Raw genomic sequence first — 56548 nt, forward strand, 5'->3', positions numbered from 1 at the left:
CGGCATCGGCGAAGAGAAAGAAGTGGGGCTGCTTGCCGGCCTTGATCGCCTGGTACAGCTCGGAGCTGGCGTAGGCCTGCTGGGTGGTGTCGGCGCCGGCCAGGAACGGCTGCAGGTTGAAGGTGTAGGGCCGCGCCTGGTTGTCCTGCAGCTGGTATTTACCCTTGAGCCACGGCCACCAGGTTTGCTGGCCCGAGGTCGAGACCAGTACCGACTTGCCGGCCAGGGCGTCCAGGCCACTGACGTCGGCGTGGGTCATCAGGCCTTGCGGGTCACCCTGGAACGGCGCCGCGACGGCGACCACCGGCAGGCCTTGCTCCACGCTCTTGAGGATCTGCAGGTCATAGTTGACGATGAAATCGGCTTGCTTGCTGACCAGCAACTGCATGCCGTTGACCTGCGGGCCGCCCATGCGGATGGTCACATCCAGGCCTTCCCTGGCGTACAAGCCATCGGCGAGGGCCTGGTAGAAGCCGCCTTGTTCGGCTTGGGCATACCAGGAGGTCAGCAGGACCACGGGCTCATTGGCCAGTGCCGCCGGCGATGCAGCGAGCAGGCCGGGGAGCACTGCCGCGGCCAGCAGCGAGCGCAGCGGCCGAGTCAAGACAAAGCGGGTCTTCATGATTGTTCTCTCCACCTCGATTCGAAAATCGCCGGGTGCCGTTCCAGCACCCCAGCGCGGGGCCGGGCGGAGATCGAACGTGGGGAGAGAGAGGGCGCGCAGGGCTCGGATGTGAAATCACGGCTGACACTTCTCTTTTGCCCGTGGCCGTCAGGCCGCGTTCAAACATCCGCTCGGATGTACGCCCAATCAAAGGCGCAAGAGCAATGCCCCATGCCATGGCTGGCACTGACCGCTTCTACTCGGCAGGAGACAAAGCCAGAAGCGTGCCAGGTTTGCCCGGCCGCTGTATCCAGGCCGATGCGGCGCTGCCTGGGGCGGGCAGGGCCCTGGCAGTGAGTCGAGAAGGTGCACGATCGTGCAGCTAGGCGCTAATAAAGTGCGCAATGTTTGAGGTTCACGGTATTCATTGAGGCTGCATATTGCTCACAATCCGCGTGCAAGCTTGTGTTCTATCAGTTGGCACGCACCCTGCTAGTGCTGAGGTGAGTAGAAGCGGTCAGTGCCACGAAACGGCATGGGACATTGCTCTGGCGGCATCACGCCGCACACCCGGCAAGGGTGCGCCCCGGTGGTAGACGGGGTCAGAGGAGAGGTCTGTCCGCTGCATTCCTTGCTGGTGATTCTCACCGACCTAGACCCAAGGGATGCACATGAAACTGACCCCTCTTGCCTGGCTGTGCCACAGCCTCCTGCCACTCTGCGCCCTGGCCAGCACCGGCGCCCAGGCGGCCCCATGGCTGTGGAGCGACAACAGCCTCAGCTACCTGTACGGGCACAACTACAAAGTCGATGGCACCGGCAACGACATCCAGCAGACCGTGACCTTCGAACATGCCAGCGGCTGGCGCTGGGGCGATGTGTTCCTGTTCGTCGACAACAAGTGGTCCAACGGGCTGTCCGGCAACGACGGCCACACCTACTACGGCGAGTTCTCGCCGCGCCTGTCGCTGGGCAAGATCAGCGGCCAGGACCTGCGCTACGGCATTGTCAAGGACGTGCTGATCGCCGCCACCTACGAGCGCGGCGAAGGGCGCAACCGCAAGTACCTGCTGGGCCCGGCGGTGGACCTGGCGATCCCGGGTTTTGACCGCTTCTCGCTGAATACCTACTACCGCAAGCCCGACGGGATCACCGGCAAGGCGTCCGGGCAGTGGCAGATCAACCCGACCTGGGCCATGACCATCCCCCTGGGCCGCTCGGACATCCTCTTCGATGGCTACCTGGAGTGGTACGTCAACGATGTCGGCCGCAAGGGCACGGCGAACTACGTGGCGAAGAGTTTCCACTTCAATCCGCAGATCAAATACGACGTCGGCAAAGCGCTGGGGCAAACGCCAAAGCGGTTCTACGCAGGGATCGAGTGGGATTACTGGTCTGACAAATACGGCATCGAAGACAGCCCGGGCTTCCCCACCGACCAGAACGCCGTGAGCGCCTTGCTCAAGGTCCATTTCTAAGCGCAAACGCCTGCTGCCACAGCGCGCCATCGGTCATGCCAACGAGCCGATCGCGCGCTGCCTGCCAGTCCCCATCCCCCCCACGCTCGACCCGTCGATAAGAAAAACCGATATCCCCTTAAGGATTTCCCAGAGGCGCCCTGGGCGTGCCCGGCTTTAGAGTCTGCGCACGCTCACGGGCAGCCTGTCGCTGCTTGCTGTTGGGCATCCCTACAAAAATAACAAGGTGCGAGCATGACGAACGAAACGGTCGACATCAAAGCGTGGATCGACAGCCGGCCCGTGGGCCGGCATCAGTGGCTGATCATGGGGTTGTGTTTTCTGGTGGTGTTGTTCGATGGTTTCGACGTGGCGGTCATGGGCTTTGTCGCCCCCTCGCTGATCCAGGAGTGGGGCCTGTCGCGCGCGGCGTTCGGCCCGGTGATGAGCGCCGGGATGGTCGGGCTGGCGATTGGCGCCTTGACTGCGGGGCCCTACGCCGACCGGCTGGGGCGCAAGAAGGTGTTGCTGATCGCGGTGACCGGGTTCAGCGTACTCAGCCTGGCCTGTGCGTTCGCCCGCAACCCCTATGAACTGGGGATACTGCGGCTGCTGACCGGCATCGCCCTGGGCGCGGCCCTGCCGAATACCACCACGCTGCTGTCGGAATACCTGCCCGAGCGTAACCGCGCGCTGTTCATCACGATCATGTTCACCGGGTTCAACATGGGCTCGGGGCTCGGCGGCTTTCTCGCCGCCTGGCTGATCCCTGCCCACGGCTGGCACTCGGTGCTGCTCGCAGGCGGAATCATGCCGTTGCTGCTGCTACCGTTGTTGTGGTGGCTGCTGCCGGAATCGGCGCGCTTCCTGGCCGCCCGCAACGCGCCGGCGCAGGTGATCGCCCAGGTGCTGAACAAGCTGGGCGGCACCTTCAGCGCGGCCACCCGGTTTGTCGTGGCGCATGCCCAGGCGCAGCACAAAGCGCCCCTGAGCCTGCTGTTCAATGGCCAGTTCCGCTTCGGCACGCTGGCGCTGTGGGCCACCTACTTCATGGGCCTGCTGGTGACTTACCTGACCATGGGCTGGATGCCGACCCTGCTGCGCGACGCTGGCTTGTCCATCGAGCGCGCCGCGACCATCACCGGGCTGTTCCAGATTGGCGGCACGGCGGGCGCGATCGCGGTGGGCTGGGCGATGGACCGGCACAACCCCAACCGGGTGATCGCCAGCGCGTACGTGCTGGGCGGCGTGTGCATCCTGCTGCTCGGGGCGATCAGCCTGGAGTCGAGCCTGCTGGCGCTGGGCGTGCTCGCCGCCGGGTTCTGCATGAGTGGCGCGCAGACCGGCCTCAACGCCTTCGCGCCGAGCTATTACCCGACCGATTGCCGCGCCACCGGGGTCAGCTGGATGCTCGGTATCGGCCGCTTCGGGGCCATATTCGGCTCCTTGATCGGCGGCGCGGTGTTGAGTGCCGGCCTGGGCATGTCGACCTTGTTTACCGTGCTGAGCGTACCGGCGTTCTTTGCCGCGCTGGCCATCCTGGCCAACGGCCACGCCCGGCGCAGAGGCAACCACAGCGCCCTGGTGCACTGACTTCTTCGATAAAGGAACACGTTATTTATGGCACGTATCATTGGTGGCCTGGCCGTCTCGCACACACCGACCATCGGCTTTGCGGTCGATCACGACAAACAGCACGAGGCGGCCTGGGCGCCGATCTTCGAGGGCTTCGAACCGATCAAGGCGTGGCTTGCCGAGCGCAAGCCGGATGTCCTGTTCTATGTGTTCAACGACCATGTCACGTCGTTTTTCTTCGACCACTACGGCGGCTTCTCGCTGGGCGTCGATGAGCGTTACGAGGTCGCCGATGAAGGCGGCCACCCGCGCGACCTGCCGGCCATTGGCGGCCACGCGGCGTTGTCCCGGCATATCGGTGAGAGCCTGGTGGCCGATGAGTTCGACCTGAGCTTCTTCCGCGACAAGCCGCTGGACCATGGGTTTTTCTCGCCGATGTCGGCGCTGCTGCCGAGCAGCCCAGCGTGGCCGGTGGAAATCGTGCCGCTGCAGGTCGGGGTGTTGCAGTTCCCCATCCCCAGTGCCTTGCGCTGCTACAAGCTGGGCCAGGCCCTGCGCCGCGCGATCGAGAGCTACCCCGAGGACCTCAGCGTGGCGATCGTCGCCACGGGTGGTGTTTCGCACCAGGTGCATGGCGAGCGGTGTGGCTTCAACAACCCGCAATGGGATGCGCAATTCCTCGACTTACTGGTCAACGACCCGCAGCGGCTGACCCAGCTGACCCACGCCGAGTACGCCACGCTGGGCGGCATGGAGGGCGCTGAAGTGATCACCTGGCTGATCATGCGTGGCGCGTTGTCGGCGACGGTGAGCCTGCGCCACCAGGACTACTACCTGCCGTCGATGACCGGTATCGCCACGCTGCTGCTGGAGAATCAGGACCGGCCATTGCCGGTCGACAGCCATGCGCGGCACCTGGCGCATATGCGGCACCAGCTGGCGGGCATCGAGCAGCTCGAGGGCACTTATCCGTTTACCCTGGAGCGCAGTGCCAAGGGCTACCGGTTGAACAAGTTCCTGCACCGGATGATCGAGCCCGCGTGGCGTCAGGCTTTTCTGGACACACCCGAGGCGCTGTTCGAGCAGTCTGGTTTGAGCGAAGAGGAGCGGGACCTGTTGCGCCGTCGCGACTGGCGCGGGCTGATCCAGTACGGGGCGATCTTCTTCGTGCTGGAGAAGCTGGCGGCGGTACTGGGGATTCCCAACCTGCAGGTGTATGCGGCGATGCGCGGCGAAAGCCTGGAAGACTTCATGAAGACCCGCAACCAGCAAGTGCTGTACTCGGTGGCGGGCAAGGCGCAGCTGTCAGTCAAATAAGCGTTGGGTCGTCAGCTCAGGCGGCGTGATCGTGAATCACGCCGCGGATCATCTCCATCAGCGCCTGCGCCAGCGGTGAGTGCAGGCAGCCGCTGCGGTAGGTCAGGCCAATCGCGCGGGCGGTGTGTGCCAGCTCCAACGGCAACACGCACAGCTCGCCCGAGGCGATTTCCTGCTCCAGCTGATGCGCCGACACCGCGGCGAGCATGTCCGAGCGCAACAGCAACCCGCGAATGATCGCCATGTCGGCGCTCTCCACCACTGGCCGCGGCGTGGCAACGCCGAACGCGGTAAAACAGTCGTCGAGCAGCTGCCGCGCCGGCGACCCTGCCCGCGGCAGCACCCACTGCGCATCGCCCAGCGCGCCCAGCAGGTCAGGCGCGCCCAGCAAGGGATGGCCACGCCGCGCCACCAGCACCATCGCCTCCGACAACAACCCCTCGCCACTCAGGTCGCTGGCGTACGCGGCCGGGCGCAGCGCGCCAAAGATGAAGTCGACATCGCCGGCGCGCAGCTCGGTGGCCAGCAGGTCGAACGGGCTCTCGTTGGTCACCACCTGGATACCCGGATGCTCGGCCATCAGCCGCACGATCGCCTGCGGCAGGATCCGCGTGCGCCCCAACGGCAGCGCGCCCACTTGCACCACGCCTTGCAACGCGCCGCGCAGCGCGGTGATGTCGGTGTCCAGGTGGCGCAGTTCGTTGAGCGCGCGGCGGATCGGGAAGAGGATCTCGTGGCTGACGCGGGTCGGCTGCAAGCCACGCGGGGTGCGCTCGAACAGCGCCTGCCCGCAGCCCGTCTCGAGCACCTTGAGCGTCGAGCTGATGCCCGGCTGGGTCAGGCCCAGCAGGCTCGCGACGGTTTGCATGTGGTGCGTCTCGCACAGCGCGACGAACACCTGCAGGCGCCTGACCTGGAACAGGTACAACGGCTCGACCGGCTGTTTGACTGCGGGCGCGAGCAGCTTGGGCACGCTTTCCAGCTCGGCCAGCACCCGCCGCGCCCGTGGCAGCAGGCGCTCGCCGTAGTCGGTCAGGCGCATGCCGTTGGTGTGCCGCTCGAACAGGGTCACCTGCAAGCGCGCTTCGAGCTCGGAGATCGCCCGGGTCACCACCGATTGCGCCCGGTACAACGCCAGGGAGGCCTTGGAGACGCTGCCATGGTCGGCGACCCGGACAAACGCGCGGACGTGCATCAGGCTGGGCAGCTCGTTGGCGTGCATGCGGTTCGTGGCCTTGGGCAGTGGTGATGCGAGGGACTATGCCGCGCCTCCGGCACGCTGGCAATAAGCAAAACGCATACCTGCTGAACCCGAACGCATTACGGCCTGGGGCCGGCTGGATGCGATGCTCCTGGCATCCGCAGGAGGAGCAGATCCGCAATGAACGAAACTACAAGAAACGCCCTGGTGGTCAGCGCCCATTCCGCCGACTTCGTCTGGCGCGCCGGTGGCGCCATCGCGCTGCACGCCCAGCAGGGCTACGGCGTGCACATCGTCTGCCTGTCGTTTGGCGAACGCGGCGAGTCGGCCAAGCTCTGGCGCAAGGGCGACATGAACGAAGCGCGGGTCAAGGCGGCGCGCCGCGAAGAGGCCCAGGCGGCGGCCGAGATCCTCGGTGCCACGGTCGAGTTCTTCGACATCGGCGACTACCCGATGCGGGCCGACAAGGAGACCTTGTTCCGCCTGGCCGACGTGTACCGTCGGGTGCAACCGGAATTCGTCCTCAGCCACTCGCAGAAAGACCCCTACAACTACGACCATCCCCTGGCGATGAACCTCGCCCAGGAAGCGCGGATCATCGCCCAGGCCGAAGGCTATCGACCGGGTGAACCGATCATCGGCGCGCCGCCGGTGTACAGCTTCGAGCCGCACCAGCCGGAGCAATGCGAATGGCGCCCGGATGTGCTGCTCGACATCACCGAGGTATGGCCGCAGAAGTACGCAGCCATCCAGTGCATGGCCGGCCAGGAGCACCTGTGGGAGTACTACACCCGCGTCGCCCTGCAGCGCGGCGTGCAAGCCAAGCGCAATGTCGGCATTACCTCCAGCCGCAACATCGTCTATGGCGAGGGTTACCAGAGCCTGTTCCCACGGGTGACGGAGAACCTGTCATGAGCGACCTGATCGGCAAGACCGGCATCGTCCTGCGCACCATCGCCCGCGCCGAGGCCAGCGTGATCGATGAACTGGGCACCTACGGCGTCGCCACCGTGCACGAAGCGCAAGGGCGCAAGGGCCTGCTCGGCAGCGCACTCACGCCGATCCAGCGCGGCACCGCCATCAGTGGCTCGGCCGTCACCGTGCTGGTGGCGCCGGGCGACAACTGGATGTTCCATGTAGCGGTGGAGCAGTGCCGCCCGGGGGACATCCTCGTGGTCGCGCCGAGTTCGCCGTGCACCGACGGCTACTTCGGTGACCTGCTGGCCACCTCGGTGAAAGCCCGTGGCGTGCGCGCGCTGGTGATCGATGCCGGTGTGCGCGACACCCATACCCTGCGTGAAATGGGCTTCCCGGTGTGGTCGCGGGCGATCAGCGCCCAGGGCACGATCAAGGAAACCCTGGGCTCGGTGAACCTGCCCGTGCTGTGCGCCGGGCAATTGGTCAACGCCGGTGACGTGGTGGTTGCCGATGACGACGGCGTGGTGGTGGTGCGCCGTGCCGAGGCCGAGCAGGTACTGCAGGCCGCGCGTCGCCGCGCTGACCTTGAGCAACACAAAGCCCAGCGCCTGGCCAGCGGCGAACTGGGCCTGGATATCTACGACATGCGCGCGCGCCTGGCCGAGAAGGGCCTGCGTTACATCGACAGCCTCGACGAACTCGGAGACTGAGCATGCCCCAGACCCGCATCCCGTGCCTGCTCATGCGCGGCGGCACCTCGAAGGCGGCGTGCTTTCTCGCCAGTGACCTGCCGGCCGAGCCGGCCTTGCGCGACCAGGTGTTGCTGGCCGCGATGGGCTCGCCGGACGCGCGCCAGATCGACGGCATCGGTGGTGCCGATTCGCTGACCAGCAAGGTCGCGATCATCCGCGCCTCCACGCGCCCGGACGCCGACGTCGACTACCTGTTCGCCCAGGTGCTGGTCGATGAGCCACGGGTGGATTACGGGCAGAACTGCGGCAATATCCTGGCCGCCGTCGGCCCATTCTCCCTCGAACGCGGTTTGCTTGCGGTCACCGGCGACACCACCTGTGTGCGCATCCATATGGAAAACACCGGGCAGATCGCGGTCGCGCACGTGGCCACCCCCAACGGGCGGGTGGCCTATGGCGGTGACGCCCGCATCGACGGCGTACCCGGCACTGGCGCCGGGCTGGTGCTGGCCTTCGAGGACATCGCCGGGTCCAGCTGCGGTGCCTTGCTGCCGACCGGCAACCCCCGTGATGTGATCGATGACGTCGCCGTGACCTGCATCGACAATGGCATGCCGGTGGTCCTGATCCGCGCCGAAGACCTTGGCTGCAGTGGCTATGAGCCCCCTGAAGTGCTGCAGGCGGATGCCCAACTGCGAGAGCGCCTGGAGTCGATTCGCCTGCAAGCCGGGCCGCGCATGCACCTGGGCGACGTTCGCCAGCGCAATGTGCCGAAAATGTGCCTGATTGCCCCGCCGCAAGCGGGCGGCGCGCTGAGCACCCGCACGTTCATCCCGCATCGCTGCCACACCAGCATTGGCGTGTTCGCGGCAGTCAGTGTGGCGACCGCCTGCGTGCTGGAAGGGACGGTGGCGGCGGGCATGGCCAGCCTGGGGCAGGGCGAGCAGCTGCAGTTGTCGATCGAGCACCCGACCGGCGAGTTCACCGTGCAGGCGTCGCTGGCGCACGGGCAGGTGGTGGGCTGCGGGTTGCTGCGCACTGCGCGGTTGCTGTTCGACGGGGTGGTGTGCATCCCCGCTCAGCTGTGGCGGGGCGCGGCGGGCTGCTGACGGGAAGTGTTCGATTATCGGGCACAAAGCGTCCGCCAGCGTTAAAACTTCCGGCGGCGGGGCCGAACGTAAAGGGACGTACATTCCACCTGCCACCTGGATGTTTTTGCCATGACTTTGCGCAACCTCAGTATCGCCACCCGTTCTTACCTGAGTTTCAGCCTGATTGCCGCGTTGGTGGTGGTCCTCGGGCTGTTTTCCATCGACAAGATCGCCAGCATGCGCGAGGCGGTGGTGTACACCGAACAGGTGACCAACGTCGGCACCCGCTACCTGGGCGAAGTGCGCAGCCACATGCTTGGCCTGCGCATCATTACCTTGCGCATGGCGATTGCCCGTGAGCCGGCGCAGCTGGCGCCGACCCTGGCCCGCCTGGAAGTGCTCAAGGGCCTGCTCGACGCCGGCATCGACGGCTACGGCACGGTGGTGCCGGCGGCAGGCAAGCCGGTGTTTGCCGAGATGGAGCAACTGATCGACCAGTACCGGGTGCTGCTCGACCAGTACAAGGGCTTGTCGGAGCAGAACCAGGTGGCGCAGATGCAGGCCATGCTCAGCGGCACCATGCAGGACATCTCCAACCGCATCGGCGAACTGTACGACAGCCTGGTCAAGTTCAGCAGCGAGGCGGCCGCGCGGCATACCGCCGAGGCGCGCAGTGACTATGAGCGTGCGCGCTGGCTGACCTTCAGCGTGGTCGGCCTGGTGCTGGTGCTGACCTTTGCCCTGGCCTGGCTGCTCACCCGCAGCATCGTCAGCCCGCTGCGTGAAGCCATCCGCGTTGCGCAGAACATCGCCGAGGGCGATCTGTCGCACCCGGTGCAGGCCGACGGCGGCGACGAAGCGACTCAGTTGATGCATGCCCTGGCGGCCATGCAGGCCAGCCTGACCGACGCCCTGCGGCTGATTGGCGACTCGTCGCACCAGTTGGCGGCGGCCAGTGAACAGATGTCGGCGATTACCCAACAGACCTCCAGCGACCTCGGCCGGCAGAACGACGAGATCCAGCAGGCGGCCACCGCCGTCACCGAAATGAGCGTGGCGGTGGAGGAGGTGGCGCGCAACACCGTGAGCACCTCGGAAATCTCCCGCCAGTCCGAAGACGCCGCGCGGCGCGGGCGTGAGCGCGTGGGCGAGGCGATCAGCTCGATCAGCAAGATGAGCCACGATGTGCACGAGGCTTCGCGGCAGATCGAGGCGCTGTCGGTGCAATCGCAACAGGTCGGCAAGGTGCTCGATGTGATCGGCGCGATTGCCGGGCAGACCAACCTGCTGGCGCTCAACGCGGCGATCGAGGCGGCCCGGGCCGGTGAAGCGGGCCGCGGCTTTGCCGTGGTGGCCGACGAAGTACGGGCGCTGGCGGCGCGCACCCAGAGCTCGACGCTGGAGATCGAGGAAATGGTCAACGCCATTCGCAGCGGCACCGCGCGGGTGGTGGAGTCGATGCAGAGCAACAGCCAGCAGGTCGGGCATACCCTGCAAGTCGCCGAGCTGGCCGGCGAGGCGCTGGATGAGATCACCAGCGGCGCCACGACCATTCATGAACGCAACCTGGTAGTCGCCAGCGCCACCGAAGAGCAGGCCCAGGTGGCCCGCGAGGTGGACCGCAACCTGCTGAACATCCGGGACCTGGCGTTGCAGACATCGACCGGGGCCGACCAGATCAGCGTCGCCAGCCAGGAGCTGGCCAGCTTGTCGATCGGGCTCAACAGCATGATGAAGCGCTTCCGGCTTTGAGCTGAGCGCACGCGGTCATCGTCAGCGAGTCAAGAAAATCTAACGGCTACCGCGTGAAATAAAGATTTTCCTGCCCCGCTGAAGAAAAACCGTACGGGGCTACAGGCCCCACTGCTTCAGCCCCCACAGCACCCCCATGCCGACCGCCAAGGTCAGCAAGGTGCTGCGGGTGCGCCACGCCACCAGCCCCGCGACGATCGCTGCGGGGATTTGCGGGTTGCTCCAGTCGAACTCCGCCAGCCGGTCCTGATACACCACCGCCGGCAGCACCAGCGCGGCCAGTACACTGGCCGGCACATAGGCCAGCGCTCGGCGGAACAACGGCGGGATGCGCAGCGCCCCGTAGAACTCGATGAACGACAGGCGCAGGGCAAACGTCCCCAGGCCGATCAGCACAAAGGTGACCCAGGGCGTGACCTCGCTCATGACGCCTCCTGTTCGCTGGCAGCAGGTTGTGGGGCAGGGGAGCGCCACTGCTCGATGGTCACCCCGGTGATCACCCCGCCCAGCGATGCCACCAGCAAACCGAGGTTGTACGGCAGGTCGACCGCGAGCACGGCCAGTACGCCGCCCACCGTCGCCGCGCCAAGTGTGGCCGCACTGCGGATGTTAGGGATCAGCAGCGCCAGGAACGACAACGGGATGGCAAAGCCCAATGACCACGAGTCGGGGATCCCTGCGCCCAGCAACACGCCTGCGACCACCGCGAGGTTCCAGCCAAGCCACATGGTCACAGCGGTGCCGGTGTAATAGTGAAAGGCGTAGCGGTCCGATTCTCCTGAGGCGAACTTCAGGCTGCACAAGGCAAAGCTCTGGTCCGACAGCAGAAACGCCAGCGGCCAGGTGCGGCGGCGCGGCAAGTGGTGGAAGTGCGGCGCCAGCGCGGCGCTGTACATGAGAAAGCGCAGGTTGATCACCAGCGCCGTGACCACCATGGTCACCGGCAGTGCGCCGTTCTGCATCAGTTGCATGACGACCATTTGCGCCGAGCCTGAATAGAACAGCAGGGTCATGCCGATCGAATCGAGCGGCGACATGCCCATCCCGACTGCCGTGACGCCCGTGATCAAGCCGAACGGGACGATGCCGGTGGTCAGCGGGAGGACACTCTGTGCGCCACGCACGAACGCTTGTGTCCCACTTTGAGCGTGCATTGGGTTTCCTTGTCGATAGCCAGGCCAGGGCTGCTGGCACCTGATCAAAATAATCCGCGCGGCAGTGGGCCACAACGTCAGTTTTATGGAATATTAGGCCTAGAAAAAATGAGCCTGAAGCCATGCCTATCGATTCACCCATTCGCCACTCATTGCAGCTCAACGCGCTGCGCGCCTTTGAGGCGTCCGCCCGGCTGGGCGGCTTTGCCCGCGCGGCGCAGGAATTGAAGCTGACCCCCGGTGCAATCGCGGCACTGGTCAAGAACCTCGAGCGCGAATACGGCGCGGCCTTGTTCGAGCGCTATGCCAAAGGCGTGCGGCTGACGCCGCTGGGCGAGACCCTGCAGGCGCAGTTCACCGAGGCGTTCGATGCGGTGGAGGAGGCGGCCCGCACGTTGCGGCGTCTGGCGGCGCCGCGGCGGGTGCATATCGTCACCTCGCCGGCGTTGGCGCAACTGTGGCTTGGGCCGCGGCTGCCGCGCCTGACCGAATTGCTCGCGCCGATCGAGATCTCGGTGACGGCCGTGGACGAGCCCCCTAACCTCAAGCGCAGCCCGTTCGACCTCTGCCTGTTCTACACGCAGACCCTCGAGCGTGGGCAGCGCAGGCTTGCCGATGAGCAGTTGATCCCGGTGTGCGCGCCTGCATTGGCCGGGCAGATCACCACTGCCGCCGACCTGGTCGGGGTGCGCTGTATTGCCGACGTGGTGTGGAATGACTGGGAGGTGTGGACGCGTGCGGCTCTGCCTGAGCGCAAGTTTGTCGCCGGTGGGCCTGGGTTTTCCCTGTATTCGATTGCCGTGCAGCAAGCGTTGCTCGGGGCGGGGGTGTTGATTGGCCGCAGGAGCCTGGTGCAGCGGTACCTGGACAGTGGCGAACTGGTCGCGCCCATCGACTGTTCGGTGCCGCTGGGGATGAACATCGCGGCGTGGCGGTTGCCGGTGGCCCGGGGGAATCGGGTAGTGGCAGCGGTGGAGGACGCGCTGGCGCAGTTGGCTTGAGTCGGCGGGAACACAAACGTGGTTTTCGCTGGCGAGTTAAGAAAAAATGGGGATAATCTCCGGAACTGAAGATTTTCCTGGCGCGCTGAAGAAAAAATGCGTCGCCGATCACTCCAGGAACTGCCCCATGAAATCAGTTGGCTACGCCTGGCTGCTCGAGTCGTTACAGCTCTCGGCATTCCCCTTGCGCCGCCCGGCCAAGGTCCAACCGGTCACCCGCATCAAGTGGATCGGCGAGACCCTGGCGGTGCCCGCCAGCATCGCCCCCGCGGCAGACGACCTGCTGGCGCACCTGCTGTTCGGCCTCAAGCACGAGGGCATCAACCTGGCCATCCTCGCCCAGGCCCTGCCACGCATCCCTGCCGCAGCACTGGAAGCCGAGCTGGCCAAGGCGCCCAACGGCATCTACCTCCGCAAAGCCTGTTTCTTGCGTGAAGCCTTCACCGGCGAACCCCTGCACCAGCACGCACCGGTGCGCGGCACGTTCGTCCCGCTGTTCGACCCCGCCGCCTATGTCACCCTGCCCGGCGAGCGCAACTCGCGCTGGCGGGTGGAGTTCAACGGCATCGGCACGCTCGAGTATTGCGCCACGGTCGAGCGCACCCCCGAGGTGGTCGCCTTGCTCGAGCACGGTATCCTCGCCCGCGCCCAGGACTTCATCCAGAGCCTGCCCGCGGCGATGATGGACCGCGCCATCAACTGGGCCTACCTGCACGAAACCCAGGACTCCTTTGCCATCGAGAAGGAGTCGCCGAGCGAAGACAAGTCGCGCAAGTTCATCCAGCTGCTGCGCCAGGCGCACGAGCGGCTGCCGCTCAGCGAGGACTACCTGGTGGCACTGCAGAATGCGACCCTTTCCAACCCGTTCGACCGGGCGGGTGCGTTCCGCCATGAGCAGAACCACCTTGCCAGCGGCCTGCAAGGCTCCGCCGGGGTCACCTACGTGCCGCCCAGCCCCGACCTCTGCCGTGAGCTGATGACGCAGTTGATGGTCTTGGCCAACGATGCGCCCGCGCGCATCGATCCGCTGGTGGCGGCCGGGGTCATCTCGTTCGGCTTTGTCTTCCTGCACCCGTTCATGGACGGCAACGGGCGCCTGTCGCGCTTCCTCATCCACCAGACCTTGTGCCGCGCCGGCGCGCTGCAGCACGGCCTGCTGCTGCCGGTGTCGGTGGCGATGAAGCGCGAAGAGCGCCTGTACCTGGAGACCCTGCAGGAATTCTCCCGCCCCGCGCGTGAGTTCTGGGATGTACGCTGGATCGACCACGGTCAGTTTGCCTTCGAATTCACCGGTGATCCGGCCATCTACCGCTTCTGGGACGCCACCGCCGGCGTGCGCTTCACCCTGGAGATGGCCAAACGCGCGCTGGAGGTCGAGCTGCGCGAAGAAACGGCGTTTCTGCAGAACTTCGACATGGCCATGCGCGCGGTCAATGACAGCTACGACGTACGTGGCAGCGACCTCGCCACGCTGGTGATGATGTGCCTGACCAACAACGGCACGGTGTCGAAGAACCGTCGCAAGCAGTTCCTGTACTCGGTGCAGCCAGAGGTGTTCGACTACATCGAGCAGGTCTGCAGGGCGTTGCTGAGTGAACAGCAGGGCGAGCAACCGGTAGATGACTAGGATGAGCCGTTCCGGTTCAGGCAAGATGAGGTAAGCCAGAAATCCATCACGCACATCGTAGAGGTACCGATGCCAAAGAAGCCGGTTACATCAACGAAGCTTATCCAGGCTCAGATGCATGCCAGGGCCAAGGCGGCGGTGCTGCAAAGCGGCGACTGGCTAACGGCGGTCGAAGTAGCTGGTCTGGCCGAACTGAGTTCAACAAGCCCAGTTTTTCAGTCGAGCGACTGGGTGCGAGAAAAGCGAGTGTTCGCCATCCGCCATGACGGCGTTGACTACTTCCCGATCTACGGGCTGGATGAGACGAATGGCTACCGGCCGTTATCTCAGCTTAAAGACGTCATATCAGTACTCGAACCGATGAAAGACGGTTGGCAGATGGCGTACTGGTTCCTGTCGGTGAACAGCTGGCTGGGGGGCACACGTCCTCAGGATCTGTTGCGATCGGATGTTCGTCGAGTGATTGACGCTGCTGGGGAAGAGGTTTCTGAAAATACGCAGGGCTGATCGCCGCCACCCCGATGAGCGTTTCTTGTTCCACACTCACTTAAGGAAAAACGCCCCACATGCAGGTCTACGACGCCACCGTCCCTTGCTTCTCGAACATGCTCAAGGCCCTTCACGCGATGCTCGAAAAAGCCGAGCGCAGTGCCCTTGACCTCGGTCATGACCCGCAAGACTTATTGCAGGCGCGGCTCGCGCCGGACATGCACCCGCTGGCCTTGCAAGTGAAGTTCGTGTGCACGCAAGCGCTCGAGTCTGTCCAGCGACTGACGCACTCCAGCCTGCCGGCCATCGCCACGCCGACCGACATGGCGACTGCCAAGGCTTTGATCGACACCACCGTGGCAGCGCTGAATCAAGCCGACGCAGACGCGATCAATGCCAGCGCCGAGTGTCGCATTGCCATCGAGCTCTACGGTGGGCTGGCGTTCGATATGACCGGGCAAGAGTACGCGGTGAACTGGGCAATACCGCAGTTCTACTTCCACATGGTCACCGCGTACGACATTCTTCGCCACAACGGCGTCGACTTGAGCAAAGCGGATTATGTAGCGCATATGTTCGCTTACGCCCGCAAGCCGGTATGAGACACGGTTACTTGAACCCCGTTACCCCATGCGGGACGTAGGGCGCTTCCAGCCGTGAGATCTCGGCCTCGGAGAGCGTGAGCTCGAGCGCTGCGATGGCGTCATCGAGCTGCTCGGCCTTCGAGGCGCCGACGATAGGCGCCGATACGCCGCGCTTGCCCAGTACCCAGGCCAGGGCCACCTGCGCCATGGGCACCCCGCGCTCGAGCGCGATCTGCTCGACCACGTCGATCACCCGGCCGTCCTCGACCTCTGTGCCGGCATAGAACGAGGCGCCGGAGATGTCCGTGCGGGTGCGTTCGGTCTGCTGGCCGTTGGGGCGGGTCAGGCGGCCACGGGCCATCGGGCTCCAGGGCATCAGACCCACGCCCTGGTCGAGGCACAGCGGGATCATCTCGCGCTCTTCTTCGCGGTAGATCAGGTTGAGGTAGTTCTGCATCGACACGAAGCGGCTCCAGCCATTGGCCTGGGCGGTGTGCTGCGCCTTGGCGAACTGCCAGGCGTACATCGACGAGGCGCCGATGTAGCGCGCCTTGCCGGCCTTGACCACGTCGTGCAGGGCTTCCAGGGTTTCTTCGATGGGCGTGCTGTAGTCCCAGCGGTGGATCTGGTAGAGGTCGACGTAGTCAACGCCCAGGCGGGTCAGGCTGGCGTCGATGCTGGCCAGGATCGCCTTGCGCGAGAGGCCTTGTTCGTTGGGTTTCGAACTGCCTTGCCACATGTTGGCGGGGTAGAACACCTTGGTCGCGATGACGGTTTCGTCGCGCCGGGTGAATTCCTTCAGGAGCTTGCCGAGGATCACTTCCGAGGTGCCCGCCGAGTAGCTGTTGGCGGTGTCGAAGAAGTTGATCCCGTGCTCCACCGCGTGGCGAATGATCGGCCGGCTGGCGTCTTCGCCGAGTGTCCAGGGATGGGTGCCGGCATCCGGCTCACCAAAGGTCATGCAGCCCAGGCACAGCTTCGAGATATCCAGGCCGGTGGTACCCAGCTTTACATACTGCATCAGCGTCTCCTCGTGGTATCGGCAGGTCAGGCGTCGCGACCCAAACGTGCAGAGAAGACTAGCCCGCGCGGCGTTGCGCGGAAATTCCCTATCCGCGCATTGCCGGTCTGCAGAATTTCACAAGCGCAACAACGGCTTCACGGTGGCGTTGATGAACTCAGTGACGGCCTTGATGCGAGGCGTATTGCGCGCCTCCTCATGGACCGCCAGCCAGATCTCGATGCTCATCGACTGGGCCGTGTCGCCAAGCGTCTGCAGCCCATACTCATCCGCGATGAACGCCGGTAGGCAGGCAATGCCGACACCGCCCGCGGCTGCCTGCGCCTGGATCCGCAGGTCGTTGCTCTGCAGCACCAGGGGGCGGCCGCCCGCTTGCTGGTCGAGCCAGCGTTGTTGCGGCGACTTGGCCTGGGACTCGTCGTAGCCGATGAAGCGCTGGCGATCGGCGCTGCGCAGGTAGGCGGCAGAGGCGTACAGCCGGTAGTCGAGATGGCCGAGCAGATTGGCCACCAGCGTCGGCTGTGTCGGCCGGGTCAGGCTGATGGCAATGTCCGCCTCGCGGCGGCTCAACGAGGCACGTGACTTGCTGCCCACCAGTTGCAGCCGCAGCCGCGGGTAGCGGCTGTAGAGCTCGCCAATGCTGCGCGCGACCAGGCTGCCGAGCAGGGCCGGTGGCGCTGACAGCACCACCTGGCCCTCGACCTGCGCCTGCCCGGCGCTGGCGAAATGCTCCAGGGCAAACGACGACGTGGTCATCTGATCGGCGAAATCGCCCACTCGCCGGCCTTGCTCGGTGAGCACGTAGGCCCTGGGCCGGCGGTCGACCAGCGTGAGGTTGAGCGACGCCTCGAGCGACGCGATCCTGCGGGCCACGGTGGCGTGATCGACGCCAAGCGACTTGGCCGCCGCCGACAACGAACCGCTGGCGACAAAGGCCGAGAAGTAACGCAGGTCTTCCCAATCGAACATGTGCGGGTTGCCTTCCTGTCGTTGAATGCCGGGCCTAGTCGCCGCCCTTCATGCGCCGTGCGACCAGGTACAGCCCCAGACCGACCAGGGCCGCGGCGGCGCCGATGTAACCGGTGCTGGTCCAGCCCAGCCCGGCGGTGATCGCCATGCCGCCAAACCACGGGCCAAGAGCGTTGGCCAGGTTGAACGCGGCGTGGTTGGAGGCTGCGGCCAGGCTCGGCGCTTCGTGGGCGATGTCCATCAGGCGGATCTGCAGCGGCGCGGCCAGGGCGACCATGGTGCCGACCAGACCGATGCCCAGCAGCAACGTCCACAGCGAGCTGGCGGCGAAGGTGAAGAAGAACAGCACGGCCGTCGACCACACCAGCAGCAGCCCCACCGCACGGAACTGCAAGCGGTCGAACAGCTTGCCGCCGACGATATTGCCCAGGATGCCGCCGACACCAAAGGCCGCCAGGCCAAAGGGAATCCACTGCGGCGTGACCTGGGTCACCTCGAGCATGGTCGGTGCCAGGTAGCTGAACACGCAAAACATCCCGGCAAAGCCGATCGAGGCGATCGCCAGGGCCATCCACACCTGCGGCAGGCGAAACGCCTGCAGCTCCTTGCGCGGATCGCTGCGCGGCTCGTCATGCGGCTGCGGCACGAACCGCCAGACCAGCGCAATGGTCGCCAGGGCGATCACCCCGACCAGCACGAAGGCCGAGCGCCAGCCGAAGAACTGCCCGAGCACGGTGGCGATCGGGTTGCCCAGCAGCATGGCCAGGGTCAGGCCCATCATCACCCGCGCCACGGCACCGGCGCGTTGATTGCTCGGGACCATGCTCGACGCCACCACCGCGGCGATGCCGAAGTAGGCGCCGTGGGGCAGGCCGCTGATGAAGCGGAACGCGACCAGGCCGGAAAACGACGGCGCAAACGCGGTTGCCAGGTTGCCCAGGGCATACAGCGCCATCAACAGCAGTAGCATGTGCTTGCGCAGCAGCTTGGCACCGAGAATCGCCAGCGCCGGTGCACCGACCACCACGCCCAGTGCGTAGGCACTGATGGCATGGCCCACCTGCGGCTCGCTCAACTGCAGGTTGCCGGCGATATCCGGCATCAAACCCATGATGGCGAACTCGCCGGTACCAATGGCGAAACTGCCCAGGGCCATGGCGGCCTCCATCTTGCCGACGGAGGTTTTCGCCTGGGTTAGCGATGGTAGTTCCTGTATAGACATCTAGATCCTTACCGAAATACGCTGAAACGTTTGAGGCGGTATCTTAGAGGAATTACTGGGCGCTTTGTGCCTGCAGTTTGAGCATCTGCATCTGCTGGCGATAGTCGGCAGTGACCTGGCGGGCCTGCTCCGGGTTGTTCACCACCTTGGGGGTAATCAGCACGATCAGCTCGGTACGGTCGCGGCTCTTCGAGCTGTTGCCGAACAGCCAGCCCAACCCGGGGATCCGCGAAAGCCCTGGCACGCGCGTGTCGGACTGGGCGTTGTCCTGTTTGATCAGGCCGCCGAGCAATACGGTCTGGCCGCTTTGCACGGCGACCTGGGTGGACACCGCGCGGCTGGAAATACGCGGGTTCGGCTGGGTGGTGGTCACCGCGCTGTCGTCGGCGTCGCTGACCTGCTGCTTGATGTCCATGTACACCAGGCCACCCGGGTTGATCCGCGGCACCACGTCGAGGATGACCCCGGTCTGGACGTATTCGACGCTGCTCAGGGTGGTGTCGGAGGTGCTGGTGTTGACCGTGGTCTGGCTGATCGGGATGTTGTCGCCGACCTGGATCTGCGCCTGCTGGTTGTTCAACACCACCAGCGAGGGGGCGGAGAGCACCTGCGTCAGGCCGCGGGTTTCCAGCGCACGCAAGGCCACCTGCAGGTTGCTGCTGACGAACGAATAGAACATCGAGCTGCTGCCCAGGGCGACGCCGCCTGCGCCCAGGGCACCTTGGCTACCGCTCTGGTTGGCGACCGTGGTGCTGGACGAATTACCGGCCAGGCGGCCCAGGTACCACTGCACGCCGAGGTCCAGGTCACCGGTGAGCTTGACCTCGAGGATGCGCGTTTCGATCTGCACCTGCAGCGGTGGGCTGTCGAGGCGCTTGATCGCCGACTCGATCTCTTTCCACTGGGCCGGACGGGTGCGCACGAGCAACTGGTTACTGCTCTTTTGCGCGGTGATGCGCACCGACGCTTCGAGGCTCTTGGCCGTGCCCTCGCTGGCCGCGCTGCCGGCGTCGCCGTCCATGGACGCGTCGCTGCTTGACGATGAGTCGTCGTATTCCTCGCTCGACGGGTCATCGGCGGCGGTCGACTGGTTGGCCATCGCCGTGCCGCCAAGGCCTTGGTTGGCCTGGCCGGCGCTGCCATTGAGCGACGCCAGGCTGGTGGTCTTGAGCCCCGGTGCCACGGTTGCCGCCTTGTCGTCGGAGACCTGCCCGGAGCCATAGATCTGGCGCAGGTAGCGGGCCAGGTCGGCGGCCTTCATGTTGCGCACGTCGTAGACGAACAGCTGCGGCTCGTTGCCGCCGCCTTCGTCGATGGTCCTGATCCAGTCGCCGACCTCTTGCAGGTACTCGGGTTGCGCGGAGATCGCGACAATCGAGTTGGTGCGTTCGTTGGGCATGAACTTGACCACGTCGGACAACGGCATGCCGCTGTCCGGGCCGAACAGCTTTTGCAGCTGTGGCAACAGCTCGGCGACCGAGGCCCGCTGCAGGCCGTAGACGCCGATCGACATGCCCTTGAGCCAGTCAACGTCGAAGGTGTCGATGGTGTCCTGGTAGTTGGCCAGCTCGTCCGGGGTCCCGGCCAGGCTGATCACGTTGCGCGCCGGGTCGACCAGCACGAAGGCATTTTCGCGCACGAACGGCTTGAGCACCTTCTGCATTTCGTTGGCGCCGATGTAGCGCAGCGGGTAGAGCCGGGCGGCCAGGCCGGTGGCCGGCTGGGCGACCGCGACCTCCGGCACCAGCTTGCCGGCCACCGCCTGGTCGGCAGGCAGGATCACGTAGCGCTCGCCCTGACGGATCATGGCGTTGTCGGTCCAGGACAGCAGGGTTTCCAGGATCGTCAGTGCCTGCTGTTTATTGACCGGCTTGGAGGTCGAGAAGCTGACCGTGCCTTTGACGCCCTGGCTGATGCTGTAGTTTTCATGCAGCAGGTCGCCCATCACGCTGTTGATCACCGCTTCGATGGGCTGGTCGGTGAAGTTGAAGACGATGTCGCCCTGTTCGCCGGCAGCGTTCGCCGCGGGTGCCGACGGCGGACGAATGAAACGCTGGTTGCCTTTGATGATCTGCCGAGCGGGCGCGGCGTGCGCGGCACCCGGCGCAGCTTCGGCCACGGCCGACGGCTCGGGCGTGGCCGCCACCGGCGCGGGGTCACCGGCACCGCTGAACGCCTGCTGCATCAGCTCGGGGTCGCTGTGCAGTTCGCCTTGCGAGGTGGCGCAGCCGGCCAGGGCGATGGCGACACTGAGGCCGAGCAACGGCGTGCGCAATGTCAGGAGGGGATAACGTGAAGAGCGGTGCATGGTCATGGGGTTTCGATACGCGGAAGAGTGATGGCGGAGGCCTTGGACGGCGGCGGCAAGCGCAGCAGTGGCATGCTCAAAGTGTGGTCTTGCCCGGCGCGGGTGAAGGTCGCCGTCAGGGCGGTGAGCTGGGTGAGGGTCCAGCCACTGTCCAGCGTGCTGCCGAGGGCGACCTTGCGCGGCGGCGTACGGCCGTCGCGCAGGTAGGCCCAGCGCGCGTGCCCGTCGAGCACTACACCGGTCAGGCTCAGGTTGGCCAGGGTGGCGGTGTGCGGGCCGTGGATGGCCGGGTCGGGCTGGCGTTCGGCGCTGAAGATGGGGTGAGCCCAGGTCGCTGCAAGCGTGGCCTTGGCCAGTGCCGGCAAGGGGGGCGGTGACGCCGCCGTGGGCGCCTGGGCCGGCGGTGCGGCAGGCAGCCACTGAGGCACGGCGGGTACGCCGAGCATCCACGCCACCGCGCCCATCGCGCCGACGTTGGCCGCCAGCAGCATGAGGGTCGTCGAACGCAGCTTCATGGTTGCTCACCCTGGGCAGGCGCCGCTTGCAGATAACCGCGAATCAACAGGTGGACCTCCAGTCGCCCGGCAGGGCCTTGGGCCGGCGCCGCCGAAGTGCGGCGAATGCTCAGCTGATCGATGAACAGGCTCGGCTGGCCGTACTCCAGGCTGTGCAGCAGGGTCGCCAGGGGCTCGATGGCACAGGCCAGGGTCAGGCTCACCTTGACCTGGCGATAGGGCTCGGGGTGTTCCTGCTCGGCCGTGGCAATGGGCATGCGTTGGGTGATTTCGCAGCCAGGCCCGACCTGTGCCTGCGCCTTGACCCGATCAACGGCGTGCTGCATCAGGTCGGCGGCCACGGCGTTGGGGTCGTCGCCTGGCAGCAGGCTGTTGCGCTGGGCCGGGTCGTGCCGGCTGCGTTCGAGTTGGGCCTGCAGCCGCGGTTGCTGCAGGATCAGGCTGGCCTGGCGGCGTTGCTGCTCGCGCAGGGTCTGGGCCTGTTGGTCGAGGTCGCGCAGGGGCGCGAGCCACAGGCATTCGAGCACCAGGTACCAGAGCCCCCACAGCACTACGGCGAGCAGGCTGAGGGCGGCGATCTTGCGCTCGCGGCTAGTGAGTGGACGCATGGGCCACCTCCTGACTGAGCTGCGCGGTCATCGAAAAACGCTCGCGACCGGTGGCCTTGTCGGCCTGGATGATCCCCTGGAACTGCGCAGCCTGCAGCGTCGAACAGGTCTTGACCTGGGCGAGCAAGGCGCTGGCCCGTGCGCTCTGGCCAGAGAACGTCACCTGCGTGCCATCGCGGACTTCCAGTTGCTCGACCCAGGTGTCGTCACCCAGGCAGGCGGTCAGGTCGGCCAGCAACCGAGTGAGCGTGGGGCGCTGGGCCTTGAGGCTGGCCAGGTAGTGTGAGGCGCCCAGGGTGGTATCGATGGCCTGGCGCAAGTGCTGGACCTGCTGCACGGCCTGGCGTTGCTCCGCGACCGCCTGGCGCATCGCCTCGACACCCTCCTGGCGCCGATCGAGCCAGGCACAGGCGAGCAGCACCAGGCAGGCACAGCCCGCCAGCCACAGCCAACGGTCGAAGCGGCCGGGCCGCGCACGGGTGCCGCCACTGCCGGCCGGGAGCAGGTCGATCAGCAGGCGTTCGCCGCTGCTGGGGTCGAGGGCGTCGATGGCGACCAGTTGCACGCCGCGCTCGCGGCAGGTCGCGAGGATGTGCTCGAGGGCGTCACGCGCAACCGCTACCAGCTCGACCTGCGCCAGCGCGGCTCGACGCTGGACGACGCGGGCGACGAAATGCACCTGATCGGCGGCGTACGGCGTGTAGCGGTCGATTTCGTAGAGCAGTACCTGGTGCAGGTTGCGGGTCGCGGCCAGGGGCAGGGCGATGCGCTGCGCCATGACCTGCGAGGCGGGCAACACCAGTACGGCAGGCCGTGTGCTGTGCGCCTGCGCTGGCAGCGGCCAGGCCAGTAGCGGGGTCGTGTCACCTGTGCCGAGACGCGCGGCCAGCGCAGCCGGGAGCATGCCCCTCAGCTCCGCCAGCCAGGCCCTCAGCCAGCGTCGGCCCATGCTCGCGTGCCACTGCGCCTGGCACAGCTCGCGCTGGCTCGCCAGCCAGGCCAGCCCGCGTTTGCCCAGCCGGCTCAATCTTGCCACCTCAGCACGCGATAAGGCTTGCCGCCGGTGTGCGCGGGCAACAGCACGAAGGTGGCGTTCAGGCGCGCCTGGAAGCCGTCCCGCAAGGTGGCCTCGCTGGTGACGGTGAGGATCTGCCCGGCCTCGAGGGCAGGGCCGTGCTGGCGGGGCAGGCCCAGCACCTTGGCCAGCGCCGGCGGCGCCAGGCCGGGGTCGGGCCGGGCATTGCCCGACCAGACGGTGATGAAGGGCAGGGCCCGGGTATAGACCGCATAGGTCATGCCGGGCAGTTCGCGAAATTCTTCGAGCATTCGCAGGGGTACCTGGTTGCGCCTCGTCCTTAAAGCCTGGGTGATGGTGTGCGAGCGCTCGACGCTGGCGCCACTGGCGCGCAGGAGTTTTTCAAGGCTCGTCGCGGGCGTTGCATTGAGGTCCAACTTGCCACGCTCGCTGCTAACGCTGATGCGCAGGCTGCTGTCGGCAAAGCGCTGCAGGTGCGGCTGGCCATCGGCAAGCCAACGCTGCGGGCCGTCGCGCAGCAGGTTGGTGACGGCCAGGTTGAAGCCGGCCTGCGCGGCGAATGCGGCCTGGGTCTGGCTGTTCAGCCAACGCGCCTGGCGCTGCTGTAACTGCACGGACACCGCCAGCCCGGCCAATAGCGCGCTCAGCAGGCCGACGACCCAGAGCACCAGCAGCAGGGCCGCGCCGCGCTGTCGGCTCATGGCCGGCCACCGTCGCCAGAGAGGTCCAGCAGCAGGTTGACCTGGAGCAACGGCCAGGCTTGGCCGGCGCCCAGTTGCACCGCCACGCGGACCGCCTGCGGCAGCCGTTCGGGCCAGGGCCACTGGTCCAGCCAGCCGGTCGGCTTGCCGAGCGGGGAGTATCCGCGGTAACTCAGGGCCAGCCCCTCGACCCCGTCCAGCAGACGTTGCGGTTCACCCCAGGCCTGCAGGCGGCTGCCGTCCAGCCTGGCCAGTTGCACCTGCAGCCGACCCTCGCGCCAGAGCAGCCGCTGGCGGTACAGCCCACCGCCGACAGAACTCGGCAGGGGCGCGAAAAACACCACGCTGTCGCGGTTGCCCTCGAAGGTGGTGGTGTGCTCGCCATTGCCGGTCGCCGCACTCAGCGGCAGCATCTGGCCCAGCGCCTGGCGCAGGAAGCGCTGGGTCGCGCGCAGCTCGTCGAGCCTGGCGCTGTGCTGCTCGGCCTTGACCACGGCGCGATTGGCCGCCAGCAGCGCGCCGCCCACCAGGCCGAGGAGCAACCCCAGCAGGCTGATCACCACCAGGATCTCCAGCAGGGTAAAGCCCGCCTGGCGCTTCACCGCGGCGTGCCCGTGGCGCGGGCACGCAAGGTGCTGTAGTGCGAGGTGTAGCGGTTGTCGCTGAGGGACAGGTCCAGCCGATACAGGTCGAATTTGCCCGGGGCCGCCTGCTCCAGGGCCACCTCCAGCTCCCAGCGCATGCCCTGCCAGGTGCCGCGTCGCTGGCCCGGTGTGAGCTCGGCGAGGTCGATGTCATCCATCAGCGAACGTGCCGCGGCGTTGTGCCGATCACTGCCCTCGACCTGCACCAGTGCGCGGCGGCTCTGGGCAAACGCGCCGAGCAGGATCGACGAGGCGACCACCAGCAGGGTGATGGCGGCAAGCATCTCCAGCAGGGTGAAGCCGCGCTGGCGGGTCATGGCAGCGCCTGCAGTTGCACGCTGCCGGTGAGCCAGCTGACGCCGATGCGCCAGCGCGCCTGGCCGCGGCTGATCAGGATGTTGCCGCCACTGGCCGCCCCATCGGGATAGAACTCGAATGCTGCGCCCAGGCCGCGGGCGGTTTGCAGGCGCACGCCGAGGTCTTCGGGCCAGGCCTGGGGCGGCCGCCCTGGTGCCTGCACCTGCCGCGCGCGCAGGTCAAAGGTGGCGCGTACCGGCCGGCCGCTGGCGATGGCCTGCACCCGCGCGCTGCGCAAGGCCGAGACCATGTGCGCGAGCGCGCTGCGTTCGTTGGCCACCAGCAGGCCGCGGCCGATGCCCACCGCCAGGATCGACGTGGCAACGCCGACCAGGACGATCACCACCAGCAGTTCGAACAGGGTAAAGCCCCGTTGGCCAGGCCCAGGTGCGCGCATGCTTACTCCCAGTTGCCCAGGTCGGCCTTGTAGCCTTCGCCACCGGCCGCGCCGTCCTGGCCGAGGAAGATCAGGTCGAAGCTGCCATGGCTGCCGGGGAAGTGGTAACCGAAGGCGTGGCCAAACGGGTCTTGCAGGTCCGAAGGCTTGGCGTACGGGCCGGCCCAGCGGTTGGCGTTGGCCGGCTTGTGCAGCAGCTGGTCAAGGCTCGCCGGCGGCGCGCCGACATCCAGTGCATAGCTCTCGACCTTCATGCTCAGGCTGGCCAACTGCGCCTTGCCGGCGCCGTACTTGCCCTTGTCGACGTTGCCGCCGACCTGGCGCACGACAATGGTCGCGACGATGCCCAGGAGGACGATCACGGCGAGCATTTCGAGCAGGGTGAAACCCGCTTGACGGGCGTTGCGTGTGTGCTTGAAGCGCATGGGAGGTTTCCTAGATATTGCTGGTCAGGCTCATCAGCGGCAGCATGATGGCGAGCATGATTGCCGCCACCATGACCGCCATGACGATGGTCAATGTGGGCACCAGCGCCGCCAGCAGGCGGTCGATGGTGCGTTTGGCTTCGAGGTCGTAGACATCGGCGACCTTGAGCAGCATGGCGCCGAGGGTGCCCGACTGTTCGCCGACCTCGATCATCTGCAGCGCAAGCTCCGGCAGCAGGGCCTCGCCGGCCAGCGCGTGGGTCAGGCTGCTGCCCTGCCGGACCTGCTCGGTGGTGTGCCCGACATGCTCGCGCAGGGCGTGATTGGCACTGACTTCACGGCCGATCGCCAGCGCGCCGAGGAGGCTGACGCTGTTGCTCAGCAAGGTCCCGAGGGTGCGCGCCAGGCGCGCGGTTTCCAGCCGCTGGAGGAGCGGGCCGAACAGGCCATTGCGCCACAGGCGCAGGTCCTGGGCGATGCGCCGCTGCGGGTTGCGCCGCGCCGCCAGCCACAGCCAGGCGCCGCCCACAAGCCCCATGAGGCTGGCCAGGCCCCAGGCATTGACGAACTCACCCAGGGCCAGCACGGCCTGGGTCACCCACGGGATGGGCACGCCCAGGTCCTGGAAAATCGGCACGAACTGCGGCACCACGTAGGCCAGCAACAACGCCAGCGAGCCGATCACGCCGATCACCAGAAACGCCGGGTAGATCAGTGCGTTGATGACTTCGCCGCGCAGCGTGTGGCTCTGCTCCAGGTAGCCGCTGAGCTGCGCCAGGGTCACCTCGAGCACGCCGCCGGCTTCTCCGGCACGCACCAGGCTGGTGTAGAACGGCGAAAAACTGCCGGCGTGCTGCTCCAGTGCCTGGGACAGTGGCAGGCCCGCCTTGACCTGGTCGCGCACGCGCTCCAGCACCGCTCGGGCGGCGGGCCTGGGCTGGTTTTTCAGCACCGTGCCAAGGGCTCTGTCGAGCGGTTGGCCGGCGCTGATCAGGGTGGTCAGTTGCTGGGTGAGGGTGATCAGCTCAAGCGCCTTGAACACGCTGCGCGCCTTGCCCGGGCGCAGCAGGCGGCCGCCTTGCGTCAGGCTCAGGACCAGCAGGCCGCGGCGTTGCAACTGGCGCGCGGCGCTGTCGTGGTCGCTGGCCTGCAGTTCGCCGCGTTCCTTGCGGCCCTCGGCGTCCACTGCGCTGTAGGAAAACACCGGCACGTCAGTCACCCCCCGTTACACGCAGCACTTCCTCGAGCGAGGTGATACCGGCCAGGGCCTGGCGCAGGCCGTCTTCATAGAGGGTCACCAGGCCCTTGCTGCGGGCGCTGGACTCGATCGTGGCCGCGTCGGTCTGGCGCATCAGCAGGGCGCGCAGGTCTTCGTCCATCACCAGCAGTTCGGTGATCGCGCTGCGCCCATGGTAGCCGCCGCCGGGGGCCTGTTCGTCGGGGCGATACAGCATGATCGGCCGCTGGGCGGTGAAGCGCGCCAACTGATGGCGTGCGATCAGCTCGGCCGGGGCCTCGAAGGCGATCCGGGTGGCCGGGTCGAGCTTGCGCACCAGGCGCTGGGCGAGGATGCCCTGCAGCGTCGAGGCCAGCAGGTAGCCTTCGACGCCCATGTCGAGCAGGCGGGTGATGCTCGCGGCAGCACTGTTGGTGTGCAGCGTGGACAACACCAGGTGACCGGTCAGCGACGACTGGATGGCGATGCGGCAGGTTTCCAGGTCGCGCATCTCGCCGATCATGATCACGTCCGGGTCCTGCCGCACGATAGAGCGCAATGCCGTGGCGAAGCCCAGGCCGATCGCCGGCTTGACCTGGATCTGGTTGATCCCGCTCAGCTGGTACTCGACCGGGTCTTCGACGGTGATGATCTTGCGCTCGGCAGTGTTCAGGCCCGACAGCGCGGTGTACAGCGTGGTGGTCTTGCCCGAGCCGGTTGGGCCGGTGACCAGGAAGATGCCATGCGGGCGGGCCAACAGCTGCTCGATGGTGCGCAAGGTGGCGCCGTCGATGCCCAGGCTGGCGAAGTCGAAACTGACCGTTTGCCGGTCGAGCAGGCGCATCACCACCGACTCGCCGAAACTGGTCGGCACGGTCGATACCCGCAGGTCCAGCTCGCGGCCCTGGATGCGCAGCATGATCCGCCCGTCCTGGGGCAGGCGGCGCTCGGCGATGTCCAGCCGGGCCATGATCTTCAGCCGCGAGATCACGGCAGCCGCGTAGCCGGTGGGCGGGGCCTCGCCTTCGACCAGCACGCCGTCGACCCGGTAGCGCACTTTCAACTGGGTTTCGAAGGGTTCGACGTGGATGTCCGAGGCGCGGCGGTCGACGGCGTGCTGCAGCATGAGGTTGACCAGGCGGATCACCGGCGCCTCGGAGGCCATGTCCTTGAGCTGCTCGATGTCGCCCTCGGCGACGGCGTCGTCGTCCAGGGTCTGGATCAGTGCGCCCATCGCCGAGCGGCCGGCGCCGTACACCTGCTCGATCAGCGCGGTGATTTCATCGTCGGTGGCGATGACCAGCTCCAGCGCTTTGTGTGCCTGGTAGGCCAGCGCGGCAAGGGCGTAGGCCGACAGCGGCACCGCGGCGGCCACGCGCATATGGCTGGCGCTCTCGCTGAGGGTGACCACCCCGTAGTGGCGGGCAAACCGCTCGGTGGCCACCGGGGGCGTCTCGACCGGGTGCGCCGCAAGCCGGGGGGCGCCCAGCAACTGGGCGTAGGCCATGGCCATCTGCTGGTCTTTTACCGCGCCGAGGCGCAGCAACGTGCGCAATGTTTCGTCGCCGTCAAACCCTTGGGCCACACCCAGGCGGGTAGCACGACTCATATCGGCAGGTTGCAATGCGCCACTATCGAGCAGCCACTCAGCAATATCATCAGCCGTTGGAATGTTTAAGTTTGTCATGATGGCGTTGTGCAAGTGCTGGCTATATAGCGGCGCATTGCAAGTTACTAAGTCTGAAGGTGGCCGGAGAATACGACGTTATGTTTGCAGGCGCAACAGAGTATGTTTTTAGCCTTTTTGCTTAAACTTGAGGTGGCTGTTTTGAGCAGCGCCGGGAGCATATCAGATCACTAAACCTAATGGCAACTAGGTTTAGTGATTGGCTGGATATTGCAAATAATCCGATAAAAACGCAGCGATACGCTAATAATGCGGCGTCTACTGGTGTATCTGGCTAGCTGTTGGTGAGTAAAGCGCTTCAAAGCGGTTCACAAACGCTGTGCAATCTCAGTAATAAGTCGCTCTTTTGATGTTTTATTTAATGCCGGCCGACTATTTTTTCACGCGACCTTGAACTTTTTCTGCAACTGCTCAGACTTACCCGCCGGCCTGACCCTGTTTCCGGCCCGATAACTCCTGCTTCCTTTTCCAGAGAACTATTCGATGAATGGACTACTGCTGTCGTGCGCCTGTTTGGCGCTTATGGCCACTCAAGTATCTGCCTTTGCAGACGCTGTCAGTGCCCCCGCGCAATCTTCAGCCTATCAAGCTGCCCGCGAACAACTGGATACCCAGCGCGAGCAACTGTCCGGGGTGGCCAGCGTTGCCCAGGACACGACCGACGCCAACGCCTTCGTCGACAGCGCGGTAGACACCAGCGATGCGCCCGTGCTGGTCAGCCAGCCTTGAGGCCGACCGACCGTCGCCTTTCTTCCCGCTCATAAGGATTCACCCCGTGAAACATTTCAAACAGACCCTGGGCCTGAGCCTGCTAGCGCTCAGCGTGATGCAGGCTTCGGGCGCCTTTGCGGCCGCGCCTGCCGTCGGCAACGAAGTGGAGGCCCGTGTCAGCTCCATCCTCGACAACATGAACAGCGCCGAGAAGATCAACTTCACCCGGGTCAACGATGGCCACATGATCCCTTCGCTGCTCAAGTGGGGCATCAAGGGCACCGTGGCCTACGACTCGTCGATGGGGGTGCACGTCAACAACGCCACCTTTGGCGCGCAGTACCCGTCGCAGTCGGCCCTGGCGGCGACCTGGAGCATCAACCGGGCCAAGGAGTTCGGCCTGGCCATCGCCTATGAAACGCGGATTTCCGGCGGCCAGCAGATGCTCTCGCCCGGGGTCAACCTCTACCGCACGCCGTACAACGGTCGCTCGGCCGAGTACGTCAGCGGCGAAGACCCGTTCCTTGGCGCGGTGCTGGCCCCGGCCATCGTCAACGCCATCCAGGCCCAGGGTATCCAGGCCAGTGGCAAGCATTACCTGGCCAACGAGCAGGAAGCCAACCGCCAGGCGGTCAACGTCGTCGCCGACGAGCGCACGCTGCGCGAGCTGTACCTGCCGGGCTTCGAGTCGATGGTCAAGAACGCCAATGTCGCCTCGATCATGTGCGGGTTCAACAAGGTCAATGGTGACTATGCCTGCGAGAACCATCACCTGATCACCGAAGTGCTCAAGGGCGAGTGGGGTTACCAGGGCACCGTGATCAGCGACTTCAACGCGATTCATGATGCGTTCAAGGGCGCCTGGGCCGGCACCGACCTGGACATGCCGTCGGGCCTGCAGTTCACCGAGGCCAACCTGTTGCCCTATGTGTGGAGCGGCCAGCTGACCCAGAACGTGATCGACGACAAGGTCAAGCGCAACCTGCGCGCCGTGGTCAGCTACGACTTCCAGGAAAACCTCAATACCGCGCAGACCCTCGAGCACACCGAGTACGGCCAGCGCGCCGCGTTGAACGCCGCGCGTGAAGGCATCGTGCTCCTGCGCAACGCCGACACCGCTGCGGGCAAGCCGTTGCTGCCGTTGGCGCGCTCGGCGCGGATCGCCGTGATCGGCGACTGGGCCAACCAGGCGCCGGCGTCGCCCTTCGGTACCGCCAACTCACCGCCCAACAGCTATGTCAGCGAACTCAGTGGCCTGCAGCAGATGGCCTCGAACAGCAACAACGTGACCTACCTGTCGGCGCTGAGCCTGAACCCGAAAGCGTCGGTCTGGTACCAGCCGACGTCGGCCAACGGCAGCGTCAGCAACGCTGGGGTCAAGGCCGAGTACTTCAGCAACAGCAACCTCAGTGGCGACCCGGTGGTGACCCGTGTCGAGCCAGGGGTGAACCTCAACTGGACCACCAGCAGCAACGAGACCAACAGCGGCACCACCGCCGTGTCTGGCTTCAGCCCGACGGCCGGCGCGTTCTCGGCGCGCTTCAGCGCGACGATCAAGCCGACCATTTCCGGTGCCCACGTGTTCAAGGTGCGTGCCGATGGCCCGTACAAGCTCTGGGTCAATGATCAGCTGGTGGTGGAAAGCGACGGCGTGCCGTACTCGTCCGATGTGGTCAACGCGTTGACCACGTCTGGCAAGAGCGCCGCCCTGGTGGCGGGCAAGGCCTATACCGTCAAGCTCGAATACCGCCGTGTGCAAGGCAACTTCACCCCGGCACTGGGTGGCCTGGCAGGGGTTCAGATGAGCTGGGCGTCGTTGCGTGCGCCGAAGGACCTGGACAAATACGATGCCGTGGTGATCGCCGCAGGCACCCATTACGAAAACGAAGGCGAGGGCTCCGACCACGGTTACGCACTGCCGGACCAGCAGGCCGAGCTGATCAACTTCGTCGCCCGGGCCAACCCCAACACCATCGTCGTTACCCACGGCGGCGGCGTGGCAGACATGCAGCCCTGGGCGAAAAAGGTCGGGGCAGCGTTGCACGCCTGGTTCCCGGGCCAGCAGGGCGGTCAGGCGCTGGCCGAGATCCTCTACGGCAAGGTCAACCCGTCGGGCAAACTGCCGGTGACCATCGACAAGCACATCGAGGACAACCCGAGCTACGCCTCCTACCCGGACCCAGCCGCCTACCGGGGTGACACTGCGCTGACCGAGATGACCTACAGCGAAGGCCTCTACATGGGCTACCGCGGCTACGACAAGAAGCACGCCAAACCGCTGTACCCGTTCGGCTTCGGCTTGTCGTACACCACCTTCAGCTACGCCGACCTGAAGCTGTCGTCCAATGTCATGACCCCGGGCAACACCGTCGACGTCAGCTTCACCCTGACTAACACCGGTGACAAGGCAGGGTTCGAGGTCGCCCAGCTGTACATCCAGCCGATCGATGCGCAAGTCGATCGTCCGCGCAAAGAGCTCAAGGGCTTCACCAAGGTGTGGCTGGAGCCGGGCCAGAGCAAGACGGTGAGCCTGCCGATCGACGCGCGCTCGCTGGCGTACTTCGTGCAGAACACCGACAGCTGGGACGTCGATGCCGGCAAGTTCAAGGTCTGGGTTGGCCCGGACTCGGAGCACCTCAGCCTGCAGCGCACCCTGGTCACGCTGATGCCGCAGCACCTCACCACCCGTGACAGCAACCCGCTGCCGCTGCCGTTGCGTGCGGCGGTGCAGGTCAGCGAGTCGCAGGCCTACTGAGGCAGGGCCGGCTCAGCGTTGAGCCGGCAGCACGTCACGCCCTGATGGCAGGGGCGAGGCGTTGCAGGTAGGCGTCGAAGGCCGCTTCGACGTCGACCTGCTCAGGGTCGCGCAACCACTGCAACTGCAGGCCGTCCATGACGGCGAAGATCTCGGTCGCCAGCAGCTTCACGTCCACGTGCGCGGCGATCTCCCCACACTCGACCAACGACCCCAGGTGCGCCTGCGCGTGGGCGTGGGTCAGTTCGAACTTCTCCTTGTACCAGGGCCAGGCCGGGTGTTGCTCCGACAGGCTCTCGACGCTGATCATCATCGCCGCCTGACATTCGCGCAGGTCGTGCACACTGAACCGCATGCTCATGCGCACGAACGCCAGGAAGTTTTCCAGCGTCGGCGCCATCTCCAGCGTGGCGAATTGCTCGGTGACCCGCTGATCGCGGCGATCGAGCAGGGCGCGCAGCAGCGACACCTTGTTGGGAAAATGGTGCAGCAGCCCAACCGTGGTGATCCCGGCGATTTCGGCGACGTCGCGCATCGACGCGGCGCCATAGCCATCCTTGGCAAACACGGTCGTCGCCGCATCGAGCAACGCCGCTCGGCGCATCTCGCCCTTGGGCGCCCGGCGACGCTTGGTGGCGGGGGTGCTGGACGATTCGCTGTCGTGATCCTGAACTGACATAAACCAACTTCACGCTGTAGGGAGGGGGCGCCGGTTCTCGGGGAACGGCAGAGGCGTCGATTATTGCAAAAGATCTAGGGTTCGTGCGCCCAGTATGCGCCGCGGCGGTTGATCCACACCGCGGTGGCCACCGAGGCCAGGGCGACCAGCGCGTTGCCCAGCCACATCCCCAGCATCACGCCGCTGGCCGCGAAGTGCGCCGCACCCAGGGCAACGAACGGCAACGTGCCCACCGACGCGCGCAGCCAGGCATAGAACGTCACCCACCACACCTGCCCGCGGCTGATGAACACCGAGATGGCGATGAAGTCCAGGCCGATCATGATCCACAGTGCCGGGCCGAAGCGGCACAAGTCGTCGATCAACGCTTGCCCCGGCCCCGACAAGGCAAAGACGTGGCTGAGCCAAGGCGCGGCGATCGCCAGCACTACCCAGGCCAGCAGGCCGTAGCCGATCACCAGCCGGCTGGCACTGTGCAGCGCGGCCCGGGTACGCGCGCTGCGGTGCGCGCCGAGGTTTTGCGCGAGGATCGGCACCAGCGCGCTGGGCAAGGCGAAATACAGGCAGTAGGTGATCTGCAGCACCCGGTCCATCACCGCCATGCCGGCCATCACCGACACCCCGAACAGCGCCAGCTGGGCCATGGTGTAGGTCAGCGCGAACGGGGTGGCCAGGTTGGCCAGGGTAAACGGCAGGGCAATGCGCGCGATTCGGCCGCCATACAGCCGCAGCAGGCGGATCCGCACACGCGCCGAAAGCCCCAGCTGGGCCCTGACCTGGTGCAGGCCGAGCAGGCAGCCGAGCAGGCTGGCGACCAGGCACGAGATGCCCGCGCCCAGCAGCTTCAGGTCGAAGCCAAAGATCAGGATCGGGTCGACGACGGCGAGGCACGCCGCACTGCCCAGCACCACCGCCAGCGCGCGCACGCTGTAGCCATGCGCCCGCAGCGCCTGTGCGCAGGCCTGGGTAAGCGCCATCAGTACCGACGCGACCAGGGTCATGGCAATGAATTGCCCGGCAAGTGCCGAGGCGGGCGCGTCGACACCGATCAGGCTGGCGAAATAGTCCAGGTAATACCACTGGATGGCCGACACCGTGGCAGAGACCAGTGCGGCCAGTAGCAGCATGTGCGTCGCCAGGGCGGGCAGCGACGCGCTCGAACCTTGGCCGACCCTGCGTGAAATCATCGTGCCGGCGGCGACCGTGATGCCGGCCACCAGGCTCGAATTGAAGAAGGCCAGGGTCTTGGCGATGCCGACGGCGGCGATCAGCGCCTCGTCATGCAGCAGGGCGACGTAGGTCAGGGTGAGGATGTCGGTCAGGAAGATCGCCAGCAGGCTCAGGGCACTGGTGAACGCCATGACGCGCACGTGATGGGTGAGGGAGCCATGGGTGAAGGTGGCGGCAGGGTTGGTCATTGAGCGAGTGCCACGGGCGGCGCCTGGTGCGGCACCGGTCCGGTGCTCGGGGAAAAGCCGGGGAGGGTAGCGCAAACCCCGGATCAGGACCAGCGACCTCGGACCTTTGGTCGTCCGGCCTGGGTGCACACCTGGCAAACCGCCGAGCCCGCTATGAGGTTAGCTCAAGTGTGCATGGACAAGCGCGGTGCCGGGTCCTTATGCTCCGCCGACATCACATGAAAAATAACTACAAATTCCATGGATATCGAACTCCCCGCGAGCGCCTTCTGGCGTCGCCTGGCCCGGCCGCGTCGCAGCCTGGTGGCACGCTACACCCTGCTGTCGATCGTGGTCATGAGCGTGGCGCTGATCACCTTGGCGGTGCTCTATGAACAGGTCGCCAAGGACCTGCTCAACCGCCTGACCGGCGAACGCCTGGATGCCCAGGCGCTGTCCACGGCCAACCGCTTGTCGTCGTTTCTCGACGACCGCTTCTACCAGCTCTCGGCCCTGTCCAATCACCCCAGCATGCCCGAGTTCATCGCCGACCAGGCGCACCCGGCCGGCGATGTCGAGGCGCTGCTCAAGCTCGAAAGCGAACTGCCGTTTCTCTACGGCGTGCTGTTTTTCGACGAACACGAGCGCCTGCTCAAGGTCATGCCCGGGCAGGCTGCCTCCGGGGCGCCGTACTGGGGGCGCGAAGGCTGGTCGCTTGCCGGGCTGGCGCGGCAGAAGGTCGGTGATATCGAGGTGATCGGCCCGATGCTGCCGCATGCCGGGCGTTCGGGCTGGCTGTTGATCCGCAAGACCATCCGCAACGGCCGCCAGGATCACCGCGTCAGCATCGGCCTGCACTTGCGCCTGGCCTCGCTCAGCGAACTGCTGGTCAGCGCCGGCCTCAACGGGGTGGTCACGCCGCTGCTGCGGGTGCCGGGCGGGGCATTTATCGATGCCACCGGGCGCCAGGTCGAGGCCCCCGCCGAGTGGCGCGAAGGCCCGGTGATCCTGCCGGGCTGGCAGGTGGTGTTCAGCGTGCAGCCCGGGGCCGTGCTGAAACCGCTGGATGACGCCCGTTGGTGGCTGTACCTGGCGGCCGTCGGGTTTATCGGCTTTATCCTGATCGTCTTCTTCACCCTGTCGCGCCAGTTGCGCGCGCGGGTCGGCTCGCTGGTGGACGGGGCCCATCAACTGTCGTCCGGCGACCTCGGCTATCGCCTGCCGGAGCAGCCGCATAACGACGAGATCGGGCGGGTCACCCGTGCCTTCAATGTCATGGCCGGGCGCTTGGCCGATGTCATGGAGCGCACCGTGCGCGCCGAGAACCTCGCCGTGCTCGGCACCTTCGCCACCGGCGTCGCGCATGAGGTGCGCAACCCGCTGGCGACCATGAAAACCACCGTGCAGGCATTGTTGCGGCGTGAGCAGGAAGCCGAGCGGCGCCTGCTGCTGAGTGACCTCTGCCAGGAAATCGATCGCTTGTCGCACGTCACCAGCGACCTGCTCGAATACGGCCGGCCACACCCGGCCGTGCCCCAGGTCGTCGACCTGGCCACACTGCTCGCGCACATTGAGCGGCGGGTCGCGCCCGAGGCCGCCGCCAAGGGCATCGGCTTTTCCAGCCACTGCAAGCCCGGCCTGCAGTTGCTGGTCGACCCGGACCAGGCCCAGCAGATCCTTCTCAACCTGTGCCTGAATGCGCTCGAAGCCAGCGCGCCAGGCCAGTCGGTGGTGCTCGCCGGCCAGGCGTGGGGCGAGCGGGTCTGCGTGACCGTGGTCGATCAGGGCTGCGGCATCCCCGAGGCGGCGTTGCAGCAGGTGCGCCAGCCGTTTTTCACCCTCAAGGCGCGCGGCACCGGGCTCGGCCTGAGCATCTGCCAACAACTGCTGGAAGCCAATGGATCGCGAATGGAACTCGCCAGTACCCCCGGCGAGGGCACGGTGGTGACCCTGGACTTTCCTGCGCCCGCAGCGACTTATCTGAAGTGAGCGACCGATGTCTGAAATACATGTACTGATCGTCGATGATGAACAGGCGCTGGTGCGCTCGCTGAGCTACGCCCTGCGCGGCGAAGGCATGCTGGCGCAGGCGGTCTACAGTGGCGAGGAGGCGCTGGCACTGGTGGCCGACAGCCGCGTACGGGTCGATGTCGTGCTGCTCGACCTGGGCCTGCCGGGCATCGACGGCATCGCCACCCTCGAAGGCCTGCGCAAGTGCCGGCCGAACCTGCCGGTGATCATGATCTCGGCCCACGGCGATACCCGAGCGGCGGTGCAGGCGGTGAAGGGCGGGGCGACCGACTACCTGACCAAGCCGTTTGAGCTGGACGACCTGCTGAGCACCCTGCACGCCACCCTCGAGGTGCCAGGCAGCGTCGCCAGCGCGCCGGGGGAGCAGGGCAGCCTGCTCGGCCAGAGCCTGGCCATGGGCAACCTCAACGCCGCGGTGCAGCGCATCGCCCGCAGTTCTGCCACGCGGATCCTGCTGCTGGGCGAGTCGGGTACCGGCAAGACCCTGGTGGCCCAGGCGCTGCACGCCAACAGCGTGCGCGCCGGGCAGCCGTTTATCGAGGTCAACTGCGCGGCGCTGCCGGAGCAATTGATCGAAGCCGAGCTGTTCGGCTCGGAAAAAGGCGCCTACACCGGCGCTCACCAGAAGCGCGTCGGCCTGGTGACCCAGGCCCACCACGGCACGCTGTTTCTCGACGAGATCGGCGAACTGCCGTTGGCCCTGCAGGCCAAGCTGCTGCACTTTCTTGAAAACGGCAGCTACCGCGCGGTGGGCGCGGGGCAGGCCAGCAGCGCCGATGTGCGGGTGGTGGCGGCGACCAACCGCGACCTGGCCGACGATGTGCGCCAGGGGCGCTTTCGCGAAGACCTGTTCTACCGCCTCAACGTCATCACCGTCGAGATCCCCGCCCTGCGCGAGCGCGGCGACGACATCCTGCTGCTGGCCCGGCATTTTGCCGCCCAGCAAGCCCAGGAAGAGCAGGTCGCGCCGATCCAGTTTCAACCCGACAGCGCCGCCGCCCTGGTGCGCCACCGCTGGCCGGGCAATGTCCGCGAGCTGAAGAACCTGGTCGAGCGGCTGACCATCCTGCTGCCCGGCCAGGCCATCGGCAGCGCCCAGTTGCCGGCGCACCTGCAGTCCGCTGAGCCCGCGCCCACCAGCTTGTCGGCCCTGGACGACCGGCTCGAGCGCGCCGAGCGTGAACTGGTCAGCGATGCCCTGAGCCGCAGTGCCGGCCACAAGGGCCTGGCGGCCGATCTGCTGGGGATCTCCCGGCATGCCCTCAAGCGCCGCTTGCAGCGCCTGGGCATCGAGCGCGGCGATGAGCGCTAACCGCTCAACCGCGCGCGCAGGCTGAGCGCAAGCCGCTCAACAGCCCGCGCAAAACGCCGAGCGACACTCGCTGCGGCGCCCGAAAAATCCGCTATCAACCGCGTAAAGCCCCGTCCCAGAGGGCTTTCGTGGTATTTCATACCCCGTGCGCGCAAGGCTGGCACAGCCTTTGCGATACCCCATTGGCTGACCAACAAGAGGCGTCCACGAACGCCCCAAGGGATTCTATGCAACTGCCGTTTTCTCACCTGACTGCCGCTGTCGCCCTGAGCGGCCTGCTGCTGGCTCACGCCGCGACCGCCCACGCTGGTCGGGTAGAGCTGGGCGCGCCGGCCGGCCAGGCCGACCTGACCCTCGGCTGCCTGTACCCGATGACCGAGCGGGCGGCGATCTACGGCCAGGACAGCATCGCCGGCATCCAGGTCGCCTTGGCCGAGGTGCAGGCGCAACGTGACGCCGGCCAGCAGGTGCCGCGGCTGCGGGTGATTATCGACGACGACCAGTCCAAGGCCTCCTACGGCACCAGCCTGGCCCGCGCGTTCATTCGCCAGGACGGCGTGCAGGTGCTGTGCGGCATGGTCTCCAGCGGTGTGGCGATGTCGGTCAGCCAGCTCGCCCGGGAAGAGAAAGTGCTGATGATCGGCACCGACCATGCCTCGTCGCGCATGACCCTCGAGAACGGCCACCGCTATTACTTTCGCGTGACCAATGACACCTGGACCTCGATGGCCGCCGGGGCGCATTACCTCAAGGCGCTGCAAGCCAAGACCGGCTGGAAACGCCTGGCCTTCATCGGCCCCGATTATGAATACGGGCACGTCTCGCGGGACGACCTGCACGAAGCCCTGCGCCAACTGGGCGTGCAGTTCGACGACGTCACCGAGCTCTGGCCGCGCCTCTACGAGCCGGACTACTCGGCCTACATCGCCGCGCTGCAGCAGGCCAAGCCGGACATCATCGTCTCGGCCCTGTGGGGCGGTGACTTCCATGCCTTCGTCAAGCAGGCCGCCGGCACCCGGCTGTTCGAGACCTCGCGCCTGGCCAACTTCGACACCGGCGGCAACTACGACTTCCTGGTCTCGCTCGGTGACCAGGCGCCGCCGGGGCTGATCCTCTCCGCCCGGCACCACAACAACTGGCCGCAGACGCCGCGTAATCAAGCCTTCGTCGAGCGCTTCCACACGCTCACCGGCCGCTACCCGACCTACGCCGCCGAAGGGGCCTACAGCGGCGTGATGGTGCTGGCCAAGGCCAGCCAGAAGGCCGGTGGCGCCACCGACACCGAGTCCCTGGTCGATGCCCTCGAAGGGCTGGAGATCGCCTTGCCCGAAGACCCGCCGGGCTTTGTCTCGCGCATCGACCCGCAGACCCACCAGATCCTCCAGGCCCAGGCCATCGGCACGCCGGTGCGCAACCACGATTTCCCGCCCGCGCAACTGATGCTCGGCGACTGGGCGGTGTACTCCGCCGAGGACCTGCTGCCCGACCCGGCCGTGCGTGCACGCCGGCAAGCCCCGCACACCGCTGAACCCGAGGGGCACGCCCCTTAGCGATGACAACCCGCAATGGAACTGACCATGAACAACTATAAGAACAGCGTCCCGCACTACCGCAAAGCACTGCCCCTGGCCCTGGCGATCGCCACGGCCGGGCTCACCACCGCGTTCACCGGCGCCGCCATGGCCGCTGAAAACGGCAAGTTCCGTATCGGCGTGGTGACCTTTCTCTCCGGCCCGGCCGCCGGCCCGTTCGGCGAACCCTCGGCGAATGCCGCCAAGGTGCTGGTCGAAGCGCTCAACAAAGGCAAACTGCCCGCGCCCTACGACAAGCTGGGCATCAATGGCGCCGAAATCGAGATGGTGATCATCGACGAGGCCGGTGGCGCCGCCAAGCAGGTAGAGGAGTTCCGCAACCTGGTGCAGCGGCAGAAGGTCGACGCCGTGGTCGGCTACATCTCGTCCGGCGACTGCCTGGCGATTGCGCCGGTGGCCGAAGAGCTGGGCGCAATGACCGTGTTCTATGATTGCGGCACCTCGCAGCTGTTCAGCGAAGACAAGACCCCGCAGTTCGTCTTCCGCACCAGCCTCGACGCCGCAGTGGACAACATCGGCGCCGCCCGTTACCTGGCCAAGACCCGCCCCGACGCCGTACGCGTCGGCGGCATCCAGCAGAACTACGCCTGGGGCCAGGACAGCTGGAACGACTTCGTCCTGTCGATGGCCCAGGTCATGCCGAAAAGCCAGGTCGTCGAGTCGCAGATGCCCAAGGTGTTCCAGGGCCAGTACGGCGCTGAAATCTCGGCGCTGTCGGTCAAGCGCCCAGAGATCATCCACTCCAGCTTCTGGGGCGGTGACATGGAGGCCCTGGTGCTCCAGGCCAACTCGCGCGGCCTGCTCGAAGACGCCACCGCCGTGCTGACCTGCGGCGAGTCGGCCCTGGCGCGCTACAAGGATCAGGCGCCGAACGGCATGATCATCGGCGGTCGCGGGCCGTTTGGCGCCTTCGCCCCGCAAAACCCCCTCAACAACTGGTTCACCGAGGCCTATCAGTCGGCCTACAAGGCCGCGCCGACCTACCCGGCAAGCAAGATGGCCCAAGCCATCCTCGGCCTGAAATTCGCCGCGGAAAACGCCAAGGCCGAACCCGGCAAGGTCCCGGCACCGATCGAAATCGCCAAGGCGTTCAAGGGCGCCACCTTCGAGTCAGTGTCTGGCACCGTGCAGATGGCCCGCGCCGGTGGCCACCAGGCCATGCAGGGCATCGCCTACGGTGAGTACCACTACGACAAGGCGAGCAAGCAGGGCAGCGTGCAGAACGTCATCGCCTTTGCCGGCGAGTGCGTGACCCCGCCAGACGGCACCAGCGCGCACGACTGGATCAAGGCCGGCTTCCCCGGCGCGCAGTGCAACTGACCGCATTGCCCACCTGACTGCTCGTGGCGGCCGCCCTCGGCCGCCACTCTTGCCAAGGTAGAACCTTATGCTGAGTGTTTACGCGGTGCTGATCGACGGCGCCATCTATGCCTCGTGGCTGTTTCTGGTCGCGGCGGGGCTCACCGTCATCTACGGTGTCATGCGCATCCTGAACATGGCCCATGGCAGCTTCTACGCCATCGGCGCTTATGCCGCCGCCTCGTTGGTCGGCTGGTATTTCAACAACGGGGTCGGCCCGGTGTGGGTCGGTTACCTGATGATGCTCGGCTGCGCGCTGGCCGCCGGGCTGGTGGTCGGCCTGCTGATCGAACGCGGGCTGCTGCGCTTCATGTATGGCCGCGATGAAGTGCTGATGGTGATCATCACCTACGCCTTGCTGTTGATCCTGGAAGACGCCATGAAGATGATCTGGGGCGTCAACCCGTACTTCGCCTACCAGCCCTACGCCGAAATGGGCCGCAGCGTGCTGGCGGGGCTAAAAGTCTCCAACTATGACCTGATGCTGGTCGGCGTGTCGCTGGTACTCGGCTTCGGCCTGTGGCTGTGGCTCGAGCGCACCCATCAGGGCAAGGTGCTGCGGGCGGTGATCCATGACCGCGAAGTGGCCCTGGCGATGGGCGTCAACGTGCGCCGGGTGTTCACCCTGGTGTTCGTGCTGGGCACCGTGCTCGGCACCCTGGCCGGCGCACTGACCGCCCCGGCGATCTCGGTAGCCCCCGGCATTGGCGTGGAAATCATCGTGCTGGCTTTCGCCGTGGTGGTGATCGGCGGCATGGGCAGCATCGAAGGCGCCGCCCTGGGTGCCTTGCTGGTCGGCTTGAGCCGCGCCGCGGCGGTGCACTACGCGCCGCAATTCGAACTGTTTGTGATCTATGGCGTGATGGCGCTGGTCCTCGCGGTGCGTCCGCAGGGGCTGTTCGGCCGCGTGCTTGCGAGGAAAATCTGATGCGCCTGGATAAAACCGAACTGATTCTGCTCGGCGTCGCCGTGGTGCTCGCCGCCAGCGGGCTGATCGCGCCGCAATGGCTGGTGTTTCTGCTGACCATGGCCTTGGCCAAGGCGATGGTGGTGCAAGGTGTGGTGATGCAGATGCGCGCGGGCCTGGTGACCTTTGGCCAGGGCCTGTACTTCTGCATCGGTGGCTACGCGGTGGGCATGAGCGGGCATTTTGCAGGCATCAGCGATTTGCCGACCTTGCTGCTGATCGGCGTTGCCGCGGCGGTGGCGCTGGCGATGATCCTCGGCCTGCTGATGACCCGCTACCGCGAGATCTTCTTCGCCATGCTGTCGCTGGCGTTCTCGATGATCCTCTACGGCATGCTGGTGAAAAGCCCGGCCCTGGGCAGCACCGACGGCTTCAACGTCAAGGCCTGGACGCTGTTCGGCTGGAGCCCGGCGGCAGGCCAGGCGCCGCTGGCGCTGTTCGTCATCATCGTCGCGGTGTCGGCCGTGCTCGGCGTGCTGCTGCACCGCTATGGCCGCAGCAGCGCCGGGGCGATGTGCGAGGCGATCCGCGAGAACGAAGTTCGGGTCGAGTACCTCGGCCAGTCACCGCGCTGGGTGCTGTACATGAACTACGTCGCTGCCGCGGCGGTGTCGGCCCTGGGCGGTGGCTTCATGGCGCTGTCCGCCGGCCATATCGACCCGGAAATGGCCTACTGGATCACCTCCGGCGAGTTCGTCTTCATCGCCTTGCTCGGCGGTACCGCCCACGTCGCGGCGCCGATCATCGCCGCGGTGCTGTTCGCCGTGGTGCGCACCTACGCCATCGAGCTGGTGCCGCACAGCTGGCAGATGATCCTCGGCATCACCTTGCTGGCGATCATCGTGTTTCTTCCCAAGGGCCTGTGGAGCCTGTTCAGTGGTCAGGCCCGCAAGGCCAAGGCAGTGGAGGCCAAGGCATGAGCTGCATTCTCGAAACCCGTGGGCTGTACAAGGAGTTCGGCGCGGTGACCGCCGCCAAGGACGTCAACGTCAGCATCAGCAAGGGTGAAGTGGTCGGCGTGATCGGCTCCAATGGCGCCGGCAAGACCACCTTCATCAACATGGTCACCGGCTACCTCAAACCGAGCCGTGGCGAGATCCTCTTCAACGGCCAGTCGATCATCGGCCGCACGCCGCGGGCGATCACCCGCGCCGGCATGGCCCGCTCGTTCCAGGTCGCCCAGCTGTTCCCTGAACTGCCGGTGCTGGACAACCTGCTGATCGCCCTGGCCGGCGCCGAATCGCCGTTCCCGTCGCTGCTGCGGCCGCTGCGCAACCCCGCGCGGATCGCCCGCGCCGAGGCGATCCTCGGCGAGTTCAGCATCCTCGCCTGGCGCGACAGCAAGGTCACCGCCGTGCCGCAAGGCGTGCGCAAGCTGATCGACATCGCCATGGCGCTGATCGGCGACCCGCAGATGCTCCTGCTCGACGAGCCCACCAGCGGCGTCAGCGCCGAGGAGAAGACCCAACTGATGGACACGGTCATGCAGGTGGTGTCGCGCCACCAGGTCACGGTGCTGTTCGTCGAGCACGACATGGACGTGGTGCGCCGCTACGTGTCGCGCATCCTCGCCTTCTACAGCGGCGAAGTGCTGGCCGACGGCCCGCCGCAAACGGTATTGGCCAACGCCCGGGTCCAGGAGCTGGTGACCGGCGGCCAGCGCGCACACAAGGGGGCAAACGCATGAGCCTGGAGATTCGCAACCTCAACGTCGCCATCGAGTCGGTGCCGATCCTGCACGATGTCTCGCTGCAGGTCGGTGCCGGCCAGATGGTCGGCCTGATCGGCCATAACGGCGCGGGCAAGACCACCCTGATCCGCACCCTGATGGGCCTGCTGGACGCTACCTCGGGGTCGATCCACTTCGCCGGCGCCGACCTGCGTGCGCAACCGGGCCACGAGCGCGCGGCGGCGGGTATCAGCTACCTGCCCGAAGACCGCCGGCTGATCCCGGCGCTGACGGTGGAGGAGAACATTCTCCTGCCGGTGTGGGCCAACAAGCTGCCGGGCAGTGCCGAGCGCCTCGAGTGGGTATACAGCCTGATCCCGGAAATCGCCCAGTTTCGTGAACGCCGCGCCATGCAACTGTCCGGCGGCCAGCAAAAGCTGGTGGCCCTGGCCCGGGCCTTGATGCCGGGCAACCGCCTGCTGATCCTCGACGAGCCGTTCGAGGGCGTGGCGCCGGTGCTGTCGCGCCGGCTCAGTGAAGTGATCGCTCAGCTCGGCCAGCAAGGCCTGTGCGTGCTGATTTCCGAATCCGATGACACCCATTCCGCTGACCTGGTCGATGCGCTGTACCGCATCGAGCGTGGCAGCGTGCGAGCAGGATAACCGCCATGTCGACCTTTACCTTTGAAACCACCCCGCGGGTGATCTGCGAAGTCGATGGCGCCTTGCGCCTCGGCAGCCTGTGCCGTGAACTCGGTGCCGAGCGCGTACTACTGGTCAGCGACCCTGGCCTGCAACGCGCCGGCCTGCTCGAGGCGCCCATGCAGGCGCTGCGCGACGCCGGTGTCAGCGTGACCCTGTACAGCGACGTGCAGGCCGACCCGCCCGAGGCCTCGGTGCTCGACGCCGTGGCGGCCGGGCGCAACTGCCAGGCCCAGGCGGTGATCGGCCTGGGCGGCGGCAGCTCGCTGGACACCGCCAAGCTGGTGGCGCTGCTGTGCGGGCATGAGCAGGCGTTGCCGGACATCTATGGCATCAACCTGGCCAAGGGGCCGCGCTTGCCGTTGATCCAGGTACCGACCACCGCCGGCACGGGCTCGGAAGTGACCGCCGTGGCCATCGTCACCACCCCCAGCCACGAGAAGAAGGGCGTGGTCAGCCCCTTGCTCTACCCCGACATCGCCTTGCTCGATGCACGCCTGACCGTCGGCCTGCCGGCCGCGGTGAGCGCCATGACCGGTGTCGATGCCATGGTTCATGCCATCGAGGCCTATACCAGCAAGCACAAGAAGAACGTCCTGTCCGACGGTCTGGCCTTGCAGGCGTTGCGCCTGTTGGGCGGCAACCTCGACCGGGTGCTCGCCGAGCCCGGCGATCTGCAGGCGCGCTCGGACATGCTGCTCGGCTCGATGCTGGCCGGCATGGCCTTCGCCAACGCCCCGGTGGCGGCGGTGCACGCGCTGGCCTACCCACTGGGCGGGCACTTCCATGTGCCGCATGGCTTGAGCAACGCGCTGGTGCTGGTGCCGGTGCTCAACTTCAACCGCAGCGTGGCGCAGCCGTTGTATGCCGAACTGGCCGCGACCGTGCTGCCGGGCCAGCGCTTCGATACCCCGGTGCTGGCCTGCGAGGCGTTTATCGCCTTCATGACCGCGCTGGTGGCGCGCATGCCGTTTGCCCAGCGCTTGGCAGAGGTGGGCGTGACCCCAGCGGACCTCGATCGGCTGAGTGACGACGCGATGAAAGTCGAGCGCCTGCTGATCAACAACCCGCGCCCGGTCACCCGTGCAGACGCCCGCGCCATCTATGCCTCGGTGCTGTGAGGAGATCGTCATGAACCATGAATTCAGAAGTGTGCCGCATATCGTCTGCGAGGCGGGTGCCTTGCACGGCATTGGCCAGGTGTTCGCCGGGCTTGGGGCGCGGCGCGTGCTGCTGGTGTGCGACCCCGGCATCGTCACGCTCGGCTTCGCCGGCAAGGCCTGCGCAGCGCTGGAAGCCGCGGGCTGCAGCGTCAGCGTATTCGACCAGGTGGTGGCAGACCCACCGGCGGCGGTGGTCGAGCAGGCGGTCAGCCAGGGCCGAGCCTTCGAGGCGGACGGCGTGTTGGGGCTGGGCGGCGGCAGTTCGCTGGATGCGGCCAAGCTGGTGGCGTTGCTGATCAACAGCGAGCAGCCATTGGCTGACCTCTACGGCACCGACAAGGCGCGCGGTCGGCGCTTGCCGTTGGTGCTGGTGCCGACCACGGCAGGCACCGGCTCGGAAGTGACCTGGGTGTCGGTGATCACCGATGCGCAGCAGCGCAAACAGGCGGTGTATTCGGCGCAACTGATGCCGGACGTGGCGGTGCTCGATCCCGAGCTGACCCTGGGCCTGCCCGGTGGGATCACGGTGGCGACTGGCCTGGATGCGATGGTTCACGCCATCGAAGCCTATACCAGTCGCACGCGCAAGAACCCGATCTCCGATGGTCTGGCCACCACCGCGCTGCGCCTGCTGGGCGGCAACCTGCGCAAGGTGCTGGCCGATGGCAGCGACGTCGCCGCACGCTCGGCGATGCTGCAGGGTTCGTTGATGGCCGGCATGGCATTCGTCAATGCCTCGGTGGCGGCAATCCATGGCTTGGCGTACCCGTTGGGGGCGCGGTTTCACATCCCGCATGGGCATGCCAATGCGCTGGTGATGGCACCGATGCTGCGCTTCAACTTGCCGGCGGCGCAGCGGCTGTACGCGGAGCTGGCGGGGCACCTGTTGCCGGAGGCGGTGTTCGAGGACGAGGGGAGGGCGGCGCTGGCGTTTGTCGAGGCCATCGAAGCGTTGGTTGCCGACAGTGGGTTGGAGACGCGGTTGTCCAGGCTGGGGATTGATGAGGCAGCGCTACCGGCGATGGCGGCGGATGTGGTCAACGGGTTGCAGCGGTTGATCGACAGTAATCCGAGGGACATGACGCAGGCCGAAGTAGAGGGCATTTATCAGGGCATTTACTGAGGCTGGAGGCGACAGGCGGCGGCCCTGCCGCCACTTGCTTGCGGTGGCCGTTGTGACACCATTTCTGGGGAGATGGCCGCGATAATCTGTTAAAAACGCCCGTCGTGAGCAAGCGTCACACGGTGGATTCGTCGCCGCTGTGCGCCGTAATCCCTCGATGCGTAATGCTGAACCTGTCGATTGTCCCAAATCGCTACATCTCCGGCTTGCCAGTGGTGACGCAGTTGAATCTCCGGTGTTTTCAGCAAATCGAACAGGAGGTTCAGCAAACCCTGGCTTGCTGTGCGGGATACCCCCAGAATATGGCTGGTGTGGCCCTCATTCACAAAGATCATCTTTTTGCCGTTCTCTGGGTGGGTCTTGATGACCGGAACTTCGATCGGCAAGTACCGCTGTAGCCCGTCACGCAGCCGTGCCAAGCTTTCTGCTTGTTCAGGCATTGCCGGGTCGGCTCGATAGCCCTGGAGCAGATCAGTGAGGTGAGCGCGTTTGGGGGCGACTAGAAATGTGTGCACCGCCTGGAGCTTGTCAAAGTACCTGGCGAGGTCGACATCGAGCAGCTCGTACGCAGCGGTAGCTGAAACCCACAGGGTATCGCCCCCACCGTTGGACGGCACGTCGATCGCATGCAACATCGTCGCTTTTGGAGGCTCATGTTGCCAGGATACATCGATGTGCCAGTTATCCGTCCCCCCCGATGGGGTCTTGCCCGAGTGTTCAATCACCTCTACTTGAGACGCACTGGAGTGCCCGTCCAAGTAGAGGTTCTTGCGCTCGGGCCGGCCGAAGATGCAGGCGGCCTCCACGAGTTGCGCAGGGGTGAGGTGCTGCTTGGGGAAAAAAAGTACCCCGTGTTCCAGCAGCGCCTGATTAAGTAGAACCCGCTGGTCTTCACTCAGGACAAGGCGCAGGTCACAGCCCTCAACCCGGGCACCCAGATTCGGCAGGTAGCGCTGTACAAACCAACGTTCAGACATTTCCCGTACTCCTGATTATCAGCGTCATGATGCATCCTTGGATATGGTAATATTTTCCCATTTTTAATAATGGCGAAGCGGCTCGTGAACATGCAAAGCAAGTCAAAAGCGGAACGTGACTCTGGATCATTGGCCCGTGGGTTAGCGGTACTTCAGTCAGTTGTGGCTGCAATGCGCCCCGTTACACTCTCTGAGGTGAGCGAGAACGTCGGTTTGCCGACCAGTACCTGCCACCGGCTGCTGCTCGCGTTGGTCGACAGTGGGCATGTCTTCAAAATGGACGCGTCTCGCTACTGCCCGAGCCCGCGCTCGCTTGCGCCACTGCCGCTTGATCATCCCTTGAATATGCTCCGACGCGATGCAGGCCCTCTGCTGATGAACTTGCAGCATGAGCATGGTGCGTCGGCGCTTCTGATCCTGTTTATCGGTACCTCGCGTCTGATCGTTGATTTTGTCCCCGGTGGCGGGCACCTCGCTCCTTATTTCAACACGCTCGTTGAGTCGCCACTCCATGCATCGGTATCCGGCAAGCTGCTGCTCGGCGCGTTACCGGTGGAGCAGCGTGAAGCCCTGCTGGGTGACAAACCACTGGAGCGTTGCACCCGGTTCACCCAATGTGATCGCGAACTGTTGACCCAGGAACTTGATCAAGTATCTGACTGTCACCGGGCGCTCAATATCGATGAGCATCTGGTTGGGATTCGAGCCGTGGGTGTGCATCTGATGACTCCGTCCCAAACTGCTGTAGGCGCCTTGGTGCTTTCTGGCGCGGCGCGGCTTTTCGAGGACCGTACGCAAGCAATGCTGGAGGACCTCCAGCAAGCGTCTCGGTTGCTCAGTGATACCGCGCAGTCAATGCGCGCCGTAGCTCGACTGCTGAATGTCTGATCGGGCAATAGATGCGCTTAGATCAATACCCACACCGCGTTCGTTTCTGAGTTTCGCAGCGAGGTCCACTTCCCACTCCAGGTAGTCATTGAATTTTCGGTTGCGCTCCTCGACGGTTCTGAACACGTAAGGCCCGTGCCATTCATCAGCCTCACCACTCAGAATTCCTTCGTATCCCTCGGCAGTGGGCAGGGCGCGGGCAAACCACTGGTGTGAGCCACCCAGCAAAACGCGAACCGCTGTGCTGCGCCGCTGCTCCAGCTCTTGCGCGACGCTTGCTGCCAGAATGCCGTCAGCCGAGAGCAGCACGACCGTCTCTTCCTTCGATCGCGAGGCTAGCCAGGTCTGCAGTTGCCCTGGAGCGATGAAGAGGGCGTCCTCGACATGGCGGTCAATGAACGCGACGCTGCTGTCGATATCGACCAGGGTGACCTGCTCGCTCTCCCGCCTGGTGAGCACTTCGTCGATAGTGATCCAGGGCACCGGGTGACTGTAGGCCGGGCGGACGATACTGGCCGGGGCGCCGGATTCCAGCCGTTGCGGAGAAGAAGGTATGCTCCAGACATAAACATCGAGACCTAACTGCGCCAACCAGGCCGCGGTGGTCAATGCCCTGACCCCATCCCAATCGGCTAACACGATTGCCGCCGCACGAACACCGATGAACTCATCGCTTGCCTGGACCAACTGGCCGCCCACTGCCCATCGCCATCCGGGAAGATGTCCACTGAGGTATTCTTCGCGGCTTCGTACATCGAATCGGTAAACGGTGCGCGAGGGGTCCTGTTCCAATGCGCTCAACTGTGCATCATCCAGGACCCTCACATTGGCGCGATCAGCCACCGCTTTTGCGCGTACCTGAGCGCGTTTCAAATTTTCGCCGCTTGGTGAGGGTGCCGAGCGATGGCGTCCATGACGCAGGGTGTCGCCATTCATCAACCAGGCCATTGTGCCATCCTTGAGTGACACCACGGGATTGGGTATGCCCGCATTGATCAGGGTCTGCGCGCCGACGATGCTTCGCGTTCGCCCAGCACAATTGACTACTACCAGCGTTTCGTCGTCAGGCACCACTTCATCGATTCGGTAGACAAGCTCTGCTCCCGGGAGGTTGTAGGCGCCTTCCAGGCTAAAGTCGGTAAACTCTTCACTGGTGCGGCTGTCGATGACGACCAGACGATCGCCATTGTCCAATCTGCGCTTGAGTTCTGCCGCCTCGATGGAGGGCGTACCCAGGCAGTGCTCCAGTAGTTCGCCGAATGCCTTGCCGAGTACGTTCGTGCCTGAGTACAAGGGTAAACCCGCGTGCTCCCACCCCTGGATTCCCCCTTCGAGGATGCGGATGTTGCTGTAGCCCAACCGGGCGAGCTTGCTGGCGGCTGAGTGTTCGATCTGGCCATCACCGACCAGCACTACTGGTACATTCAGGCGCGGCACAAGTAAATCGATGACCAGCTCCAGCCGCCAGAACGGCGCAGAGGTCGCTAACAGTAGATGATTGCGCGCGAAGATCCCGTTTTCACGTACATCGAGTAGCGCTACCTCTTGCCGTGTATCCAGCATTAGTTGGAGTTCAGCCGCAGAGAGGGTGGGGTATTGATCGCACATTACAGTTAACTCCGTGGTGAGTCTTAGTAAGCCAAGCGCCAAACGGGGCCGGGTTCTGTTAGGGGGTGGGGGCAGGCGGCACTTTCATTGAGCAGCGCGCACGTGTACGGGTGGCCAGGCTTGGCCCAGAGGTCGTGGACACTCGCCTGCTCCACAATTACGCCTTGATGCATCACCATCACGTCATCCGCCATGTAGCGGATCACCGCCAGGTCGTGCGAGATAAACAGGTAGGACAGGCCGAGTTCGTGTTTCAGATCGACCAACAGGTTGAGGATTTGCGCCTGCACCGAGACGTCCAGCCCCGAGACTGGTTCGTCCAGGATCAGAAGGGACGGTTGCGTCAGCAACGCACGAGCAATGCCAATCCGTTGCCGTTGTCCTCCAGAAAATTCATGAGGGAATTTCTCCAGGCTCGATTGGCTCAGCCCGACCTGGTCCAGGCGCTGGGTGATGATGCGGTAGCGTTCACGCTTTTCTTTGATACCCGCAACGATAAGGGCGCGTTCGAGGAGGTCACCGGCGCGGCAACGTGGATTCAGCGACGTGTACGGATCTTGAAAAACCATTTGAACGGGATGTGGTTTTCGCTCCCCTAGCAGGGGCGCTGGCCTGCCGTCGAGCTGCAGCTCGCCCGCCATGGGCGTGATCAGCCCGGCCAAGGTGCGAGACAATGTACTCTTGCCGCAGCCCGACTCGCCCACGAGTCCCAAGGTCTGTCCTCGTTTGAGGTCGAAGCTGACCCCGTCCACAGCGCGATGTCCGCGGTACCCGCTACAGAGGTTGAGCACCCGAAGCAGGGGTTCCGTGAGCTCGCTGCGAGCAACCGTCGGCGCTAGCGAAGGTGGGTAATGCACGATGAATTCAGAGGCTTGCCCATTTGCCGCTGGCTGCAAGCGTACTTCGGGTAACCGCTGTTGACGATATCCAATGCCTCCCAGCCGGTGCAATGATGCCCCCAGGAGGCCTTGGGTATAGGGGTGCTGGGGGTGGTTCAGCACCGTAGACGTGAGGCCCTTTTCTACGGAGCGCCCAGCGTGCATGACCAGACACCTATCGGCATGGTGCTCTACCAGCGCCAAATCATGGGTAATCATCAAGACGGCCATGGCGTGTTCTCGCTGCAGGCGGTCGAGCAGCAGGAGAATCTGCCGCGCGACAGTGACGTCGAGTGCCGTAGTGGGCTCGTCTGCAATAAGCAGCTGGGGATTGCAAGCGATCGCCATCGCTATCATCACCCTTTGACGCTGGCCCCCTGAGAGCTGATGTGGATAAGCGTGGTAGCGTTGCTTGGCCTGAGGTATCTCGACCTGTTCGAGCAGATCAAGCGCACGCCTGCGCGCCTCTAATCGATCCCTCGTGCCATGCACAAACAGCACCTCAGCGACTTGAGCGCCGATGCTATGCGCAGGGTTCAGCGAGGTCATCGGTTCCTGGAAAATCATGCTCGATTGCTTGCCGCGCACAGACTGGAACTGTCGGGGGGAGAGCTCTAGAAGTGATCGGCCCGCTAACTCTACGGTACCGCAAGCGTGCGCGGTTGCTGGCAGCAGCCCCATCAAGGCGAGCGCAGTGGTGGATTTTCCGCAACCTGATTCACCGACGAGTGCAAGGGTTTGCCCCCTTTGCAGTTCGAACGAAAGTCCGTCTACCGCACAGTGACTGCCAAAGCTCACGCAAAGATCAGTGACACGAAGCAGGGGCGCAGTCATGGACGGTCCCTCAGGCGCGGATTGAGCGCATCATTGAGTGCGTCGCCCAGGAGATTCAATCCGAGCACCGTCAGCACGATTGCGCCGCCAGGCAGCGCGCAGAGGTACCACTCGCTGGCCAGGAACTCCCTGCCTTCACCGATCATGCTGCCCCAACTGACTTGATTTGGATCGCCCATGCCAAGAAAAGCCAATGCTGACTCCGTCAAGATTGCACTGGCGACCAGTACCGAGGCTGTCACGATCACTGGGGCAAGGGCGTTGGGGAGTATTTCCTGGGCTATGATGCGCAGATCGGAATAGCCTTGCAGCCGCGCACTGGCAACGAAGTCGGCCTCTTTGAGACGACGAAACTCCGCGCGCACCAGGCGTGCGATGACTGGCCAGGAAGCCAGGCCTATCGATATCACAATGGTGCTGATTGAAGGTTTACCGATTGCGACCATGACAATGACAAATAGAAACGTAGGCATGGTTTGAAAGACTTCAGTAACCCGCCCCAAGGCAGTGTCGAGTCGTCCGCCGTAAAAGCCCCCCAGGGCACCCACCAGCGTACCGATGCCGACACTTAGCAGCGCCGCAGCGATGCCAACGGCAAGTGATATTCTCGCGCCATGACACAGACCCGCACCGAGGCTACGGCCCAGCACATCTGTGCCTAGCCACTCTGCAGGATCATTCCCAGGCCACTCCAAAGGTCCAGCAACCATGGACTGAGGGTCTCCTGGGTACAGGTAACTGGCTAGCAGCGCGGCGCCTGCCATCAGCAGCAGCAGTGTGCTGCCCAAAAGGCCTGTCGGGTTAGTCAAGATCAAGCGCCCTGTCTGCCAGGTGCTTGACTCAGATGATATGGAACGTGTGGTTTGCATTACGGAGCCTCAATCAATCCTGAGCAATTCGTGGATCAAGCCAGGCATGCAGTGCGTCCACCAGGCCATTGGCGATGATCACCAGTACCGATGCGAGCAAGAGAATCCCTAGCACCACGCTGTAGTCCCTGGCCATCACGGAGTCCATCGCTAGCTGCCCCATGCCCGGCCAACTGAAGACCACCTCGATGACAAGTGCGCCGCCCATCAGCGCGCCAAAGTGCATCCCGGCGACAGTGCTGACGGGTACCAAGGCATTGCGCAACATGTGGACCAGCAGCACACGCAGAGGTCCTGCACCTTTCGCTCGGGCTGTGCGTACGAAGTCCTGCTGGCTGATTTCGAGCATCGCTGAGCGTGTCAGTCGGGCAAATATGGCAACGTAAAAGCTCGCCAACGTGAGGCAGGGGAGAACCAGGTGCCAACAGATATCCAGCGCTGCGTCCCAGCCTTGGTTGTTCTGTGAAACGGTCACGATGCCACCGGTCGGCAGCCACTCAAGCTTCACCGCAAAAAACACGATAGCCATCAGACCTAGCCAGAACGCCGGCACTGAATACAGCAGAAGCGCCAGCAATGAGAGGAGGCGATCCGGCCACCTGCCGACGTTCGCAGCCATGACGACACCTGCTATAACACCTGATGACAGGGCGATGCCCATTGCTGATAGCAACAGCAGCAGGGTGTTTCCCAATCGGGACAGGATCAGTTCCGTCACCGGCAAGTTGAATCGTGGAGAGACGCCCAAGCTCAACTGCGCCAGGTTCGACAGGTAGGCGAAGAATTGCTCCAGTACACTGCGGTCGAGACCAAAGTGCTGACGCAGCTGAATAACCGTGGACGCAGACCCTGAGCCAGATTCTGCAGCCAATACCTCAGCGGCATCCCCGGGCAGCATCTGCATCAGTACGAAATTAACAACCACCACGCAGAGTATCGTTACGGCGCTACGGCTTAGTGAGTTGACCGCCTTGAGCGACTTTCGCCGCCGTGATGACTGATCAAACATGGCGATAACGCGACGTAGGGATGGCCAAGCCGAGGTTTTCTCGCAGCGTAGGACCGGCATAGTCCTGCGGCAGATAACCGCGCTGCCGGAGGATCGGGCACACGTATTCGACAAAATCATCTAGCCCGCCTGGCATGTAGGGAGGGATGATGTTGAAGCCATCCCCGGCACCTGCTTCGAATAGAGCAATCAGGCCGTCCGCGACTTGCTCCGGGCTACCCACGAGCTCGATATGCCCGCGCATTCCGCCCATATAGCGTGCTGCTGCTTCCACGGTCAGTGTGCCTTGGGCGCGCAGGCGGTCGAGGATCTGCAGCACGCCTTGCTGGGCTTTACTGCACGTGATTCGGGGTAGCTCTGCATCCAGCGGCAGGCTGGAAAGGTCAGTCCCTAGCTGGTCTTGCAGTACGTACAGGCCATGTTCAACGTCGATGGCCTCGTCCATCTCTACGCGCAGGCGCTTCGCCTCTTCCTCGTCCGAGCCAATTACCGGGATCACCCCAGGCATGACGATGGCGTCACCTGGCTGACGGTGAAATTGCCCCATCGCCTGATGGAATGCCCGACGGAAGTCGACCGCTGCACAAAGCGAGGGTTGGCGGGCGAAGATCAGTTCGCCGATGCGTGCGCCTAACTGGACACCTGCCGTCGACGCGCCGGCCTGGACAAGAACGGGTTGCCCTTGAGGGCTGCGGGGCACAGGAATAGGCCCGCGTACTGAGTAGTGCTTGCCGGTGTGGTCGAGAGCGTGAACCTTGGCCGGATCAACGAACCTACCGCTGACTTTGTCGACCAGATAAGCGTCTTCATCAAAACTGTCCCAAAGGCCGCGGACAACGTCGACGAACTCCTCAGCCCGCTCGTAGCGCTCAGAAGGAGGTGGAAGGGCTTGGTTGTTGAAGTTCTGAGCAGCGCCATGTGAGTAGGATGTCACCAAATTCCAGCCTGCACGGCCTCCACTTAGCTGGTCAAGTGAGCCAATCTGACGGGCTACCAGGTAAGGCGCGCTGTAGGTTGTGGACATGGTTGCAACCAGGCCGATATGCCGAGTCACCTGGGAGGCTGCCGAGAGCACCGCGATGGGGTCAAGGCGGGCAAGGCGCGAAGCACTTTCAGCGATCGTGGTGTCGAGACTGTCGCCAAGGAAGAATACGTCGAAACCACCTCGCTCTGCGGTTACTGCAGCGTGCCGATGTGCCTCATAAAGCGTGCTGGCATGGCGAGCACGATTGATCCGCCAGCCCGCCGAGTGGAAGCCATCGTTGAAGTGAAAATAGCCGAGTTTCATGTAATCGCGGCGTTGAGCGATACCCATGTGAGCCTCTGTCGAAATATGGAAGGTTTCAGGATTGCAGCCAGCTTGGACCGAATGACTGCAGGGCCGAAGGTGGAAGGTCATGCAGGCGGTTGCTGTACACCCGGAACATTGGCAGCTCCAGCAGATTTATCGAAGGCAGCTTTTGTTGAGCCAATGCCTGCATCTCCAGAATTGCCTCGTGGCGTTTCACCTCATCGCCTTCGTGGATGATGCGATCGATAACAGCGTCCATTTCGGCATCCGCGAATCCCGAAGCGTTCGCAGCGGGTGTGCCTGGCTTGATCGATTGGCTCCAGAAGCGGCGTATCACCCCTATTTGCGGATCTAGGAATGACGAGTACCAAGCACTGTGCGTGTCGAAGTCGTAGTCGGTAAATGCCTTTCGCAGGTATGTCGGCGTGTCGAAGTTCTTGACCTCTAATTCAATGCCAACGGCTTTCAATGCCTGCTTAAAAAACAGTGCGCTGCGACGATCAGGCTCGCCGTATGGGTTGGGCAGATGGTCGATAGTGAAGCGAATTCCACCAGGTCCTCGGGGATGACCTGCCTCATCAAGTAGTGCCTCGGCGCGCTTGGGATCGAACGGGTATTGCACAGTGTGCGGATTGTAGTTGGACTTCTGGTAGGCCGGGATTGGGCCGGTTGCGGGTGTCGCAAGGCCAGCCCATGCGGTTCGAGACAGCAGGTTACGATCAATCGACAGGGCGATTGCCTCCCGCACACGGTGATCCTGGAACAGCGGTTTGCGCAGATTGAAGTCGAAGAAATACAGGGTGGCTGCATCGCGATACGCTTCGAAATCCACCGTGAACTCAGGGTTGGCCTGAAATGCCCTCACCTCTTGAAGCGAAATCGGGTTGTTAGGTGCGTAGCTGATCTCTCCGGTCTTGAGTGCAGCTGTGCGCGCCGCCGGATCTTTGATGAACTTGAAAATCAGGCTGTCCAGGTGAGGTTCCGCTGGGTGCCAATAGTCAGGATTGCGCTCCAGCACCAAGTGGCTGCCTTTGACCCACTCCTTGAAACGGAATGGACCCGTACCCACCGGACGGATGTTCGCAGGATTGGCAAAGAGGTCGTCCTTGCCGGTGTCGTAGATGTGGCGGGGCAAGATCATCGTTTCATTGCCGTAGAGCGCTCGCCAAATGACTGGGGCGGGGGAGCTGAAGCGCAATACCGCCGTGAGCGGATCCGGAGTGTCGACCGCGATAACGCTCGCCAGCGTCGCGGTACCCCGTGGATGAACCTTCTTGGCAATGCCCATGATGGAAAATTGCACATCGGCAGATGTCAGGGGCGTTCCGTCGTGCCAGCGCACACCCTCGCGCAATTTGAATGTGACTGTTTTGCCGGCATCAGTGACCTCCCAAGATGTCGCCAGACATGGCTCCAGGCTTCCATCCTTGCGCACCACTACCAGGCCGTCGAATAGATGAGGTGAGACTGAGCTGGTGGCCGACGAGGTGGTGATGCCTTGGACCAATCCAACGGGTTCTGTTTGCAAGGACATCACCAGCGAGCCGCCTTTTACAGGACTGTCAGCGGCGCGGGCGGGTAACCAGGGAGCGACCAGGCAAGCGCCGCCAAGAATTGTGAACCCTTTGAGAATGTCTCGCCGCGCCCATTTGCCGTGTGTGGAATTTTCAAATCGGCGAGCCATCTGCCATCTCCGTAGTGGGAAAATAATCCCGGAAATGATTGTTTAATAATTCATAAACGGAAAATACTATTTCATTCTAAGCTAATGCTAATCGATTTCTTCGGAAAATCTGGTGTTTTCAATAGACTCTGCGTGGAATTTTCGAGGAATCCCTGCATGATCACTGCACTCCAATCATCGACATTGGCTCAAGACTGGGTCTTGCCCGCGACTGGACTCGACCATGACGTGGTCGTCATCGGGGGAGGGCAGTCCGGTGTGGCAATCGCCTCTGCGCTGCGCCGAGCAGGTGTGGCTCGGGTCATTGTCTTTGAAGCCAATGAAGACCCTGAGCAGTTTGGAATCTGGACAGATACGGCACGAATGCGCACGCTGCGAACCCCAAAAACGTTGGCTGGGCCTGATATGGGTGTGGAGGGGCTGTCCTTTCGAAGCTGGTTCGAGCGCGCGTTCAGTGCTGATGCTTATGCTGCGTTAGAGCGT

At 64.8% G+C, this 56548-nt stretch carries 52 protein-coding genes (2 of these 52 cut by a window edge); 25 read left to right on the forward strand and 27 right to left on the reverse strand.

Annotated elements, in window-relative coordinates:
• Window positions 1–622, reverse strand: the 5' portion of a protein-coding gene (locus CCOS865_RS20365; protein ID WP_119144168.1) for an ABC transporter substrate-binding protein. The gene continues 413 nt to the left of window position 1, outside the view; 622 of the gene's 1035 nt are visible here — the first part of the coding sequence; its start codon is at window positions 620–622; its stop codon lies beyond the left edge, outside the window.
• A gap of 653 nt (window positions 623–1275) precedes the next feature.
• Here CCOS865_RS20365 and CCOS865_RS20370 point away from each other — a divergent pair.
• The 3 genes from CCOS865_RS20370 to CCOS865_RS20380 all read left to right on the forward strand — a co-directional run bounded on the left by CCOS865_RS20370 (window position 1276) and on the right by CCOS865_RS20380 (window position 4953).
• Window positions 1276–2082: an outer membrane protein OmpK gene (locus tag CCOS865_RS20370; RefSeq protein ID WP_119144846.1), complete on the forward strand. Its 807-nt coding sequence runs from the start codon at window positions 1276–1278 to the stop codon at window positions 2080–2082.
• 234 nt (window positions 2083–2316) lie between these two features.
• Complete coding sequence (locus CCOS865_RS20375) at window positions 2317–3654, forward strand: MFS transporter (RefSeq protein ID WP_119144170.1); 1338 nt, start codon at window positions 2317–2319, stop codon at window positions 3652–3654.
• A 27-nt stretch (window positions 3655–3681) separates the two neighbouring features.
• Window positions 3682–4953, forward strand: coding sequence for a gallate dioxygenase (locus tag CCOS865_RS20380; protein ID WP_119144172.1), 1272 nt, complete (start codon window positions 3682–3684; stop codon window positions 4951–4953).
• 16 nt (window positions 4954–4969) lie between these two features.
• Here CCOS865_RS20380 and CCOS865_RS20385 read toward each other — a convergent pair whose 3' ends face one another.
• On the reverse strand, window positions 4970–6175 hold the full coding sequence (locus CCOS865_RS20385) for a LysR family transcriptional regulator (protein ID WP_119144174.1): 1206 nt from the start codon (window positions 6173–6175) through the stop codon (window positions 4970–4972).
• A 159-nt stretch (window positions 6176–6334) separates the two neighbouring features.
• On the opposite strand from CCOS865_RS20385, the gene galB reads away from it, so the two are divergent.
• The 4 genes from galB (at window position 6335) to CCOS865_RS20405 (ending at window position 10607) form a co-directional block, all read left to right on the forward strand.
• Window positions 6335–7069 carry a 4-oxalmesaconate hydratase gene (galB, locus tag CCOS865_RS20390; protein ID WP_119144176.1) on the forward strand — a complete coding sequence of 245 codons (735 nt, stop codon included), beginning with the start codon at window positions 6335–6337 and terminating at the stop codon, window positions 7067–7069.
• Complete coding sequence (locus CCOS865_RS20395; RefSeq protein ID WP_119144178.1) at window positions 7066–7782, forward strand: 4-carboxy-4-hydroxy-2-oxoadipate aldolase/oxaloacetate decarboxylase; 717 nt, start codon at window positions 7066–7068, stop codon at window positions 7780–7782. The genes galB and CCOS865_RS20395 overlap by 4 nt, the downstream gene beginning before the upstream one ends.
• Before the next feature lie 2 nt (window positions 7783–7784).
• A complete protein-coding gene (locus CCOS865_RS20400) occupies window positions 7785–8873 on the forward strand; it encodes a 4-oxalomesaconate tautomerase (protein WP_119144180.1) in 1089 nt (362 codons plus the stop codon).
• Window positions 8874–8984: 111 nt separating this feature from the next.
• Complete coding sequence (locus tag CCOS865_RS20405) at window positions 8985–10607, forward strand: methyl-accepting chemotaxis protein (protein ID WP_119144182.1); 1623 nt, start codon at window positions 8985–8987, stop codon at window positions 10605–10607.
• A gap of 99 nt (window positions 10608–10706) precedes the next feature.
• Here the strand turns inward: CCOS865_RS20405 and CCOS865_RS20410 are convergent, their stop codons facing one another.
• The gene (locus CCOS865_RS20410; RefSeq protein ID WP_119144184.1) at window positions 10707–11033 is read right to left on the reverse strand and encodes an AzlD domain-containing protein; all 327 of its coding nucleotides are present in this window, start codon (window positions 11031–11033) and stop codon (window positions 10707–10709) included.
• Window positions 11030–11761 (reverse strand): AzlC family ABC transporter permease, encoded by a 732-nt coding sequence (locus CCOS865_RS20415; RefSeq protein WP_119144186.1) that lies wholly within the window; start codon window positions 11759–11761, stop codon window positions 11030–11032. The genes CCOS865_RS20410 and CCOS865_RS20415 overlap by 4 nt, the downstream gene beginning before the upstream one ends.
• Window positions 11762–11883: 122 nt before the next feature.
• On the opposite strand from CCOS865_RS20415, the gene CCOS865_RS20420 reads away from it, so the two are divergent.
• From CCOS865_RS20420 to CCOS865_RS20435, 4 genes are all read left to right on the forward strand, one after another.
• Complete coding sequence (locus CCOS865_RS20420; RefSeq protein WP_119144188.1) at window positions 11884–12762, forward strand: LysR family transcriptional regulator; 879 nt, start codon at window positions 11884–11886, stop codon at window positions 12760–12762.
• A 127-nt stretch (window positions 12763–12889) separates the two neighbouring features.
• Complete coding sequence (locus CCOS865_RS20425) at window positions 12890–14389, forward strand: Fic family protein (RefSeq protein ID WP_119144190.1); 1500 nt, start codon at window positions 12890–12892, stop codon at window positions 14387–14389.
• Window positions 14390–14458: 69 nt separating this feature from the next.
• Entirely contained in the window at window positions 14459–14896 is a 438-nt protein-coding gene (locus CCOS865_RS20430; protein WP_119144192.1) for a hypothetical protein, read from the forward strand.
• 59 nt (window positions 14897–14955) lie between these two features.
• Entirely contained in the window at window positions 14956–15480 is a 525-nt protein-coding gene (locus CCOS865_RS20435) for a DUF1993 domain-containing protein (protein WP_119144193.1), read from the forward strand.
• 7 nt (window positions 15481–15487) lie between these two features.
• Here CCOS865_RS20435 and CCOS865_RS20440 read toward each other — a convergent pair whose 3' ends face one another.
• The 14 genes from CCOS865_RS20440 to gspE form a co-directional block, all read right to left on the reverse strand.
• Window positions 15488–16483 (reverse strand): aldo/keto reductase, encoded by a 996-nt coding sequence (locus tag CCOS865_RS20440; protein WP_119144195.1) that lies wholly within the window; start codon window positions 16481–16483, stop codon window positions 15488–15490.
• A 117-nt stretch (window positions 16484–16600) separates the two neighbouring features.
• Window positions 16601–17452 (reverse strand): LysR family transcriptional regulator, encoded by an 852-nt coding sequence (locus CCOS865_RS20445; RefSeq protein WP_119144197.1) that lies wholly within the window; start codon window positions 17450–17452, stop codon window positions 16601–16603.
• A gap of 34 nt (window positions 17453–17486) precedes the next feature.
• Complete coding sequence (locus CCOS865_RS20450; RefSeq protein ID WP_208644557.1) at window positions 17487–18674, reverse strand: MFS transporter; 1188 nt, start codon at window positions 18672–18674, stop codon at window positions 17487–17489.
• 52 nt (window positions 18675–18726) lie between these two features.
• Window positions 18727–20988 carry a type II secretion system secretin GspD gene (gene gspD, locus CCOS865_RS20455; protein WP_119144202.1) on the reverse strand — a complete coding sequence of 754 codons (2262 nt, stop codon included), beginning with the start codon at window positions 20986–20988 and terminating at the stop codon, window positions 18727–18729.
• The gene (locus CCOS865_RS20460) at window positions 20985–21497 is read right to left on the reverse strand and encodes a general secretion pathway protein GspN (protein ID WP_119144204.1); all 513 of its coding nucleotides are present in this window, start codon (window positions 21495–21497) and stop codon (window positions 20985–20987) included. Before CCOS865_RS20460 ends, gspD begins: the two co-directional genes overlap by 4 nt.
• On the reverse strand, window positions 21494–22105 hold the full coding sequence (gene gspM, locus CCOS865_RS20465; protein ID WP_119144206.1) for a type II secretion system protein GspM: 612 nt from the start codon (window positions 22103–22105) through the stop codon (window positions 21494–21496). The genes CCOS865_RS20460 and gspM overlap by 4 nt, the downstream gene beginning before the upstream one ends.
• Window positions 22089–23141 (reverse strand): type II secretion system protein GspL, encoded by a 1053-nt coding sequence (locus CCOS865_RS20470; protein ID WP_147406526.1) that lies wholly within the window; start codon window positions 23139–23141, stop codon window positions 22089–22091. The genes gspM and CCOS865_RS20470 overlap by 17 nt, the downstream gene beginning before the upstream one ends.
• Window positions 23129–23842 carry a general secretion pathway protein GspK gene (locus CCOS865_RS20475; RefSeq protein ID WP_119144211.1) on the reverse strand — a complete coding sequence of 238 codons (714 nt, stop codon included), beginning with the start codon at window positions 23840–23842 and terminating at the stop codon, window positions 23129–23131. Before CCOS865_RS20475 ends, CCOS865_RS20470 begins: the two co-directional genes overlap by 13 nt.
• Window positions 23839–24444, reverse strand: coding sequence for a prepilin-type N-terminal cleavage/methylation domain-containing protein (locus CCOS865_RS20480; RefSeq protein ID WP_119144213.1), 606 nt, complete (start codon window positions 24442–24444; stop codon window positions 23839–23841). Before CCOS865_RS20480 ends, CCOS865_RS20475 begins: the two co-directional genes overlap by 4 nt.
• Window positions 24441–24803, reverse strand: a complete 363-nt coding sequence (locus tag CCOS865_RS20485; RefSeq protein WP_119144214.1) for a type II secretion system protein — start codon at window positions 24801–24803, stop codon at window positions 24441–24443. Before CCOS865_RS20485 ends, CCOS865_RS20480 begins: the two co-directional genes overlap by 4 nt.
• On the reverse strand, window positions 24800–25240 hold the full coding sequence (locus CCOS865_RS20490) for a GspH/FimT family pseudopilin (protein ID WP_119144216.1): 441 nt from the start codon (window positions 25238–25240) through the stop codon (window positions 24800–24802). Before CCOS865_RS20490 ends, CCOS865_RS20485 begins: the two co-directional genes overlap by 4 nt.
• A gap of 2 nt (window positions 25241–25242) precedes the next feature.
• Entirely contained in the window at window positions 25243–25665 is a 423-nt protein-coding gene (gspG, locus tag CCOS865_RS20495) for a type II secretion system major pseudopilin GspG (RefSeq protein ID WP_119144218.1), read from the reverse strand.
• 10 nt (window positions 25666–25675) lie between these two features.
• On the reverse strand, window positions 25676–26875 hold the full coding sequence (locus CCOS865_RS20500; protein WP_119144221.1) for a type II secretion system F family protein: 1200 nt from the start codon (window positions 26873–26875) through the stop codon (window positions 25676–25678).
• 1 nt (window position 26876) lies between these two features.
• Window positions 26877–28568 (reverse strand): type II secretion system ATPase GspE, encoded by a 1692-nt coding sequence (gene gspE / locus CCOS865_RS20505; RefSeq protein ID WP_119144223.1) that lies wholly within the window; start codon window positions 28566–28568, stop codon window positions 26877–26879.
• Between the two features lie 483 nt (window positions 28569–29051).
• Here gspE and CCOS865_RS20510 point away from each other — a divergent pair, with 483 nt between their 5' ends.
• On the forward strand, window positions 29052–29297 hold the full coding sequence (locus CCOS865_RS20510) for a hypothetical protein (RefSeq protein WP_147406527.1): 246 nt from the start codon (window positions 29052–29054) through the stop codon (window positions 29295–29297).
• A gap of 97 nt (window positions 29298–29394) precedes the next feature.
• Window positions 29395–32034: a beta-glucosidase gene (locus CCOS865_RS20515; RefSeq protein ID WP_244216163.1), complete on the forward strand. Its 2640-nt coding sequence runs from the start codon at window positions 29395–29397 to the stop codon at window positions 32032–32034.
• A gap of 34 nt (window positions 32035–32068) precedes the next feature.
• Here CCOS865_RS20515 and CCOS865_RS20520 read toward each other — a convergent pair whose 3' ends face one another.
• Window positions 32069–32713: a TetR/AcrR family transcriptional regulator gene (locus tag CCOS865_RS20520; protein WP_119144230.1), complete on the reverse strand. Its 645-nt coding sequence runs from the start codon at window positions 32711–32713 to the stop codon at window positions 32069–32071.
• A gap of 74 nt (window positions 32714–32787) precedes the next feature.
• A complete protein-coding gene (locus CCOS865_RS20525; protein WP_119144232.1) occupies window positions 32788–34131 on the reverse strand; it encodes an MATE family efflux transporter in 1344 nt (447 codons plus the stop codon).
• Window positions 34132–34371: 240 nt separating this feature from the next.
• Here CCOS865_RS20525 and CCOS865_RS20530 point away from each other — a divergent pair, with 240 nt between their 5' ends.
• From CCOS865_RS20530 to CCOS865_RS20575, 10 genes are all read left to right on the forward strand, one after another.
• Window positions 34372–36099, forward strand: a complete 1728-nt coding sequence (locus CCOS865_RS20530) for a HAMP domain-containing sensor histidine kinase (protein ID WP_119144234.1) — start codon at window positions 34372–34374, stop codon at window positions 36097–36099.
• A gap of 7 nt (window positions 36100–36106) precedes the next feature.
• Window positions 36107–37453, forward strand: a complete 1347-nt coding sequence (locus CCOS865_RS20535) for a sigma-54-dependent transcriptional regulator (RefSeq protein WP_119144236.1) — start codon at window positions 36107–36109, stop codon at window positions 37451–37453.
• 227 nt (window positions 37454–37680) lie between these two features.
• Window positions 37681–39003, forward strand: a complete 1323-nt coding sequence (locus tag CCOS865_RS20540) for an ABC transporter substrate-binding protein (protein ID WP_119144238.1) — start codon at window positions 37681–37683, stop codon at window positions 39001–39003.
• Between the two features lie 27 nt (window positions 39004–39030).
• On the forward strand, window positions 39031–40365 hold the full coding sequence (locus CCOS865_RS20545; protein WP_119144848.1) for an ABC transporter substrate-binding protein: 1335 nt from the start codon (window positions 39031–39033) through the stop codon (window positions 40363–40365).
• Between the two features lie 67 nt (window positions 40366–40432).
• A complete protein-coding gene (locus tag CCOS865_RS20550) occupies window positions 40433–41332 on the forward strand; it encodes a branched-chain amino acid ABC transporter permease (RefSeq protein ID WP_119144240.1) in 900 nt (299 codons plus the stop codon).
• On the forward strand, window positions 41332–42291 hold the full coding sequence (locus CCOS865_RS20555) for a branched-chain amino acid ABC transporter permease (protein WP_119144244.1): 960 nt from the start codon (window positions 41332–41334) through the stop codon (window positions 42289–42291). Before CCOS865_RS20550 ends, CCOS865_RS20555 begins: the two co-directional genes overlap by 1 nt.
• Window positions 42288–43058 carry an ABC transporter ATP-binding protein gene (locus CCOS865_RS20560; RefSeq protein WP_119144246.1) on the forward strand — a complete coding sequence of 257 codons (771 nt, stop codon included), beginning with the start codon at window positions 42288–42290 and terminating at the stop codon, window positions 43056–43058. The genes CCOS865_RS20555 and CCOS865_RS20560 overlap by 4 nt, the downstream gene beginning before the upstream one ends.
• Window positions 43055–43702 carry an ATP-binding cassette domain-containing protein gene (locus CCOS865_RS20565; RefSeq protein WP_119144248.1) on the forward strand — a complete coding sequence of 216 codons (648 nt, stop codon included), beginning with the start codon at window positions 43055–43057 and terminating at the stop codon, window positions 43700–43702. The genes CCOS865_RS20560 and CCOS865_RS20565 overlap by 4 nt, the downstream gene beginning before the upstream one ends.
• A gap of 5 nt (window positions 43703–43707) precedes the next feature.
• On the forward strand, window positions 43708–44862 hold the full coding sequence (locus CCOS865_RS20570; RefSeq protein WP_119144250.1) for an iron-containing alcohol dehydrogenase: 1155 nt from the start codon (window positions 43708–43710) through the stop codon (window positions 44860–44862).
• A 10-nt stretch (window positions 44863–44872) separates the two neighbouring features.
• Window positions 44873–46027, forward strand: coding sequence for an iron-containing alcohol dehydrogenase (locus CCOS865_RS20575; protein WP_119144252.1), 1155 nt, complete (start codon window positions 44873–44875; stop codon window positions 46025–46027).
• An 89-nt stretch (window positions 46028–46116) separates the two neighbouring features.
• Here CCOS865_RS20575 and CCOS865_RS20580 read toward each other — a convergent pair whose 3' ends face one another.
• Window positions 46117–47004, reverse strand: coding sequence for a TauD/TfdA dioxygenase family protein (locus tag CCOS865_RS20580; protein WP_119144254.1), 888 nt, complete (start codon window positions 47002–47004; stop codon window positions 46117–46119).
• A 90-nt stretch (window positions 47005–47094) separates the two neighbouring features.
• On the opposite strand from CCOS865_RS20580, the gene CCOS865_RS20585 reads away from it, so the two are divergent.
• Window positions 47095–47892 (forward strand): IclR family transcriptional regulator, encoded by a 798-nt coding sequence (locus tag CCOS865_RS20585; RefSeq protein ID WP_244216164.1) that lies wholly within the window; start codon window positions 47095–47097, stop codon window positions 47890–47892.
• Here CCOS865_RS20585 and CCOS865_RS20590 read toward each other — a convergent pair.
• Genes CCOS865_RS20590 through CCOS865_RS20615 form a run of 6 tightly spaced genes read right to left on the reverse strand, consistent with a single transcriptional unit; the run spans window position 47857 to window position 56065 of the window.
• Complete coding sequence (locus tag CCOS865_RS20590; RefSeq protein WP_119144258.1) at window positions 47857–49500, reverse strand: rhodanese-like domain-containing protein; 1644 nt, start codon at window positions 49498–49500, stop codon at window positions 47857–47859. The genes CCOS865_RS20585 and CCOS865_RS20590 overlap by 36 nt on opposite strands.
• Before the next feature lie 23 nt (window positions 49501–49523).
• A complete protein-coding gene (locus CCOS865_RS20595) occupies window positions 49524–51212 on the reverse strand; it encodes a dipeptide ABC transporter ATP-binding protein (RefSeq protein WP_119144260.1) in 1689 nt (562 codons plus the stop codon).
• On the reverse strand, window positions 51209–52081 hold the full coding sequence (locus CCOS865_RS20600) for an ABC transporter permease (RefSeq protein WP_119144262.1): 873 nt from the start codon (window positions 52079–52081) through the stop codon (window positions 51209–51211). The genes CCOS865_RS20595 and CCOS865_RS20600 overlap by 4 nt, the downstream gene beginning before the upstream one ends.
• 13 nt (window positions 52082–52094) lie before the next feature.
• Complete coding sequence (locus tag CCOS865_RS20605) at window positions 52095–53090, reverse strand: ABC transporter permease (RefSeq protein WP_119144264.1); 996 nt, start codon at window positions 53088–53090, stop codon at window positions 52095–52097.
• Window positions 53083–54405 carry an NtaA/DmoA family FMN-dependent monooxygenase gene (locus CCOS865_RS20610; protein WP_167469084.1) on the reverse strand — a complete coding sequence of 441 codons (1323 nt, stop codon included), beginning with the start codon at window positions 54403–54405 and terminating at the stop codon, window positions 53083–53085. The genes CCOS865_RS20605 and CCOS865_RS20610 overlap by 8 nt, the downstream gene beginning before the upstream one ends.
• Window positions 54406–54433: 28 nt before the next feature.
• Window positions 54434–56065 (reverse strand): ABC transporter substrate-binding protein, encoded by a 1632-nt coding sequence (locus tag CCOS865_RS20615; protein WP_119144268.1) that lies wholly within the window; start codon window positions 56063–56065, stop codon window positions 54434–54436.
• A gap of 156 nt (window positions 56066–56221) precedes the next feature.
• On the opposite strand from CCOS865_RS20615, the gene CCOS865_RS20620 reads away from it, so the two are divergent.
• Window positions 56222–56548, forward strand: partial view of an NAD(P)-binding domain-containing protein gene (locus CCOS865_RS20620; protein WP_167469085.1) — the 5' portion only. Its footprint extends 1059 nt past the window's final position; only the first 327 of its 1386 coding nucleotides appear in the window; the start codon lies at window positions 56222–56224; the stop codon falls past the right edge of the window.

Origin of the sequence: Pseudomonas reidholzensis (assembly GCF_900536025.1) — a bacterium.
GTDB lineage: Bacteria > Pseudomonadota > Gammaproteobacteria > Pseudomonadales > Pseudomonadaceae > Aquipseudomonas > Aquipseudomonas reidholzensis.

Excerpts from the sequence above, each read along its gene's own strand:
- CCOS865_RS20370 (WP_119144846.1), top strand. The coding sequence starts at position 1,276 with ATGAAACTGACCCCTCTTGCCTGGCTGTGCCACAGCCTCCTGCCACTC.
- CCOS865_RS20375 (WP_119144170.1), top strand. The coding sequence starts at position 2,317 with ATGACGAACGAAACGGTCGACATCAAAGCGTGGATCGACAGCCGGCCC.
- CCOS865_RS20380 (WP_119144172.1), top strand. The coding sequence starts at position 3,682 with ATGGCACGTATCATTGGTGGCCTGGCCGTCTCGCACACACCGACCATC.
- CCOS865_RS20385 (WP_119144174.1), bottom strand. The coding sequence starts at position 6,175 with ATGCACGCCAACGAGCTGCCCAGCCTGATGCACGTCCGCGCGTTTGTC.
- galB (WP_119144176.1), top strand. The coding sequence starts at position 6,335 with ATGAACGAAACTACAAGAAACGCCCTGGTGGTCAGCGCCCATTCCGCC.
- CCOS865_RS20395 (WP_119144178.1), top strand. The coding sequence starts at position 7,066 with ATGAGCGACCTGATCGGCAAGACCGGCATCGTCCTGCGCACCATCGCC.
- CCOS865_RS20400 (WP_119144180.1), top strand. The coding sequence starts at position 7,785 with ATGCCCCAGACCCGCATCCCGTGCCTGCTCATGCGCGGCGGCACCTCG.
- CCOS865_RS20405 (WP_119144182.1), top strand. The coding sequence starts at position 8,985 with ATGACTTTGCGCAACCTCAGTATCGCCACCCGTTCTTACCTGAGTTTC.
- CCOS865_RS20410 (WP_119144184.1), bottom strand. The coding sequence starts at position 11,033 with ATGAGCGAGGTCACGCCCTGGGTCACCTTTGTGCTGATCGGCCTGGGG.
- CCOS865_RS20415 (WP_119144186.1), bottom strand. The coding sequence starts at position 11,761 with ATGCACGCTCAAAGTGGGACACAAGCGTTCGTGCGTGGCGCACAGAGT.
- CCOS865_RS20420 (WP_119144188.1), top strand. The coding sequence starts at position 11,884 with ATGCCTATCGATTCACCCATTCGCCACTCATTGCAGCTCAACGCGCTG.
- CCOS865_RS20425 (WP_119144190.1), top strand. The coding sequence starts at position 12,890 with ATGAAATCAGTTGGCTACGCCTGGCTGCTCGAGTCGTTACAGCTCTCG.
- CCOS865_RS20430 (WP_119144192.1), top strand. The coding sequence starts at position 14,459 with ATGCCAAAGAAGCCGGTTACATCAACGAAGCTTATCCAGGCTCAGATG.
- CCOS865_RS20435 (WP_119144193.1), top strand. The coding sequence starts at position 14,956 with ATGCAGGTCTACGACGCCACCGTCCCTTGCTTCTCGAACATGCTCAAG.
- CCOS865_RS20440 (WP_119144195.1), bottom strand. The coding sequence starts at position 16,483 with ATGCAGTATGTAAAGCTGGGTACCACCGGCCTGGATATCTCGAAGCTG.
- CCOS865_RS20445 (WP_119144197.1), bottom strand. The coding sequence starts at position 17,452 with ATGTTCGATTGGGAAGACCTGCGTTACTTCTCGGCCTTTGTCGCCAGC.
- CCOS865_RS20450 (WP_208644557.1), bottom strand. The coding sequence starts at position 18,674 with ATGTCTATACAGGAACTACCATCGCTAACCCAGGCGAAAACCTCCGTC.
- gspD (WP_119144202.1), bottom strand. The coding sequence starts at position 20,988 with ATGACCATGCACCGCTCTTCACGTTATCCCCTCCTGACATTGCGCACG.
- CCOS865_RS20460 (WP_119144204.1), bottom strand. The coding sequence starts at position 21,497 with ATGAAGCTGCGTTCGACGACCCTCATGCTGCTGGCGGCCAACGTCGGC.
- gspM (WP_119144206.1), bottom strand. The coding sequence starts at position 22,105 with ATGCGTCCACTCACTAGCCGCGAGCGCAAGATCGCCGCCCTCAGCCTG.
- CCOS865_RS20475 (WP_119144211.1), bottom strand. The coding sequence starts at position 23,842 with ATGAGCCGACAGCGCGGCGCGGCCCTGCTGCTGGTGCTCTGGGTCGTC.
- CCOS865_RS20485 (WP_119144214.1), bottom strand. The coding sequence starts at position 24,803 with ATGACCCGCCAGCGCGGCTTCACCCTGCTGGAGATGCTTGCCGCCATC.
- CCOS865_RS20490 (WP_119144216.1), bottom strand. The coding sequence starts at position 25,240 with ATGCGCGCACCTGGGCCTGGCCAACGGGGCTTTACCCTGTTCGAACTG.
- gspG (WP_119144218.1), bottom strand. The coding sequence starts at position 25,665 with ATGCGCTTCAAGCACACACGCAACGCCCGTCAAGCGGGTTTCACCCTG.
- gspE (WP_119144223.1), bottom strand. The coding sequence starts at position 28,568 with ATGACAAACTTAAACATTCCAACGGCTGATGATATTGCTGAGTGGCTG.
- CCOS865_RS20510 (WP_147406527.1), top strand. The coding sequence starts at position 29,052 with ATGAATGGACTACTGCTGTCGTGCGCCTGTTTGGCGCTTATGGCCACT.
- CCOS865_RS20515 (WP_244216163.1), top strand. The coding sequence starts at position 29,395 with ATGCAGGCTTCGGGCGCCTTTGCGGCCGCGCCTGCCGTCGGCAACGAA.
- CCOS865_RS20520 (WP_119144230.1), bottom strand. The coding sequence starts at position 32,713 with ATGTCAGTTCAGGATCACGACAGCGAATCGTCCAGCACCCCCGCCACC.
- CCOS865_RS20525 (WP_119144232.1), bottom strand. The coding sequence starts at position 34,131 with ATGACCAACCCTGCCGCCACCTTCACCCATGGCTCCCTCACCCATCAC.
- CCOS865_RS20530 (WP_119144234.1), top strand. The coding sequence starts at position 34,372 with ATGGATATCGAACTCCCCGCGAGCGCCTTCTGGCGTCGCCTGGCCCGG.
- CCOS865_RS20535 (WP_119144236.1), top strand. The coding sequence starts at position 36,107 with ATGTCTGAAATACATGTACTGATCGTCGATGATGAACAGGCGCTGGTG.
- CCOS865_RS20540 (WP_119144238.1), top strand. The coding sequence starts at position 37,681 with ATGCAACTGCCGTTTTCTCACCTGACTGCCGCTGTCGCCCTGAGCGGC.
- CCOS865_RS20545 (WP_119144848.1), top strand. The coding sequence starts at position 39,031 with ATGAACAACTATAAGAACAGCGTCCCGCACTACCGCAAAGCACTGCCC.
- CCOS865_RS20550 (WP_119144240.1), top strand. The coding sequence starts at position 40,433 with ATGCTGAGTGTTTACGCGGTGCTGATCGACGGCGCCATCTATGCCTCG.
- CCOS865_RS20555 (WP_119144244.1), top strand. The coding sequence starts at position 41,332 with ATGCGCCTGGATAAAACCGAACTGATTCTGCTCGGCGTCGCCGTGGTG.
- CCOS865_RS20560 (WP_119144246.1), top strand. The coding sequence starts at position 42,288 with ATGAGCTGCATTCTCGAAACCCGTGGGCTGTACAAGGAGTTCGGCGCG.
- CCOS865_RS20565 (WP_119144248.1), top strand. The coding sequence starts at position 43,055 with ATGAGCCTGGAGATTCGCAACCTCAACGTCGCCATCGAGTCGGTGCCG.
- CCOS865_RS20570 (WP_119144250.1), top strand. The coding sequence starts at position 43,708 with ATGTCGACCTTTACCTTTGAAACCACCCCGCGGGTGATCTGCGAAGTC.
- CCOS865_RS20575 (WP_119144252.1), top strand. The coding sequence starts at position 44,873 with ATGAACCATGAATTCAGAAGTGTGCCGCATATCGTCTGCGAGGCGGGT.
- CCOS865_RS20580 (WP_119144254.1), bottom strand. The coding sequence starts at position 47,004 with ATGTCTGAACGTTGGTTTGTACAGCGCTACCTGCCGAATCTGGGTGCC.
- CCOS865_RS20585 (WP_244216164.1), top strand. The coding sequence starts at position 47,095 with ATGCAAAGCAAGTCAAAAGCGGAACGTGACTCTGGATCATTGGCCCGT.
- CCOS865_RS20590 (WP_119144258.1), bottom strand. The coding sequence starts at position 49,500 with ATGTGCGATCAATACCCCACCCTCTCTGCGGCTGAACTCCAACTAATG.
- CCOS865_RS20595 (WP_119144260.1), bottom strand. The coding sequence starts at position 51,212 with ATGACTGCGCCCCTGCTTCGTGTCACTGATCTTTGCGTGAGCTTTGGC.
- CCOS865_RS20600 (WP_119144262.1), bottom strand. The coding sequence starts at position 52,081 with ATGCAAACCACACGTTCCATATCATCTGAGTCAAGCACCTGGCAGACA.
- CCOS865_RS20605 (WP_119144264.1), bottom strand. The coding sequence starts at position 53,090 with ATGTTTGATCAGTCATCACGGCGGCGAAAGTCGCTCAAGGCGGTCAAC.
- CCOS865_RS20610 (WP_167469084.1), bottom strand. The coding sequence starts at position 54,405 with ATGGGTATCGCTCAACGCCGCGATTACATGAAACTCGGCTATTTTCAC.
- CCOS865_RS20615 (WP_119144268.1), bottom strand. The coding sequence starts at position 56,065 with ATGGCTCGCCGATTTGAAAATTCCACACACGGCAAATGGGCGCGGCGA.